The sequence below is a fragment of the Bacillus sp. (in: firmicutes) genome, from assembly GCF_031983925.1.
Classification (GTDB): Bacteria; Bacillota; Bacilli; order Bacillales; family Bacillaceae_G; genus Bacillus_A; species Bacillus_A pacificus.
Genome location: NZ_DALYZR010000003.1, coordinates 461,373 through 519,043, shown reverse-complemented (window position 1 = coordinate 519,043; position 57,671 = coordinate 461,373). Strand labels below are relative to the sequence as shown.

Below are 57,671 nucleotides of genomic sequence, written 5' to 3'. Positions count from 1 at the left end.
CGTTAGGTCCCATAATTGCGTGGATTTCTCCACCTTTTACTTCAAGGTTTACACCTTTTAAAATTTCTTTGCCATCAATTGATACGTGTAAGTCTTTAACCGTTAATGTAGAACCAGCCATCTCAATACCTCCATTAATCCTATATATACATTTTAAAAATTCCTAAAACGTTCATATTCTCATTTTATTCTCATTCTAATTTTATATCAAATAAAATGATATCGCAAACGATGAAAAAAAGTAACAATTTTTTCACAAATGTATATAAGTATTTCACTTGCATCCTTATATGATACACCTTTCTTCTTATTTATATAAAGAAAAAAGGACTGGTAAATTTCCAGCCCTTTCCTTATATCTATTCACTTACCGGAAGTACAGCACCTTTATATTCTTTATTAATAAAATCTTGAATTTCTTTTGAATGCAGTACTTCTACTAGCTCCTTAATTTCTTTTTTCTTCTCGTCACCTTTACGAACTGCAATAATATTTGCATACGGAGAGTCTGATCCTTCAATCGCAATCGCATCTTTTGTTGGATTTAATTTTGCATCAATTGCATAGTTTGAATTAATAAATAATGCATCACCTTCATTATTTTCATATAACTTCGGTGAAAGACCAGGCTCTACATCTGTTTTAAACTTTAAGTTTTTCGGATTTTCTACAACATCTTTTACTGTTGCTTTCACAACATCTACTCCGTCTTTTAATTTAATAACGCCGCCTTTTTGTAACAGCGCTAGCATACGGCCACGCTCCGCTACGTTATTACTCATAATCACTGTCCCACCATCTGGTAAGTCTTTTAAGCTTTTATATTTCTTAGAATAAATGCCCATTGGCTCTAAATGAATTTTCCCTGCGTTTACAATTTTATATCCTTTTTCTTGAATTTCTTTATCTAAGTAAGGAATGTGCTGGAAGTAGTTTGCATCAATTTCCTTATCCGCTAACGCTTTATTCGGCAGCACATAATCTTGGAATTTTTTAATTTCTAATTTAATACCCTTTTTCTCTAATATTGGCTGTGCCTTTTCTAAAATAACAGCGTGCGGTACGTTAGAAGCTCCCACAACAAGCTTATTCTCCTCTTTTCCTCCGCAAGCAGCTAATGTAAATACAGACAGCGCTGTAAAAACTGACAATAGAATCTTTTTCATATGATGTCCCCTTCTCCCGTATAATTATGTAGTTATAAAAAGGGCTGGCATACACCAGCCCTTTTACAGCAATTATTCTTTTACAGGAACAACTGCCCCTTTATATTCTTTATTAATGAAATCTTCAATTTCTTTAGAATGTAATACTTCTACAAGAGCTTTAATCTCTTTCTTATCTTTATCGCCTTTACGAACAGCTACTACGTTTGCGTATGGTGAATCATTACTTTCAATTGCAATTGCATCTTTTTCTGGGTTTAACTTCGCATCAATTGCATAGTTCGAGTTAATTAGAACCGCGTCGCCTTCTTTATTGTTATACACTTGTGGCAATAAACCAGGCTCAATATCTGTTTTGAATTTCAAGTTTTTCGGGTTATCCGCAATATCTTTTGGAGTTGCTTTAACTGGATCTACCCCGTCTTTAATTTTTAAAATACCTTCTTTTTGTAAAATTGCTAAACCACGTCCATGGTCAGCAACTGAATTACTCATAATAATTGTCGCTCCGTCTGGAAGTTCTTTTAAGCTCTTATATTTTTGAGAATATACACCAATCGGTTCTAAATGAATCTTTCCTGCTACTTCAAAATCATATTTTTTATCTTTCATTTCTTTTTCTAAATACGGAATGTGCTGGAAGTAGTTTGCATCTAAATCCTTATCCGCTAACGATTTATTTGGTAATACGTAGTCTTGGAATTTTTTCACTTCTAACTCAATTCCTTTTTTCTCTAATAAAGGTTTAGCCTTTTCTAAAATAACCGCATGCGGTACGTTAGAAGCCCCCACAACTAGTTTTTTTTCATCTTTATCTTTTCCGCCACAAGCAGCTAACCCAAAAATTGAAGTTGAAATCAGTGCTGTAAGTAATAATTTTTTCATTTGAAACATCCTCCCGTTTTTTATTATCGTTTATCTATTCGAGTCGTTACACGATCACCAATCCACTGAATGAAAAATACAACTAGTAATACACAAATTGTCGCAACGATTGTTACGTCGTTATTTCCTCGTTGGAATCCTTCTAAATAAGCAAGTGTTCCAAGACCACCAGCACCAACAACTCCCGCCATTGCTGTATAGCCCACTAAAGCAATTGTCGTAACCGTAATACCAGATACTAACGCTGGTAACGATTCTGGAATTAACACTTTCAAAATAATTGTGCTTGTTTTTGCTCCCATCGCTTTTGAAGCTTCAATTACACCTTTATCAATTTCGCGAAGTGCAATTTCAACCATTCTTGCATAAAATGGTGCCGCTCCAATAATTAAAGCTGGAAGTGCTGCACTCGCTCCAAGAATTGTTCCAAGCAAAATCTTTGTGAATGGAATTAATAAAATGATTAAAATAATGAACGGTATCGAGCGGAAAATGTTTACGAAAGCTCCAATCGCTGTGTTAACCGCTTTGTTTTCCCATAAATTATCTTTCGCTGTCATAAAGAGTAACAATCCTAAAATGAGTCCTAAAACAAATGTGGCAAGAGCGGCGATTGCCGTCATATATAACGTTTCACCAGTTGCTTCTAACATTTGATTCCAATCAACATTTGTGAGTAACTTATCCATGTGCAATCACCTCCAGCTCTACTTGATCTTGATGTATTCCCTCTATTGCTTGCTGAATCGCTGTTTCCTCACCATTTAAATGAACAACTAAACTACCGTAAGAGCCGTTATTCGTTTGTGCGATATTTCCTTGCAAAATGCTAACTTCTATATCACTGCGTTGCATTAATCTTTGAAGTACTGGTCTTTCTACCGCTTCACCGATAAACTGCAAACGAACTACTTTTCCATCTGGATATTTTTCAATTAAACTTTCAATCGTTTCATTTGTATCTTCAGAATCCGTTAACTGCTGTACAAATCGTTTCGTAATGTCTTGCTGCGGATTACGGAACACATCAAGTACTGGACCTGTTTCTACAATCTTCCCTTTTTCCATTACTGCAACACGATTACAAATCTTTCGAATTACGTGCATCTCATGTGTAATGAGTACAATCGTTAAACCGAGACGTTTATTAATATCTAATAATAGATCTAAAATTTGATCTGTCGTTTCTGGATCAAGAGCTGACGTTGCTTCATCACATAAAAGTACTTGCGGATTGTTAGCTAACGCTCTCGCAATACCAACACGTTGCTTTTGTCCTCCGCTCAGCTGAGATGGGTACGCGTCTCCTCTTCCTTCTAATCCAACAAGATGAATTAACTCATCCACGCGTTTTCTTCTCTTCGCCTTATCAACACCTGCAATTTCAAGTGGGAACTCAATATTTTCACGTACAGTTCGTGACCAAAGTAAGTTGAAGTGTTGAAAAATCATTCCGATTTCTTGCCTTGCCTTACGAAGTTCGCTTCCTGTAATCGCTGAAATCACGCGATTTGCAATTGTAATTTGGCCTGAAGTTGGTTTCTCCAACTGATTGAATAATCGAATTAAAGAACTTTTTCCAGCGCCACTATATCCGATAACACCAAATATCTCACCTTTCTCTATTTTTAAATTGGCATTATCTACAGCAGTGACATCACCGCTTTTTGCTTTATATATTTTCTTTACATTCTCTAATAGAATCATGGTGTATCACCCCTTTTTTGTTTGGATCGACTCCGCAATTTTTTATGTTTAATGCGTGTAGTCCACCGTTATCACTACTTTTATTATTTGAATGTCCTCCACATTCAAACAACAAAAAAACCTTTCTGCCTTAGAGAAGCAGAAAGGTTTATGTGCGTATATAACAACATTATCCCTCTCTCTCATCTCTCAAAGCATTTGCTTTGCAGGAATTGGCACCATTTCAACATAAAGTTGACGGTTGCCGGGCTTCACAGGGCACAGTCCCTCCACCTCTCTTGATAAGAGAAATCAGATTACATTTTCGTCTGATTTGTAATTTATGAAATTATCTATATTTTATGAATTGAATTGTATCAATATCCACACACCATGTCAACAGAAATTTTCGCAAAAAATGAAACTTCAGAATTTTAAGCACCTACTGACATCGGTTTACATATATGAAACATCGATTCAACTAATAGCATCGTTCGATACGTTCCCGAATATTGTACACGTCCATCGTTCATTAACATTTGCAATCGTACATTGCCGTTCACCAATTCTTTTACATCTTCTTCATCTACACACACAATTTGCTCTGTTCCTCTTTCTTCTTTCAACAGCTCTATATAATCTCTTGAAATTTGTAACGAACAACTTTCATCTCCAAAGCGGAAATTAACAGTTTTTTCTCCTTGTCTTAAAAGCGGTTCTAAATGATATTGACCATTAGCGTAATTTACAAATGATTGCAGCAAAGAATATAATTTCACTCTAAATCACATCCTTCATATCACTTTCTATTACACATACCATTCCCTCTCACTAAAGAGCAATCCTGTTATTTTCGCTCGACAAATACTGTAACCACCCTGCATCTCGACATATTTCCCGAGAAATATGTCGAGGCGGCAAAAACTTTGCCGCCTACTTTAATTCCGTATATAAATATTCAACCGAATGAAATGCGTATATCTTCTTCATCAGTGTCCCATTTTCAAAAACAAGTAAACAAGGTACACTTTCGATCCCATACTCTTTCGCGAAATGCGGAGCATAATTTAAATCTAACATTCCAATTTTCAAACCTTCAATTGTCATCTCAACGACAGTTAACATCTTTTTTGCTAATTGGCATGTTCCACACATTGGAGTATATACATATAACACTGTTTTTTCTTCATTCTCTATTAGAGCTGTAGCTTCGGCTCCTGTCCAGTCAATCACTTCTATCATTCCTTACCGTAAATATTCTGTATAAACGTCAATGTCAGCTCCCCATAATACATTTGCTAAGTGTGAAGATGGCGCAGTTGCCACTTCTCGGTACGAGCGATCAATATAAATATGCTCTGCTTGCGGGAATTCTTTTCGAAATTGTTTCCTTAACTTTTCTCCAGCATCATCAGCATCCACTAGTACATACACTTCCTTATCAAAAAACTGATCAACGAGCTCATCCATTTTCGACAAACCAATTGTACCATTTGTACAAACAATTTCCACCGGTTCCCGAATAATAGATTCAATCTTTCTTCTATCTGATGTACCTTCTACAATAATGACTTTTTCTACATAAACCATATGTCATCACCCGATCACCATATACTATACAACCTTTAACTTAGTATATAGTATATTCGTTATTTTCATGTTGTTTCCTGTTTATTTTTGCAAAAGAAAAGCGCAAGCGGCTCGTTCAGATTGCGAGGGGGATGGAGCTTCTGACGTAAAGGCGCTTTTTGCCTTGCAAGAAGAAGCGAAAACAGCTAGAACTATATAAAGCTTAAAACAAAAAAGTTTTTCCAAAAAACGTTCTCCCACACGATAATTAGTATATGATTCTACGTTCATTATTTTACATAAAATAAAAAAGGACAGCACAAAGGCTGTCCTTCAGTCGACTATAATTAGTCTTGGTTTGTCATTTCTGCATATTTTTCAGCAGTTAATAACTTCTCAACTTGGCTTGCATCAGAAAGTTCAACTTTAACCATCCATGCACCCTCGTATGGAGATTCGTTAACAAGTTCTGGTTGGTCACTTAATTCTTCGTTTACTGCTACAACTTTACCGCTTACAGGTGCGTATAATTCAGAAACTGTTTTAACAGATTCTACGCTTCCGAATGGCTCGTCAGCTTCGATTGTTGCACCTACTTCTGGAAGTTCAACGAATACGATATCGCCTAGCTCACTTTGTGCAAAGTGAGTAATACCGATAACAACTTCATTACCTTCAGTTTTTACCCATTCGTGTTCTTCAGAGTAACGTAAATTATTTGGAATGCTCATGACTGTACCTCCAGTGAATGTATTAATTATGTAAAAATACCTTATTGGTACTTTTTCCACACACTTTCAAACTGCTCTTCGTTAAAACCAAGTGTTACCTTCGTTCCATCTGTTACAATTGGACGTTTAATCAACATGCCATCAGATGCTAAAAGCTCGTACATTTCGTCTTCACTTGCATCTTTTAACTTATCTTTCAGACCAAGTTCACGGTAACGCATTCCACTTGTATTAAAGAATTTTTTTAATGGTAATTCACTTTTTTCATGTAAATTACGTAAATCTTCTTTTGATGGTGGATTTTCAACAATATGAATCATCTCATATGCTACATCGTTTGCCTCAAACCATTTCTTTGCTTTTTGACATGTGCCACACTTTGGATATGAATAAAATGTTACTGTCATAAATTCACCTACTTTTTTACTAACCTTTACCTTTATCATATAGAAAACGTTTTATTATTTCAAACGATTATTCGCTAAACTTTTACTTATTTCGTGATAATTTTTAATAATCCTGCAAATTTTTCTTATTTTTCCGCCATTTGTTAAGGAAAAATAAATATATAAATTTTTTTTAGATTCTTCTCTTATCACTCGCCGAACATATATCTTAAACAAACGTTTGATTAACTCCCCTTTTTTCTTTGTTAACCCTTGAGCTGTATCGCTTTCTTCCTACCGAACATACTTCTTAAACAAACGTTTGATTAATTCCCCTTTTTTCTTTGTTAACCCTTGAGCTGTATCGCTTTCTTCCTACCGAACATACTTCTTAAACAAACGTTTGATTAATTCCCCTTTTTTCTTTGTTCACCCCCTGAGCTCCATCAGTTTCTTCCTACCGAACATACTTCTTAAACAAACGTTTATTTAAAAAATAAGAAGCCTAGTTTACAGGCTCCTTCATTATCGACTTAAATAATCTGCAATTGTTTGAAATACGACGATATACATATTATGAATGCTTTCTTCAGTATTTCCGCCATTCGATAAACCCACTGCCCATTGTTGTCCTTCACCACTTCCGATATTTGCAAACCCTTGCGTATACATCGCATTTACATCTTTTCGGGCACTGTTATACTCTATCCCTTTTGTAATAAAAATCGAATATGATTTATCTTGTAAACCGATAAAAAATACTGGTTTCTTTAGTGATGAAAATACATTTTTATATTGCTCTGTTGAGGCTTCTTGAAAGTGATCTTTCATTATGAGAAAACCATCTACTTCCTTAGATTTCTTTTCCAGTTCCTCTAACTTCATTTCCTCAAACTTTACATTCCTAAACGTATCTTTCGGTTTTTCTCCAACAACTCCAATTACGAGTGCTCTTCCGTTATATTCTAATTTCTCTCCTTCTTTATCCTTTGCACACCCAGCACTCGCTAGGCATATCAATATAAAAACTAAGAAATACGATAAACGCTTCATTTAGCACCCTCCCCTTCTTTTCAGTCAAGTGACAAAAACGTAAGGTTCATTCAAGAAAATGTAAGCAAAATCGATAGCCCAAATTACGTTTCTATATTATAATCAATTGAATTTACTTACATTACTAAACATAGGAGATTATCATGAAGAAATTTAAACTTTCATCTTTTCTTCCGTTAAGTTATATACTTCTACTCGTACTCGTAAGTCCCCTTTACGATGTATTAAATAAATCGACTGTACACGCAGTAGATGTCACAACTGTAGTAGATGATTGGATTCCATTTGTGAAAGCATTTATTATTCCTTATTTACTTTGGTTTCCTTACTTATACGGCGCACTTATTTATTACTGCTTTGCAGATCGAAAACAATATTATGTCACTTTAAGTAGTATCATTCTCGGAAAACTTGCTTGTTTTTCCATTTATTATTTTTGGCAGACAACTGTACCACGTCCAACCGTCGTTGGATCAGACGTGTTTTCTGAACTAGTCCGCTATATTTATAGTATCGATCAACCGGTAAATTGTTTCCCGAGCATTCATGTTCTTACTACATTTGTCATTATGCTAGCTGCCTTTAAACGTAGAGAACAACATGCTTTTGAATATTACATTCTTACCTTCTTCGGTACGCTTATTATTTTATCAACGCTATTTACGAAGCAACATGCATTTGTAGACGCCATCTCTGGAATGACGCTTGCAAGCATACTATACTTCGGCGTTCAGCTGTTATTAGCAAAAGAAACAGTACGTGTTCCAGTAAAACAAAATCAAAAAATGTAAAAAGCAGACTGTGGCTTCTCAGTCTGCTTTTCTCTATATAAAGGGAGATTTTCAAGTTAAGATTGCGGTACAGTCATATCACCAGAGTGAATACGACCTGCTTTTTTAAGAGCAATGTAAAGTATATAAGAAACAGCTACTGGAATGACGATATAAGTGATTACCATCGCTGGGACAACTTCCCATCCTTCGCTGGAAATTAAATTAATTGGTGCGATAAGGGAACTTAATCCAAGACCTGCAATTTCTTTTCCTGCTTCCAGTTGGAAAATTAATGCTGATACTGGACCAACTATCGCACTGGCGACAACAGTTGGGACGAGAATCATTGGATTTTTAGTGATATTTGGCAACTGTACTTTCGGAGTACAAAGTGCTTGAGCTAATATGCCGCCTAAATTATTTTCTTTCGCTGAGATAACAGAGAATCCGATAAACTGAGCAACGCAGCCTGCAAGAGCAGCACCACCTGCAACACCGTCTAAGCTAAGTGCGATCGCTAACGCAGCTGATGAAGCTGGGGAGATAAGTAATAGTCCCCAAACTACCGCAATAACGATAGAAGCGATGAACGGGCTACCAGCTGAGCTATCTTTAATGAATGCTCCAACTGTATTTAAAACAGGAGTAATATTATGAGATAACCAAATACCGACTAAACCAGAACCTAATATGGCCGCAAATGGAACGAGCATCATATCTAACGCAGTTTTTCCACTTAAACGTTTACCAATATATACAGCTAAAGTCGCTGTTAATAATGCTCCGATTGGCTCACCTGTTTTAATAATTAGACCTGCTTCAGTAATTGAAATGGATCCGGCACCAATCGCTCCAGCTACCATAGCCGAGAAGATTACAAGGCCATTTGCACCGAGCATAAAAGCAATTCCGGCACCAATGGCTGGTGCCATAAGTGATTTTGCAACAACTCCGATTGTAATAAGCAACGGAATATCAACAATTCTTCCTATATTTTCGATCAGTAAACCAATTCCGAGGGATACGAAAATACCTTGTGCAATTCCAGCAGAAGCTTTAAATACACGAGACATTATATATTCCTTCATTTGTTTCACCTTCTCCTATAAGTTAGTAACCAATTGTTTTCATATAATCACGTAAAATGTCGTTTGATTTTGCGAATCGAGATTCTTCATCTTCTGTTAAGTTTAGTTCTACAATTTCTTTTATACCGTCTCTAGTAATAATAGCTGGTACTCCTGTGCAAAGATCATATTCACCATACTCACCATCTAAAATAGCTGATACAGCAATGACACGGTAATCATCGTTAAAGATTGAGCTCGCAATATATGCTAGAGAATTTCCGATTCCGTAATAAGTTGTTCCTTTACGTTTATAAATTTCCCATCCAGCTTTTGCAGTCTTCTCAACAATTTCATCTAAATCTATTTCACCAAATTGATCTTTTTTCTCTTCTAAAATTTGCAGAATTGGTTTTCCACCAACAGTTACGTGTGACCAAGCAACCATTTGAGAATCACCATGTTCCCCTAATGAATACCCGTGAATACTACGAGGATCTACATGTAACATTTCAGATAAAATTGTTCGTAAGCGAGAAGAATCTAGTGATGTACCAGTACCGATCACACGATTTCTAGGTAATCCAGATAATTTCCACACTTGATATGTAATAATATCAACTGGGTTCGATGCAAGTAAGAAAATACCGTCAAATCCACTTTCCATTACGCCACCAACAACACTTTCCATAATCTTCGCACTCGCTCCTAAAGTATCTAAGCGACTTTGCCCTGGCTTTGGTGCTGGTCCTGCTGTAATAATAACAATATCCATATCTTTGCAGTCTTCATAGCTTCCTGCATATACTTTTGTTCTTGTATTTGTAAAGTTAATGCAGTGTGATAAATCCATCGCTTCCCCAACTGCACGTTCATGATTTATATCAATTAATAATAGCTCTTCGCAAATGCCTTGATTCACAATGGAATATGCACAACTTGATCCAACTAATCCAGTACCGATAATTGCAATTTTTCTTGTATTTCGTTTCATAGCAATCTCTCCTAATTGATCATATAATCTATTTCTTTTGTTCTTTACACTCCTAATTATAGAGATTCCCACGATATAAACCATGGATACTTTGTGAAATATTGAGCAAAGTTTTGTCCTTTTTGTGAATTGTTATATTACATTTTCGTCATATTTGTTACAACTGGAAAAATATTTATTATGTATTTATTGACATATACAAAAAGAAAACGAGCGAATAGATTCGCTCGTTTTCTTTTTTCTGTTATTCCGCACTTAATTGGCTTTTTAATTGTTGTACAATCATCGGATTCGCAGGTGCTGCTGGCTTGTAATAACTCTTTTGCTTTGCATACTCATACATATTACGTTGACGCATCTCATCCTGATTACGAATTTGAATTAACGTTTGGTGTAACTGTTCATTATCAGACTGAGCGATATAATTTGCATAACTTGTTAAACTTGCATTTAATCCTGCTAAATAATCATTTACCATATCTTTTTCATTCATCTTTCGCTTCCTCCTATCCTAAGAAAGTCATTAATTGTTGTTTCGTATTTCGTGCATCTTGCGCATCTTTTTGTAGCATTTGTTTCAGTTGTGGATCCGTACACGTCTGTGCATACTGCTCCAACTTGTTAATAATTGTTGCATGTCCACCAATTAAATGACGTAAGTTTTCTACTTCAAGCTCTGTTAAATTTTGCATAGAATACTCCTACCTTTCTTTATTCGTTCACTGTTAGTATTTAGCTATTTTTTGATTGTATACATAAATTAACTTTTTCACGTGCATACAAAATAAAAGATGAATAGCTAAGCCATTCATCTTTTATACTGGTTATGTATTTATTTTTATAGAGATACAATCATACTTATACTCACAAGTAAGTTCCATACAATATGTAAAATAATACCAGGTATAATAGATTGTGTCTTTTTGTATAACATTGCAAATACCATTCCCATAATCGTTGCCGTAATTAGAAGACCTCCATGAAGAATTCCAAAAACGAAGGAAGAAATCATGATACTAACTAAAAAATTATATCTCTTTTCTAAAAATCGATATAAAATACCTCGAAATAAAATTTCTTCTTTAACCGGTGTAATGATAGCAACACTTAACACATATATAATACTTTGTATGCTATTTTGAAGCCCTAAACTCCCTAATTGTTCCTTTTGTTCTGCTGCACTTTCAAAACTAAATACATGTAACATTAAATATTGTGATACTGCAATGATAATAAAACCAATTAATAGATATAAATATGTCTTCCCACTCTTCAAAACGGATAAATCCCAAATAGATTTAATAAAATGAAGAACCGGTTTATAAGCTAATAAAACGATAGCAACAACAGATGCATCGAATAAGAGCAAATAATATCCTTCTAATTTAGTACTTAATGCTTCTTCTCCATAAATCCCAAAGGCTAAACCAAGGAATAATCCTCCTAGGAGTGAAATCCCTATAATCATTGCTATCATTACAAATAGATTTTTATATGTTATATTCTCTATTTTTCTTTCTGCACTATACGCTTCTAACACTGTTTTACTCACAGTATCCCTCCAGTTATTCTCATTTATATCATTAAAATCCTTTAATTTAAATATAAAGATAATATAACAAATTTTACAAAAAGAATAATATGCAATTTTACATATTATAAAAACTTTATATTTTATAGTTTTAGGAATAGAATTGCTATGCAATAATTATTATATGAAATTTCAAAAAACACTTCCTATTCACCATAAACCTCGCATCATATAAAACTTAATAGTTAAAGGAGCAATGAACATGAAAACCCACGACTTCCTTACAGAAATCCAGAAGGGCTCTGAGCCTAGTCCATATCAAGATCCTATTGCATTTATTTTCGTTTGCCTTTCCTTAGCCATATACACATTTTTTAAACCTGCTAAATAATATTATTTAATAAGGAAAAACCTACCATTCTTTTGGGATCATATGCACTAAAAAAACCTTAGAATCATTTCTAAGGTTCCCGGCTATTCATATTCAAGACACTATACTGATAAGTAACGAAAGAATTAATAATCCAAATACCAATCCACCAGTTACTTGTGCTATAAATTTCTTTTGTGCGCCCGCACTTGAAACAATATATCGGAAGTATAATATACCACCTACTGCAATAAGAATACATTCCAATATGATACTAATAGCCGGAAATCGCCACAATCCAAAACCGAGCATAGGTAAGTCTCCGTAATTGCCCGGAAGTAACGGCAAATCAGCACGGTGCACAAGTAAATCTAAAATCCAATGACTAAAAACTACAGCCCCTATAACAAAACCACTCCGCTTGCCCCAAAACCTTTTCCCCACTATTCCTGCAACAAAAGCAATAAACAGTGCTCCTATTAAAGAATGTGTGTAATCCGCATGAATGATTGCTTCACCATAACTATTCCTATTAATAGGTTCAATTGTCTCTACTCCTAAAATATACAGCGGCAAAAAAATGATATCCAACAATTGTGAGCTTACCATAAGAGCCCAAAGTGGTAGTTTATGTGACTTGGCTTTTACTGCTGCCGCTAAGCCAAAATGTCCTGCAAACATTTCACTTCACATCCTTTTGTCATTGTCCCTCCAGCAAATCAAAGCCTGCTATATAAAAAGCATCCTCAGCAACAACTTCATGTTGTCTCTCCTCTTATTCACTCTCTCATTCCACGTAATCCTTTAATAAACGTTTCCAACAATACATGTAAACTTATATCCAAATCTAACGGCAAACCAAATCCGCCCTGCTGTTCAATCGACGCAAATCCATGACAAATACTTCTGAATCCACGTGTCGCATGAAGTGCATTCTCTCCTTCTAAGCCGTACTGTTGTAAAACTTGAAGACAAAGCTTTACAATTCCGTCACCTGCTTTTCTTACTTCTTCATCTCGTAAAAAGGTTGCTTCATATAGTCCAGGATGTTTGCGTACGAATGCTACATACGCTTCTCCTAAAGCATGAATTGCTTCATCCATCCGTTTACCCTCGGCCGCTTCTTCCAGTTTGTTATACAGCTGCTTGATTCCGTAAATACCAAGATGTTTCCGTACATCTTGTAAACCTTTCACATGATTGTATAGCGAAGGTGAACGTACCCCTAATGTTTGCGCTAATGAAGCTAACGTTACTTCTTGTATTCCATTTGTATCTGCAATTTCTGCTGCTGTTTCTACAATTTTCTGTAATGTAAGTCCGATTCTCGGTGACATAAATTAACCCTCTTTTCTACTTTCTATATTTCGCTTAGCTTCCTTAATAGCAAGCTCTATGACAGCCCCTGGATCGTTTATCATTTTCCCATGCCCTGCCGCAAGCAAGGACGGCTCATATTCTCTTAGCTTCTCTGCACTTTGTAATGATATTTCTTTACTCCACGTTGCCATCGCTGGAAACGGAAACCAAAATTTCATTTGTCCCGAAACAGCCGTACCTCCTCTCGTTTGGAATGCATCCCCAACAATAAGAGCTTTATTTCGTACATCAAGAAACGCCATGGAGCCTGGCGTATGTCCCGGTGTCATAATCGCAAGAAGCGATCCAACTCGGTCGCCATCCTCTAATAAAACATCAGGTACCGTTTTTACTTTTTTAGGTACACCGCCTTTTATCGGTATATTCGGTTCATCCTTTTGTAACGTCGTATCTCCTTCTAACAGCTTTGCGTCCCTTTTAGAAATATAGACGGGAACATGAGGAAGTACTTCCTTTAATGCGTCTAATGCACCGATGTGATCATCATGCGCATGTGTTAATACAATATTCGTAATTGTTTTTCCTATTTTCTCAGCCGCCTGTAAAATTCCTTTTGCGCTATATGGCAAAGCAGCATCAATTAAAGTTAAACCATCTTCTTCCTCTATAAAGTAACAATTCACAGGAAACACTCTTGGCAAAAATGACAATTGATATACCGTTTTTTCATGCATCATTCTCATATTCCCATCTCCCTTTTCACGAAAACTAATACCATTAGTTTTATTATACTAATGGTATTAGTTTTATGTCACTAAAAACTTTATTTTTTCAGAAAAAAAAGAAAAGCAGTCGTTTATACGACTACTTTTCTTTAAAAATATTAAACCGTGTAACGCTCATCTTCTAAAATTTTCGCAGCAATTTCACGTTTCTTCGGAATTACGTTAAGTGGTGTGTGACGAGTTAATTTACGTAATGATGATAACATCATGCGTAACATGTCGCCGTTTTCAACTGCGATAAGTGTTTCTTTCGCATCTGCTTCGATTTCGTTGAATGCTTCTTGGCAGAATACTTCAGTGTATAACACTTTTTGTTTATTCTTTTCAAGACCAGTTGTTTTAATTGCTTTTTCTGTACGAAGAACAGCTGACTCCATTGCGTATAGGTTGCTTACGATGTCAGCGATATTCACAAGAATTTCTTGTTCTTTATCTAATGCTTTACCGTATTTTTGAGCAGCTAATCCAGCTACCATTAAGCCGATTTTCTTCGCGTTATTTACTAAATATTTTTGAAGTGCTAATGGCTCATCGCCTACTTCTTCTGGCATCATCATCATTAACTCTTCTTGTAATTTTTGTGCTTTTTGAAGAAGTGGTAATTCACCTTTCATCGCTTTACGTAAGAACGTACCTGGTACGATTAGGCGGTTAATTTCATTCGTTCCTTCGAAAATACGGTTAATACGAGAATCGCGGTACATTCTTTCAATCTCGTACTCTGCCATAAATCCGTAACCACCGTGAATTTGAACACCTTCATCTACTGTATAGTCTAGTACTTCAGAACCGAATACTTTGTTTAAAGAACACTCGATTGCATATTCAGCGATAGAAGCTGCTACTGCTTTACCGTCTTTTACTTCTTCTTCAGATAATGTGCTCATGCGGCTTTCGAATAAGCCTACTGTACGATATACAGAGCTTTCAGCTGCATATGTTTTTGCTGCCATATTCGCAAGTTTCTCTTGAATTAATGGGAAGCGAGCGATTGGTTGTTTGAACTGTTGACGTTGGTTTGCATATTGTGCTGAAATTTCTACTGCACGTTTCGCAGATCCAACTGTACCAACACCTAATTTATAACGACCGATATTTAAAATGTTGAATGCGATAATATGACCTTTACCGATTTCGCCAAGTAAGTTTTCTTTCGGTACTAACGCATCTTCCAAAATTAGCGTACGAGTTGAAGAACATTTAATACCCATTTTCTTTTCTTCTGGGCTTGTAGATACACCAGCATAGTCTTTCTCTACGATAAATGCTGAGAAGTGCTCTCCATCAATTTTTGCATATACGATAAATACGTCAGCGAATGCAGAGTTTGTAATCCACTGTTTTTCACCATTTAATACGTAATGTGTACCTTCTGCATTTAAACGTGCCGTTGTTTTTGCACCTAATGCGTCAGATCCTGAACCTGGCTCTGTTAATGCGTATGCCGCTAATTTTTCACCAGTTGCAAGTAATGGTAAATACTTTTTCTTTTGCTCTTCGTTACCGAATAATACGATTGGTAACGATCCGATACCTACGTGAGCACCGTGAGTAATTGCAAAGCCACCAGCGCGAGAGAATTTCTCTGCGATTAACGCTGAGCTTACTTTATCAAGACCAATTCCGCCGTACTCTTCTGGTACGTCAGCGCCTAATAAACCAAGTTCCCCAGCTTCTTTTAAAAGACGAACAGAACGATCAAACTCATGTTGCTCTAAATATTCAAGCTCTGGAAGAACTTCATTTACGATAAAGTCCTCTGTCGTTTTTGCAATCATTTTATGCTCAGATGAAAAATCTTCTGGCGTAAACACTTGATCAATCGTAATCTCATCTACTAAAAAGCTACCGCCTTTAACCGCATTTCCTACTGTTTTTTCCATGAAAATTTCCTCCTTCATATTTTCATAAGCCGCTTCTCTCATTTTGAAAGAAGCTGGCTCTCCCTTTTGTTTTTATAAACCTTTGTTGCTTCCATTCTTTGCATTGGTGACGTCTCGTTCTGAACGGGCCACCTGCACTTTTTTATAATCCAGTTCCAGTGGCTAGAACAGTCGGTCGTTTCCCCCCTTCCTGTGAGGCAAAAAGCGCCTCTTCGTCAGGGCTTCCAACGCCCTCCTGTTCTGAGCAAGCCACCTGCACTTTTTTTATAGTAATTCAAACACTCCCGCTGCTCCCATTCCGCCGCCGATACACATTGTTACGATACCGAATTGTTCGTTGCGGCGTTTCATTTCGTGAATAAGAGATAGTGTTAGTTTTGCTCCTGTACAGCCAAGTGGATGTCCAAGTGCGATTGCACCGCCGTTTACGTTTACTTTTTCTTCATCTAAACCAAGTTCACGAATAACTTGAATCGATTGAGAAGCGAATGCTTCATTTAGTTCGAATAAGCCAATATCAGATAGCTCTAAGCCAGCTAGTTTTAATGCTTTAGGAATTGCTGCGATTGGGCCAATTCCCATTACTTCTGGTGGTACACCCGCTACTGCAAATGAACGGAATTTCGCAAGTGGCTTCATACCATCGCTTACTGCTTTTTCACGGTCCATTAATAATACAGATGCTGCACCATCACTCATTTGTGAAGAGTTACCAGCTGTTACAGAACCGCGAACGTTAAATGCTGGACGTAATTTACCTAAAATGTCTATCGTCGTTTCTGCTCTTACACCTTCGTCTTGCGTGAAAGTGATTGTTTCTTCTTGCAGTTTGTTATTTGATCCAACAGTACGTAACGTTACATCTACAGGTACTGTTTCATCAGCAAAGTTTCCTGCAGCTAATGCTTTCGCAGCACGTTGATGACTTCGTACTGCAAATGCATCTTGCTCTTCACGAGAAATTCCATATTTCACAGCAACTTGCTCTGCTGTATGTCCCATACCCATATAATATTCTGGAGCTGCTTCTACAAGGCGGCTATTTGGACGAACAACGTGTCCCATCATTGGAACTAAACTCATTGATTCCGCTCCGCCTGATAATACAGCTTCTGAGTGACCAAGCATAATGCGCTCTGCTCCGTAAGCGATACTTTGTAAACCTGAAGAACAGTAACGGTTAATTGTAATAGCTGGAACATCGTAAGAAAGTCCTGCTAATCCGCCGATATTACGAGCCATATTTAAACCTTGCTCTGCTTCTGGCATCGCACAACCGAAAATTAAATCATCGATTGGTCCTTCATAATTCGCACGCTTTAACGTTTCTTTTACTACTAACGCCCCTAAATCGTCAGGACGAACTGTTTTTAATGAACCCCTCTTTGCTTTTCCAATTGGTGTTCTTGCTCCCGCAACAATGACAGCTTCTCTCATGAACGATATCTCCCCTCGTTATTAGTTACGTAATGGCTTTCCTTTTACAAGCATGTGCTGCATTCTTGCTTGTGATTTCATCTCACTTACTAAGCTAATAAATGCTTCGCGTTCTACATCTAATAAATACTGCTCATCAACTTCTGTTCCATACGGCACTTTTCCGCCCGCAATGACATATGCAAGTTTCTTCGCAATGTGAAGATCGTACTCTGAAATGTAACCAGATAAATGCATTGCTTCTGCACCAAGTGCAAGAGTTGCATATCCTGTTTCACCAACAACCGGTATCTTTTTACGAATCGGCGCTTTATAACCAGCTTCATATAAAGCAAGTGCTTTCTGTTTCGCATCGTATAGTAAGTGATCACCATTCACACTAATACCGTCTTTATCACCTAAGAAGTTATGAGAAACTGCTTCTTGTCCTGAAGTGGAAACTTTCGCCATTGCGACTGTTTCGAACACTTTATTTGCAACTTTTTGTAGGTCAAACTCTACGCCGTTTGCCATTTTATTTAAGTGCTTAATGTATAGCTCTTTATTACCGCCTCCGCCAGGGATTAAGCCAACGCCAACTTCTACTAAGCCCATATACGTTTCACTAGAAGCTTGAATACTCGCTGCTGGTAAGCAAACTTCTGTACCTCCGCCAAGCGTCATACCATATGGTGCTGCTACAACTGGCTTAGAAGAGTATTTAATTTTCATCATTGCATCTTGGAAGTTTTTCACAACCCACTCAATTTCAAAGTAGTTGTCGTCTTGTGCTTCCATTAAGATCATTGCTAAGTTCGCACCAACGCAGAAGTTCTTCGATTGGTTACCGATAACAAGACCTTTATAATTCTTTTCTACTTCATCAACAGCGTAGTTAATCATTTGCGTAATATCCATACCGATCGCATTGCTCTTCGAATGGAATTCTAAACAAAGGATGCCGTCTCCTAAATCAATTAAGCTCGCTCCGCTATTTTTCTTTAATACGCCATTTTTCGCTTTTAATTGCTTAAGAGAAATTGCTTTTTTATTACGTTCAATTAGCTTATATTCGCCATTATCGTAATAGTAGCTATCTCCGTTATCATGTTTGTAGAAAGTAGTGAAACCTTTCTCTAACATTTCTTTCACCCAAGCAGGAACAACTACGCCGTTTTCTTCCATCTTTTGAACGGACTTTTCAACGCCAATTGCATCCCAAACTTCAAACGGTCCTTGCTCCCAGCCGAAGCCCCACTTCATCGCTTGGTCAATTGCAACGATATCGTCAGCAATTTCTTTATGCAGTTTTGCAGAGTATAAAAGAGTCGGTGTGATGATATTCCATAACAACTCTCCTGCGCGGTCTTTCGCATATACAAGCGCTTTCAATTTATTCGATAAACCTTTTTCTTGTTTACTTAACTCGATCGATGCAGCTTTTAATTTTTTACGAGCTTCGTACTCCATCGTTTCTGGATTTAATTCTAAAATTTCTTTTCCTTGTTTTAAGAAGAAGCCTTGACCTGTTTTGCTTCCAAGCCATTTTTTATCAAGCATGTCATGCATGAAAGCTGGTACTTTAAATACATCGCGCTCTTCTTCTTGTACGTTTTCATATACGTTATTTGCAACGTGTACGAATGTATCTAAACCGACAACATCTAATGTACGGAACGTTGCGCTCTTCGGACGACCAATAAGTGGGCCTGTTACTGAATCAACTTCCCCAATGCTATAGCCGCGTTTTACCATCTCTTGAAGAGTTACTAATAAACCGTACGTACCGATGCGGTTTCCAATAAAGTTTGGTGTGTCTTTTGCGATAACAACGCCTTTTCCAAGAACGTCTTCGCCAAATAGTTTCATGAAGCTTAATACTTGTGGATCAGTTTCTTTTGTCGGTATTACCTCTAGAAGTTTTAAATATCGTGGTGGGTTAAAAAAGTGTGTGCCTAAGAAGTGTTTCTGGAAGTCGTCTGAACGACCTTCTGCCATTTTTTCAACTGAAATGCCTGACGTATTCGAGCTTACGATAGAACCCGGTTTACGAACAGCATCTACTTTTTCAAATAGTTTCCTTTTAATATCTAAGTTTTCAACTACTACTTCAATAATCCAATCTACATCAGCTAGACGCTCAAGGTCATCTTCTAAGTTACCTGCTTCAATCAGTGCTAAATTTCCTTTCACTGTCAGAGGAGCTGGTTTTTGCTTTAATAGTTTTTGTAGTGCCGTATTACTAAAACGATTTCTCACACTTTTATGTTCTAATGTAAGTCCCTTCGCTTCTTCTTCTTTCGTAAGCGCAGGTGGTACAATATCAAGCAATAATGTCGGAATACCAATATTAGCTAAGTGTGCCGCAATTCCTGAACCCATTACGCCTGACCCTAGAACAGCAGCCTTTTTAATTTGGAACATCCAATTCTCCCCCTATTCTTGAATGAATGCTCATTCAATTTTTCGACATAAGTCGCAATCAATGAGTGAGCCTCTACTAATAAATATATGATACTGTTTAAATTTTCGCAATATATTTATTGATAAAATTTTCTGAAATAAATATTTTTCTTTTATTTGCCCATGCTATATATGTATTTTCTTCACTAAAATACACTTTCCCTTTTTATAATCTGACGAAACTGGAGGAATATATATGGCAAAACTTAAGAAGAACCCTTCAAAGGCTGGAATTAGCGCAGCAAGTGTGACAGGAAACGCTGGCCCAACTGATCGAGGCGTAGAAAAAGGACGTCAAGGCAATAACCAACAATATAAGAAGCATAATATGGGCGAAAAATAACGCTATATTTTTGGGCAGAGAACGTGGCATAATGGGTAATGGCTGCTTTTTCTGCCCAATTTATTTGTAACAAATGAGGGAATTATAATGAAACGAACAATAGTTATGATTGTAATGATTGCCACACTATTTACAGGGATGATTTTCTTCTCTTACGCACAAAGACAACAAGCTGTAAGAGCTGATCAACCTAATATCACTGGGCAATACGGCATTACAATTGATGCAGACACAGGTGAAATTTTGTATGGAAAAAGAGAGGACGAACGCTCTTATCCGGCTAGTATAGCCAAAATGATGACAACCCTTCTTTTACTAGAGAATGTAAAAGAAGATGAAGAAATTACAGTTACAGAAAACGCAATTAAAACAGAAAGCCAAAGTAAGAAAATTAAACTTCGTGCTGGGGAAAAGTTAAAACGTGATGAGGCATTAAAACTGATGCTTATCATTAGTGCAGACCCAATAGCTGAATCCATTGCAGAACATATTGCAGGATCAAAAAATGAATTTGTAAAAATGATGAATGCTAGAGCGAAGGAACTTGGTACAAAGCATGCGACTTTCAAAAACGCAAGTGGTGCTGATGCACTAGGAAACAAAGTATCACCATATGACATTGCTATAATTACGAAAGAAGCATTAAAATACCCAGTTGTTTTAGAATATATGAATTCAACGCGTACAACTCTACATACTTCAGAACGCTCTCCAAAGATTGCAAACTATGGACGAGAAGAACTATATGACGATCCATATGCAATTGGAAGTAAAAGCGGTCTATCAGCACTCGGAAAATATACAGTCGTAACAGTGGATGAGAAAGACGGTAAACGTGTCATTAATGTTGTATTATCTTCCACTCGCAAGCAACTGTATCCTGATACGAAGAAAATGGCACATTACGCATTTCAGCAATTAAAATAACCAAGGAGTATTTTCTCCTTGGTTATTTTTTAACCATACCTTTTAATACGAACGCAACGTTTGCTGGACGCTCTGCTAGACGACGCATGAAGTAACCATACCAGTCGTTTCCATAAGGTACGTAAACACGCATTTTGTAACCTTCTTTTACTAGCTCAAGTTGACGCTCATTACGAATACCGTATAACATCTGGAATTCAAATTGATCCCTTGGAATGTTGTGTTCTTCGGCAAGTTTTTTTGTATATTCAATAATCGCTTCGTCATGTGAAGCAATTGCAGTATAATTTCCATTTAATAAGTGCATTTTAATAATCTTTTTATAATTGTCATCTACATCTTTCTTGTCCGGGAACGCCACTTCTTCAGGTTCTTTATAAGCCCCTTTTACAAGACGTAAATTAGGATTATAAGCATTTAAGTCCTCAATATCTTTTTCTGTACGATATAGGTAAGCTTGAATAACAGTACCAATATTATCGTACTCAGACTTTAACTGTTTAAAGATATCAATTGTCTTTCCACAGCGTGTATAATCTTCCATATCAATTGTAACGAACACACCATTTTCTTTTGCAGCTTCTAAAATGCGGCGCATATTGTTCATTACGATTTCATCAGAGATATCTAGCCCCATAGAAGTCATCTTTAAAGAAAGTTGCGAATCAAGACCTTCTCTTCCAATTGCACGGATTGCTTCAATCGATTGGTTAGCCATTTCATTTGCTTCCGCTTCATTATCAACGAATTCCCCTAAATAATCGATTGTTACGCAAAGTCCTTGCTTGTTTAATTGTTTAATAGCTGCTGTCGCTAATTCAATTGTCTCCCCTGCGACAAAGCGACCTGCACCAAAGCGTAAACCGTACTTTTTAGCCAGTTTTGTTAGCGCTTTATTTTTAGATAAGAAAAGAAACGAATTTCGCATTAATTGTTCCATGTAATTCACCCCTATGACTTAATTTATCTGTTTTTTACCCCTCTTCGAAATTATATCATTGTTTAAAATTATTGGATACAAATAATTATTTAGATAATTTATAAAATACTATAAAAACATTTAAAAACCTATATTCTCGCTTATAAATATGCCTGAAATATTTTTCGACATTTAGAAAAATAGAGTTTAATAGGCACAAAATAGGCATGCCGAAAATATTCGACATGCCTATAAAACCCTTTATATTCCATGTAAATTATATGAGGATATTAATACAGAAAACTTGAGATTATATTTACCTCGAGTTTTTTTATTGCTCATTTCTCTTCTCTTCATTCAGCCTTTTAATATGTGTAATTAACTGCACCATCTCTTCTTTCGCATCGGGATAAGTTTCATTCCAGTGCTTCACTAAAGCTGGCATCGTCTTTGCTATGTAAGAATACAGTGCCCACTTCTGTACCTGTTCTTTTCTCTCTTCATTGCTCTCTCCAAGTAATAGTTCCGTGTATTTCTCTAACAACCCGTCAAATTGTTCGTTAAACTTTTCACTCATCTTATCTACCTCCTATATGAAAAAAGCAGCGAAGATCGCTGCTTTTCTTTATAATTTTGATCGAACAGAGTTTAATTTCTTCTCCATTGTGCTTACTTTATCACGACGATCATCGATACGAATTGTTGTTGCAACGCGCTGTGCACCTTTCGTATATGGAACTTCATGCATTTGTTGAATTACTTCTAGAATGACAGGAAGATCTCCTTCAATAATTGTATTCATTGGTGTTAATTGATATTTCACACGATCTGAGTTTTTCTCTAGCACCTTTTGTACTTCTGCTACATATTCACTCACACTTGGATTACTTGTTCCTACTGGAATAATCGATACGTCAACAATTGCCATAGTAGTCTTCCTCCTATACTTGCTTCTTATATATCCATTGTCTATTTTACCGAAATACGCATCATTTTACTAATTTGTTATTCCTCTATTTTAAACTGCTCAACTAATCTTTCTAAGTCTCTCATATGCTCCGTCAAGCTTTCCATCGTATGAGCTACCTTTTCTAGATGGTTCACTTGTGATTCAGTTGCAGCATTTACTTCTTCCGAAACAGCTGCGCTTTCTTGACTCGTACCAGCGATTGTATGCATGACCGCTGTAATTTCTCCTTGCTCGTGACCGATGTTATGTACCTCTTCTACAATTTGTTCCACTGAAGTACTAATTGTATTTACAACTGACATAATGGTACGGAATTCCGCCTCTGCTTCTGTCGTAACATTATTTTGTATATCCGCAATGTCTTTCAATTTACTTACAACTTCTACAACTCGTCTTACCTCTACTTGTACATCACCAATCATCGTCGCAATTTCTACTGTTGCTTCTTTTGATTGTTCCGCTAATTTTCGAACTTCTTCCGCAACAACAGCAAAGCCTTTACCTTGTTCACCCGCACGTGCCGCCTCGATTGAAGCATTTAAAGCAAGTAAATTCGTTTGATCTGAAATACCTTTTATAAGCTCTACAACATTTTGAATCGATCCAACCCTTTGCTCTAACTTTCCGGATGCTTCCTCTGTATGAACAACAATCGAAGAGGATTGGCCCCTCGTACGAACTAAATTACGCATCGTATTTAATCCTTGCTTAGATGCCTCTTCAGCTTTGCCAGCCACACCTTTTATTTCACCAACAGAGTTATTCATTTGTTCCACTGACTGCGCCATATTCTCGAGCTGCTCTGAAACTTCATCTACACTATTAGCAAGCGTAGAGGCTCCTCCGCTCACGTCATCCATTGCACCTGACACTTCTCTACTAGCTGCTACAGTTTCATTCGTTAAATAATGTAGATTATTCGTTGATTGTTGCACGGTTGATACACTATTTTTAATTTTGCTTACCATTTCATTCATTTGCTCAACCATATGATTAAAATGGTTCGTCAGTTCTCCAACTTCATCCTTACTTGTCACTTTCATTTGCAACGTTAAATCACCTTCTGCTACTTTTTGAACGTGATTCGTTAATAGTTGCAGCGGTCTTGCTAACCTTCTTGAGAACAAGTATGAAGCTGCAATTCCAACGAATAAGCTAATACATGCCATTATAATGACTGTATTTCTCGTACTATTTAATAGCCCATCAATCGTGTCCTTCGGATAAACAATCCCAATTTTCCATTTCATCTTATCAAACAGTTGACTATAGGCTACTACATCGTTCCCTCCTAATGTCGTCACTGCAAATTTTGTTTCATCTTTATTTAAACTTTTTACAAGTGATTCTTTTGAAACATCTTTTCCTACTTGCCCTGGATATACAATAGCAATATTTTTATCATTTACGATAAACATTTCTCCGCCATTATTATATTGAATATTATGGAGTAGCTTTTGGATTGTTCCTAATGATACATCCATTGCTACTACCCCTAAAACAGAGCCATCTTGTCCGACAATAGCTTTTGACACTCCAATACTTAACTTACCTGTCGCGATTTCATATTGTGGTTGCCCCCAAATAATCGATTTTGTATCAGATTCTGATGCTTTATACCACTGACGACTCGTTGGATCATACCCTTCTGGTACTTTTCCTCCGTCAGCAAGATTTGCACTCAACGTTTTTTTATCTTTCGTTCCAATGTATACGTCTAAAATATCAGGATGGTTCTTTTTAAATCTTGAAAACTCTTTTAAAATAAAGCTTTCTTCTTCTGGAGTCACTCCATCTTGTAACATGTTTTGAATATCATCATGGCTTCCATAATGACCCATATCTTCTTCAATTCGCTGCATAAATGCAGTTAACTGCTCTGTCACAAGATCCATCGTATTTTGAGAATACTGGTCTAAGGAGCGCACTTCCTTCTCTTTCTGTAATTGATACATAGCTGTACCTAATATTACGAACATCATAGAAATAAGTACCGAAAATACTACCGCAATTTTTAAACGTAAACTTCTTAACATCTTCCCCCAAGCATCCCCTTCGCATTGAATTAAAAACTTATTAATCATTATATTAAGTATAATGGATAAAATTAAAAAATTGAAATTAATTCTCACCTCAATCTCATCAGAAAACCTACTACCACTTGTGTAAAAACAAATAGTTCATTATCCTTAAGCTATATCATCTCATTCGTTCGGAGGGAACTATGTTACAAAAATTCGGTTTCTCACAATATGAAAGCCAAGCTTACGAAGTTGTCGTATCAAGCAACGAACCATTAGATGCTACAACGATTGTGAAGCATTCTGGTGTGCCAAAAGCTAAAATATATGAAGTGCTTGCACGCCTGATCGATAAAGGAATGGTAATGGATTCTGTTTCAGAAAAGAAAAAGCTGTACACAGCATTACCACTCAAGCTAGCAATTGAAAAATTAACGACAGAATTCCAATCTAATATTAAAGAATTGGAGACAACTATATCAAAAAAATCATTTACAGATGACCGTGTATGGAGCTTAAAAATGCAATCTTCTATTCGCGTTCAAAGTAAAGAGCTCATCGAAAGTGCAAAAGAATCGATTCGCATTTCAGCTTGGAACGATACTCTTTTAGAATATCTTCCGTTATTAGAGGAAAAAGCAAAACAAGGCGTCAAAACCGAGTCCCTTATAGTGGGAAAAGTCGAAACAGACTTAGAAAACATGCATTTTCTAATTCCAGCTGAAGAGCCTAACGCATTAGAGCGCTATTTACTGCTCATCGTTGACGACCGCGAAATTTTATTTGCTGGTGTAGAGCAAGAGTCATGGCAAGCAATGAAAACAATGTCACAACCTTTCGTAAAGTTCTTTACAGAATTTTTCTATCACGACGTTGCACTTGCAAAGATTACCCAGAAACACCATGATCTCTTTATGGAAGATGAGGAAATTAAGAGTTTGTTGATGAAGTTGAGATATTAAAAAAACGCCTCTATTACAAGGCGTTTTTTTCTACATTTCTTTTCTATTTTTCATCCTTAACACATAAGCACCAGCAATAATAAAAACAAGTCCTAAAACGGATAAAACCGTAAATTCATTGCCGACGCCGCCTGTAGCTGGTAATCGCACTTCATTATGAGTACTAGGTTGTTGCATCGGCTTCACATCAGCGGAAGGTTTCACTTCTCCATTTGGTGTTGGCTTATTTGGCTTAGAAGGAAGCGATGCCTTTTCTTCTTTCTTATTTTTCACAATATGTTTAATAATTTCTCCATCCTCTTTTATTTCAAATGCGAATGTCTCTTCATTTATTACATATCCATTTGGTGCTATTGTTTCTTTATACGTGTACTTTCCGTATGGTAGTTTGAATTTCGCTACACCTTTTTCATCCGTTTTCCCTTTTACTACTTCTTTCCCTTGTTCGTTGTAGATTGTAAATTCTGCATTTGGTAATTTCGTATTCCCATCCGCTACATCTACTTTCGTTATTTCTAACTCACCTTCTACCTTCTTATCTTGAACGATATGTTTAATAATTTCTCCATCCTCTTTTATTTCAAATGCGAACGTCTCTTCATTTATTACATATCCATTTGGTGCTATTGTTTCTTTATACGTATACTTTCCGTATGGTAGTTTAAATTTCGCTACACCTTTTTCATCCGTTTTTCCTTTTACTACTTCTTTCCCTTGTTCGTTGTAGATTGTAAACTCTGCATTTGGTAGTTTTGTATTCCCATCCGCTATATCTACTTTCGTTATTTCTAACTCACCTTCTACTTTCTTATCTTGAACAATATGTTTAATAATTTCTCCATTCTCTTTTATTTCAAATCCGAATGTCTCTTCATTTATTACATATCCATTCGGTGCTATTGTTTCTTTATACGTGTACTTTCCGTATGGTAGTTTAAATTTCGCTACACCTTTTTCATCCGTTTTCCCTTTTACTACTTCTTTCCCTTGTTCGTTGTAGATTGTAAATTCTGCATTCGGCAGCTTCGTATTCCCATCCGTTACATCTACTTTCGTTATTTCTAATTCACCTTTTACATTTTCATTTTTCAGCTCTAATACAGCTGTTTCACCAGTTTTCACTTCAATTTTTTTAACGCTTCCGTCTAACACATATCCAACTGGCGCTTGAATTTCTTTGACGCTATATATACCGATTGGAAGATTACCTAACTCCGCAATCCCCTTATCATTAGTCGTAACATTTTGTTTAAAGTTTTCATTAGAAACTTCAAACACCGCTCCTTTTAATACTTCCTTTTTTTCTCCTAATTTCATAATCTTTAAAGATCCTACTGATTCCCAATTTACAACTAAATCTGTACTAATTTTCTCACTATTTCTTTGTAACAATACCGTTGTATTTTGAACTTTTTCTGATCCTTTAAAAGCCATTGCTTGTAAATTTGTTAAAGTAGACTTCACTTTCATTTTAAAATTACCACTACTCGTATTTTTCGGGATTAGAATTTTGAATTTTTCGTTAATTGTTAATATACTTTTCTCTTCTCCATTTTCATTTACAATTCGAAGCCCTTTAGGGGCATTTTCAGGAAGAATTGTATAAGAGCCAGAAACCGCATTTGTTTGCACTGCATAAAATCCTGTTTCTAAATAATCACCTTTTTGTGTAGCAGTTTGCGGATCTACAAGATTAACTTTAAAGAATGTATCTTGTGATCCAGTTTCTTTTTTTGAAGCCTCTACTAAACGCTTCATAAGATTATGTACACGTTCATTTTTTGCAACTAAATCTTCTTCCGTTAATTCATTTGCTGCAATCCATACTGCTAATTGTGTAGCATAATGCGCTTCTTCCGTTGTCGCTACACCTAATTCAGATGGGCTTTTTTGAGGATATCCATTTAATAAAACACGATATACGACATCAGATGTTTTCCCCATTTCAGGCAAATCATCCCCATTGGGAGAACGTAAATCAGGCGTTAAACAATACGCAATACTCCCCGAAGCCGTTTTAATTATTTCGGTCTTTATTTCACGCTGTTTCGAATTACTATAGCTCCAATCCATCTTATATGTTTCTCTGTTCATTACTTCTGCCTTTACTTGTGGCATTGCAATTCCTAATAAAATAATAAGAGCACTTAAAAAACTAAACCATTTTCCTGCCATCTTTCGTTTCATTCTCTCCACCACCATATATAAATTTCTACATGAATCAATCTTACTGTTTCATTGTACTTATAGTAAAAAAAAGAGAATAGGTGGTTTTTTTGTAGTATCTTGTCGAATTGTTGAGAAAGTTTCACCGTAATAAGCAACTTTAAAATTGTTTGTTGTCATGCTGCTATTGACAAATAAACATTAAACGTTTCCAATTTTCAAACATAATAAAAAAGACACTTTATAAGTGCCTTTTTAACTTACGGAAAACAAATTTCAAACGAATACATATTACTTATCTTTTTCCTTTATCTCCGTCAACAACTCAATCATTTTCTCATTCTGCCTCACTTGTTTCTCTGAATTTTGATAGATGAAACGGACCCATCTTAATATAAAAACAACTATCAATATCGGTAGTAGCGCAATTATCATGCCGAATACCGAGAAATTAGACATCATTTTCCATCACCTCGCTATATACACCTTTCTCCATCCACCCACCAAATCCTTCCATTTTTTACAAATAAAAAAAGAACCTATCAAACGATAGATTCTTCTTTTGCAAACTGAGTAGAACGTCCTCTCGTAATCGAGAAAATCGCACAAAGTAGCGCTAATATAATAAAGCCGCCCCCTACCCAAGCGTTATATATAACAGATGATTTTTCAATAACAACTCCACCTACTGTTGAACCGAGCGCAATCCCTAAGTGAAGGGCAGAGTTATTTAAACTTTGCTGAATACCAGCTGATTCCGGTGCAATTTCAATTAAATAATTTTGTTGTGCTGGTGAAATAGCCCAGCTCAGCATGCTCCAAAGTCCCATCATAATAATGAACAGCGGGAATGAGAATGTCATCATCGGCAATAGGAAGATTGCACACGCAAATACGATAATAATTGAGATAATACTTTTCTTCGATCCCCATTTATCAGCAAGCCAGCCTCCGAAGCCGCCCCCAATTACTGCTGCGATTCCGAAGATGAAGTAAAATACACTAATCCAATTCGCTTCCACATGCATAACATCTTTTAAAAATGGTGTTAAATATGCATATAGTGTTAAATGACCCGTTAAAAATAAGAACGACGTTAACTGTGCACTGACGATTTTTTTATCTTTTAACGTAGCAATTTGCTCTCTTATTGATACTACCGATGTCGGTGGTACTTTCGTTAAGAATAATGAAATACAAGCGATTGCCATCACTGTTAAGATTGAAATGAGCACAAATGGTGCACGCCATCCATATGCATTTCCGAGCACAAGGCCAAGCGGTACTCCAAGTACAAGTGACCCACTAATCCCCATGAAAATGATTCCAATTGCACGCGCACGAAAATGCGGTTCTACAACGCTAGAAGCGAGTGTTACTGACAGTGCAATAATAAGCGAACCACTCGCCGCACAAATCACCCTTGAGAACATTAACATCCCATAATTCACACTACATGCTGAAATAATATTTCCGATTAAGAAAATCGATAATGCCCCAACATACAATGCTTTTCTTTCAAATTTCCCTGTTAATGCTAATAAAACAGGACCTGATAAAGCAAATACTACTGAAAATATTGTGATAAGCTGACCAGCTGCACTAATAGATACTCCTAAATCATTGGCAACTAAATCAAGCGTTCCTCCTATAATTAGCTCAACCGTTCCGACTACGAAAGCCGCGATAGCTAAAATATACACACGAAAATTCAAGTCTTTCCCCACGCTTTCTATTTTGGTTACTACGACTATAGTAACCAAAATAGAAGTTGAACACAAGTACAATTTTTTTACAGTAAAAAAGGTAGGCGCATTATACGCCTACCCTTCACTCATGACACTTCATTTTTATTCTTCTTATTTAAATACCAATATACCGGAAGCCCCGTAAATACAATTCCAATTGATAAGAAACAACTTACCGGATCATTGATAATGGCACTACCAATTACAAAGAGCGAGCCGAAAATCGCAACGATTGGTACGATTGGGAATAACGGTACACTGTATGCACGCTCTTTATTCTTATTACGCTTTCTTAAAATGAAGACGCCAATAAACGTCATTACATAGAAAATATAAATAATGAATACGGAAATCTCAGATAGCTTATTCGGATCGCTAATAATCATTAAAATAATTCCTAAAATGATTTCAACAGTAATCGCATTTGCTGGTGTTTTAAATCTTGGGCTTTCCTTTGCAATAAACTTAGCAAATGGAAGTTGTCCACGTTCTGCCATCGACATCGGGATACGTGGGAACGTTAAAATCTTTCCATTTAAACAACCGAAAATAGAAACGATAATACCAATACTAATAATTTTCCCACCATATTCTCCAAGTAGCATTCCTGCAGCTGTCGCTGTTGCATTTTCTCCAAGGTCTACAATTTGAGTTGCTGGTAATACATTCAGTAACGCCAAATTAATTAATACGTAAGCAGCTGTTACAATTAAAATCCCAACTGTCATTGCTTTCGGTAATAACTTTGTTGGATTCTTCATTTCCCCGCCAATCGAAGCAAGTAAAATCCAGCCATCATAAGCAAATAACGTTGCTAAAATTGCCATCCCGATACTTTGATTTTCTGATATCGGTACAACTACGTTAAAAATATCGCTATTCCCTTTCCAGAAACCTAACACAACAATTAATACGATTGGAATCATCTTTCCGATTGTCGTAATCGTTTGAACGATACCTCCGTATTTTGTTCCCATACTATTTACAACGCCAAGGAACACAACTGTTCCGATCGCGATTGGTAAATTCCATACTTTATCTAAATAGAAAAAATTAATCATTAAAGAACTAAAGTATAACCCTAATGTTCCAATAATAGCTGGCCCATAAACAATCGTTTGCATCCAGCCTGATAAATATCCCCAAAAACTTCCGTAAATCTCCTCTAAATACGTATACAACCCACCATTTTTCGGGATTTGCGCTCCAATTTCAGCTACTGTTAAACCACTTGCTAACGTTAACAGACCACCAATTACCCAAGCAAGAATCGCCATATTAGAACTCCCCGAGTAATCTAATACGCTCCCTGGTTTCATAAACACACCAGACCCAATAATCGTTCCTACCACGATAGAAAGTGCTACCGTTAAACCAATTTTGTTCTTCTCATCATGATGCATGCTGCGTATCCTCCTTCCAATCCTAGTGTGATGCAAAAATGAAATAAAAAAACACTCCTCCCTAAAAAAGGGACGAGTGTTGTATTCGTGGTTCCACCCTTGTTTCAATTCGCAAAGTAACACACTTCACCAATTTCTCAAGTCTACATAACGGTTTTTGCCGGCAAGCAATTACTAGATGTTCGTTCACTGCTGCAGTTCAGAGGTGGTAATCTATTTTTCCGTATTAGGAAGCTCACAGCCAAAGGCTTCCCTCTCTGAGAATCGTAAAAAATTGATCATGTCCTCATCATCACTTCTTGATGTCGAATTTTGTAGTTATTGTTCATTATATTGAATTGTTAGAAAAAATCAATATATTTTTTATATAACATATGAAATATTTCTTTTCTTATATTATAACAGAAGTTACGCCACTTCTCTAATTCCCTAAAAATGGTATAATCCATATAGGAGGTGCATCAATCATGATTGCTGTTTTTTGTATCATCGCTACATTTCTTTCTGTTCTATTCGCTATCATGTTCAGGTACAAGTATCCTGGTTATAGCATTTTAGCGGTAGCTATTATACCAGCTGTTTCCTTCTACGTATTAGGTAAATATCAATATACGGAAGTGTTTATCGGCTTTGCAATCTTCTACTGCGTCTTTGGATACATACTAACAATGAAAAGAATTTTATTAAACCATTAAAAGGGACCGATTTCTGTCAACAGAAATCGGTCCTCGCATGTATCTTCCGGTTGCCCACACGAAAGATACATAATTCAATTATTTACCTTCTTTTTTCATAAAAAACTTATGATGCGGAAGATCCACATTTAATGCCTCTAATTGTTTCTTTTCATTGTCTAAAATCGCTTTTGCTTTTGTTTTTGTTGCCTCATCTAATCCCGCAAAGATGTCTTCATGCTTCTCTTTCTCTGGGAGTTTCACACCTAGTTTTGTTAATTCTTCTTTTGCTTGCTCATGCGTTAATTTCCCGGACTTTTCCTGTTCAAAAATAGACTTTGCTTTTTCCTTTGTTGCTTCATCTAAGTTAGCAAGTATGTCTTTATGCTTACCCTTCTCTGGCATTTTCACGCCTAACTTCGTTAATTCCTCTTTTGCTTGTTCACGTGTTAATTTGCCGGATTTCTCTTGCTCTAAAATTGATTTTGCTTTTTCTTTTGTTGCTTCGTCTAATCCCGCAAACATTTCTTTGTGTTTACCCTTTTCCGGGAACTTCACGCCTAATTTTGTTAATTCTTCTTTTGCTTGTTCACGTGTTAATTTCCCAGACTTTTCTTGCTCTAAAATTGATTTCGCTTTTTCTTTTGTCGCTTCATCTAATCCCGCAAACATTTCTTTACGTTTTTCTTTCTCTGGAAGCTTTACACCTAGCTCCTCTAACTGTTTCTTTGTATCATCCATAATCGTTTTTACTTTTTGTTTTGTAGCGTCATCTAAATCTTTTTTCGCCGTTTTTGTAGATTGCTCAGCTGCTGGAGTATTCGTTGCCGCGAATGCCGGGATGCCGACTCCCCCAATGATTCCGAATGATAAAGCACCTGCAATCGCTAAATACCCAACTGTTTTCTTCTTCATAGGAAATTTCCTCCTTCATATTTCTAATGCATGTACACTCTCGTATACAATGCCTATAGTAATGTTGGTTTCTTAAAATTTCCTTAACGACTTAACAAAAAAACACCGCTCATGATGAGCGGTGTTTTTCTATGCTTTTTGTAATTGTAATTCTTCACGTTCCATTATTCTTCTTAATACAATTGTTTGTGTCATTGTAAATAAGTTACCTGTTATCCAGTACAACACAAGACCCGATGGTGCCGCAAATCCCATAAATAAAATCATTGCCGGCATCATAATTTGCTGCATTTTCAGCATCTGTACTTGTTCTCCAGCTGTAATATTAGACTGGAAAACCTTCATCTGAATAAATGTCGTTAACGCTGCAATAATCGGTAATATATGATAAGGATCTGCATGTCCTAAGTTCACCCATAAAAACGAAGATGTGCGAATCTCTTCTGTTCGGCTAATCGCATAATACAAAGCAGAGAAAATCGGCATTTGTATAAAGATTGGCCAGCAACCAGCAAGTGGATTCCAACCGCCTGATTTCATTAGTTCTGACATTTCTTTTTGATACTGTTTTTGTTTTTCAAGATCTTTACTTACATCACCGTATTTTTTCTTTAACTTCTGCAATTCAGGTTGCATTTTCTTCATTTTCGCTTGGCTACGATATTGCGAAACAGCTAATGGAATCATTGCTGAACGAATAACGAGCGTCATAATAATGATAGCAATCCCGAAGCTAGCTCCCGGTATATGATGAGCAACAAATTGAATCATAAACGAGATTGGATATACAAAATAATGATCCCAAATTCCCGTACTATGTGCATCAATTGGGGCTGCATTACTACAACCAGATAAAACAAAAACAAGTAATAATGATAAACTAACGAGCGCAGTTCGGTATGATTTTAACATGTTCATTCCTCCAATGTTTCGTAATTATTTAGCGAAACATTGGTGTATACGGACCGACCTCGTCATTCTCTTCACTTGATTCTTGTCTGCGTACAGAACGAATCATTCCATATTTATAAAAAATTGAAAATAGCGGTACATTCCCCGCACTATCTTCACACGTATCAACTAACGCAAATGCTCTTTGTCTACCGCTTGATGCTTGCTGACGCACAAAGCGAGAAACGTTAGCAAGGAAGAAAACTTCTAATAAACAAAGTGCTGTCGTTACAAACGATATATATAGAATTGCATCCTGCAATAAAAATTCCATCGCTTCACATCCTTAATAAGGTCATTTTAGCACATTCGGCAAACATTCTCTATTTCCTTTTATCGTCAAAAAAAGTATTTTGCATATTTTCTCAAGAAAACAATAATTAAGAAACATTGTATTCGCTTTCTTTAGTATATTCACACACATCCATGAATAGGCTTGATTTATTAGAAATTTATAAAATTTTTGCATTATAATAAAACTATTGCCAGTTTTTGAAAAAACCTTTATTCTCTTCTTGTAATCAAAAATGAATATGGAGATGAAACATACTATGGGTCAACTAGGAGACGCCGATTACGTTCCCGACACCGCCTTTTTATCCTTCCCAGCAGCTAAAACATTTCACTTAGAATTTATCATACAGTTGGTTGTTATTTTCGTAGCTTCTATTTTGTATGCAATTTCTATGAATATGTTCTTTATCCCGCATAACATGATTAGCGGTGGATTCGCTGGAGTAGGGATGATTATCGGTTATTTAATGCACTACAATATCGGTGCACTTATCTTTTTACTAAACATTCCTCTTCTTATTTTAAGTCACTTTTACTTAGGCAAGAAGACAACCTTTTTAACAGCGTACTTTGTAGCTGTATCATCATTAGCGATGAACATTATCCCTGTACACCAAGTTTCAGACGATATTTTACTATCTTCTGTATTCGGCGGTGTAATCTGCGGAGCAGCTTCAGGAATCATATTCCGATTTGCTTCTTCAACAGGTGGATTTGATGTCGTTGGATTGATTGTAGCGAAATATCGCGATGTTTCAATTGGAGCAATCATATTTGTATTCAACTTAATCTTACTTGTTGTAGCAGGATTTATTTTCGGATGGGATATTACACTTTATACGTTAATTAGTCGATTTGTAGTCAGCAAAGTGATCGATGCTGTGCATACGAAACATATTAAATTGACGATAATGACAATTACAGAAAAAGGCGAGGAAATAAAAAGCGCCCTACTACATCACGGCATACGTGGCGTGACGATGGTAGATGCTGTCGGCGGCTATACAAACCATAAGAAAAAAATGATTTACACTGTCGTGACTCGCTATGAGTTAGGCGAAATGAAACGTATTATCCGTCAAGTGGATAACAAAGCATTTATGAATATTACTGAAACAGTTGAAATTGTCGGCCGTTTCAAACGTATATAAAAAAGGTCAATACATGAAAGGGCATAACATATTAGTCATATATAATATGTTATGCCCTTTGTTATTCAACTCACGCGCCCTTTAGCATAATAAAATCACTACGTTTATTATGACAAATCAGAGGATAGCATTCCATATACAATACTATCTGTCCATTCATCTTTATTCCAAAAATCTTGTATGAAATGTGCTTCCTTTCTCATGCCTATTCGTTCACACAATTTTTGTGAAGCTATATTACGTGCATCAAGATTAGCTTGTATGCGATGTACATTACATTCATTAAATAATTTAAATACCAAACTACTTACTGCTTCTGTTGCCAAACCTCTCCCAGCTACTTCATTTGAAAAACTATAACCAATCTCAACAGTGTCTTTCATATTTGTGTACCATACAGATAAATCACCAACTACTTTCGTTTTGTATATAACTGCTAAACTTAATATTGAGTCTTTAGTAAGTACATTATTTTCTAGCTTCTTATTAAATCTTTTCTGCATGTCTTCATGAGTCCACTTATTATGTAATAGGAACTTACATGTATCATCATTATTATAAATAGCAAATACATCCTGTAAATCAGTACTCTTAAAAGGTCTAATTGTTAATCTTTCTGTTGTGAATTCCAAGTTAGCTCTCCTCCCTTCCATTCATGGCATAAAATATTTTTTATAGTATTTAAGTCCCCTTCTTATATCCCACCTTGATTACATATTTCATCATAGTAAATGAAAATCCTTCTTCCTCTAAACTGCACCGTTACTGGTATTTCCTTGCGCTTTTTATTTTTTACACTTATTACAAAATCAGATAATTCTATTATTATGCCTCTAAATATGTTATAATGAAAACAGACTCACAAAAAAAGAGTATATAGACTTGGAAGTTTCTCTTATTTTACAAGCAAAAAGAAACGAGCAGTCGGGTATATTTCAGACACCATACACGTAACGGTTTAAAAAACCGATCACTCTTCAATGATCTTTTTATAAAAAGATACGTACAACTAAAACTCACTTCAATATACTATACCTACCTTTTTGACTTCCAAATCATCTTATTACATAAGGAGATGAACATATGAATCAATATATACGATATACAATAGCTGTCCTGTTTGCTATTATCGGCGGAACAATCTGCTTCTGGACAAACACTCAGCTTGGAGAGAATATCATTTTTAATGGAATCGAAACACTTGTAAGCGCTTCAATTTTAGGTGGATACATTTTCTTCCTCTTTAATCCAGAAGAAAATGCGCAAAAAACAATGTTATTAACAATGATCGGAATCGTTGGCGGATGTATTTCCTACTCAATGACTAACTATACATTACCACTTCAATTAAGCTCAGCTTTCTTCCACGGTCTATGGACTTGGTTCATTGCATTCTGTCTAGCTGATATATTCAACCTATTACAAGACAACGAAGAAGAAAACGGTCGCCAAATTGAAAGTAACTCGTAAGCTGGAAGGGATTCTTCCAGCTTTTTTTATGTTGGCTTGCATACCACGGCATCACAATAAAAAGAAGTTACCCTCACGGCAACTTCTTTTCCATATACCCCATCCAGTATCAACCGGATTATATCAGCGATTTTTCAAATATATCGACGATTTCTCCACTTATATCAGCGATTTTTTCATTATATCGACGGTTCGACACAGGATATCGACTTACCGACATTCTTCGACATTCAAGACGCTCAACATACCCTATCCCCCAAGCAATTTACTGCCGAACTCTACGATTAAAAAGATAATTAATAGGATCGCGAGTATTTTTAATGCTACATATGCCACTTTAAAAACAACATAAATGAGCAAGACGATTAAAATAATCGTTAAAATTTCCATCTAGAATTCCTCCAAGCTTTGCTCTTCACATCTTATTTTACTCGCTCCACACTTTTTATGGAACGGCATAAGACGACATAGAAAAAAGAGGATACCTCACCCATCGTAAGATACCCTCTTCTTTAGCTGCTCAAACCATTCTCTCTCTAATTGTAAATATCCCATTTCACTATTCTCAGCGCTCTTCAATTCTTTATCCGCTTTCTTCATATAAATGTGTGACGCTTCCATATCGCCCTCTAAATATTTAATAATTCCTTGTGTACGATAATATCCGTTTAGGTCCATTTTTGTAATAGCCTTCCCATGTTCCTTCGCTTCTTGCAAAGAAAGACGATCCATCTCATAAAGAGCTTTATATAAAAGGTACCAACTATGAAAACTACTAACGAAAAACTTATTTTCTTTCGTTACAGGTAGTTGAACAATTGGTTCTATATACGGTATCGCTCTTTCCATTCCTTCTTGATCAGCTCTAGCATAAAAAACGAGCATAAGTCCGCTCATTATATCTCTTATACTTTTATCCTCTTTTAATTTCTCCTTACTAATTTCTATTAATCTCTCATCCCAATCTTTCGGCCTTTTATAACTAAATAATTCACTCGATACTTGAATGTTATATAAATGCTGCTTAGCCTTTTCATCATCTTTAATTAAAATAAGAAATTGCATGCCATCACTCAAAAACGTTCCTTTTATCGGTACGATTGTAGCTGTAAAAATGACAAAGTGTAAAACAGAAAAATATAAAAGATATTGATAATAACTCACCATGTATATGTAACCGGAAGTAATACCAAATAATAAACTCGTAATCGGTCCACCTAAAGTCATCCACGCCCATTTTTTCGAAAGATTCGGTGTCTCTATAGAAGGCGGCACTAACATCGCCACGCCTCCAAAGTACGCCCATAATTTATTTTCTCGAATGCGTACTTTCCTCTTCTCTTTTTGAAAAGTAATCGGCCCTACTGTCATAAATTTAAAATTCAAACCGCCTATTAAACCAACTACTACATGTCCTAGCTCATGAATGGCTAACACTAACAATGCAATTCCAACTATTGCCCATAGGTTCAAAATTACTTCTAATTTCCCAGTTCGGATTACTCCGTATAAAATGGACAGAATTAGCGCCACTGTCATTGAGCCAGCTGGCCTTCTTAAAATATCCACCTTTTTCTCCCCTTAATAAATCATTTTTCTATGCATTTCGTACATGAATTTTCCAAGATGCAATATCCAAATAAATGAGATTAAGCCAATTAATACAAAATTGATATCACTAGCCACCGTATATATAACGGCAGCCCACCATACATATGCCAATATTGTATTCGTAAATTCATATGCTTTATATCCAGCCTCATGCACAATATGTTTTAATCCTTCATCTGCGTTTTTCGTCCACATTTTCATAGATTCCATATATGTTACACCTTGTTCAGGATATAGCTTATTATAACGATTTTTTGTTATGAGCCCACTAATCACTACAATAGTTAAACAAACGATAGAAGCTACTAAATTCCACACTGCAAATGAAACATTTGTATCCTGCAACAGTGCACGTCTACATGCAATAACTGCATATACAAACCATGCTTGCGTAACTATATCACCTACACGTAAATATATACTTATAATGCCTAATTTTCTGCCTTGTACACTCTCCTCTTCATCACGTGCCTCCGCTAACATACGTGTATTCTTCCAAGTGTAGTACATCATTAAGATTCCAAAAATGGTGCATATACCTATAAATGTATTAGATGATAATTTTCTCGGTTCATCCGAGAGTAAATCTAAAGCTATATAAGATGTTAAAAACCCACCCATCATACTTAATGCCATTTTCCCCACAAAATCAAATTGTTTTTTTCGCTTACTCTTCACCATCATCTTCCCCCTCCACCAACATAAATATTTCCTCCACCGGTACGTTGAAAATTTGTGCAATTTTTAACGACAATACGATAGATGGTGCATAATCCCCGCGCTCAATTAAACTAATCGTTTGCCGCGATGATCCAATCGCTTTCCCTAAATCCCCTTGTGATAAACGATGCTTTGCCCGCAATTCTCTCACTCGATTTTGAAGCTTCATGTCTTCCCTCTTTTTCATTTATTTAATCAAATTGTAAATAATACCCTTATTTTTGTCAATTATAATTGTCATTTTGACGTTAATAATTGACAATTATAACCTATGGGATTTTAAACTGATAAACAAACAAAAGCTTATTAAAATAAAAAAGGCAGTGCATCTGCACTGCCTCCCTAATTTTTGACATAGAATGGATTCCATATTAACTTGCGTTTTGTAAGAATGCTCGTTTTAACTGTTTGCGGAAACGAACTCCTAACGTAATTGCTACAATCGCAATCACTCCAAAAATAATTTTACCAATGTGACCTTCTAGCACTCCAAAAATATCATGTAAGTTTCCACCTAACCAGTAACCACCGATTAAGAAGAATGATACCCAAAATAGAGCACCTGAGTAAATTGTAATTGCAAAACGGCGGAATGGTAAGTTAATAATTCCTGCAAAGTATCCTGTAAAGTGACGTACACCAGGAATAAAGAAACCGATAAAAATCAAGAAGTATCCATACTTATCAAACCACATTCTTGTTAAGTCGATTTTTCTTTGTGTTAAAAATACATATTTCCCATACTTTTGAACAAAGGGCATTCCTAATTTATTTCCTAAAAAGTATTGGATTGTCATTCCTACACTTGTCCCAATAAAGGATAGGATAATTAAAATCGGTAAACTTAAATCACCCTTATGTGCTAAAAATCCCGCATATGCTAACGTTGGCTCTCCCGGAAACGGAAGTGCAATATATTCTAACAGCAAACCAACAAGTACAACATAGTACCCGTATTGCTGAAATAATTCATGAATCCATTCCATGTCATCTCTCCTTTCAATCACGTGCAACTTCTTACTAATATTGTATAAAAAAATTGTCGAAATAACTATCACAATAGCTTACATTTTTATTACATTTTTGTAAGGCTCTCACTAAACTTTTACGTTCATTATGTACTCTCATTTTAAAACAATTTAACAAGTATACACTGCGAAAAATTAGGACCTTAATATGCACTTTTTATCCATTTTTTAACACTTAAAAATCGTTATATTTTGTTCTTAATAAAAAACCACTACAAACTCATACTAACTTCATATTAGCTTCATATACGTATTGTAAGATTATATCGGAATTTGTTGAAAAATTTAACCAATATATGACTAAACATTAATTTGAATAAATATTAATCGCTTTTCGAAATTGAAAAAAGGGTGAATAAAAAATGGAAGCTTATAAAATGCACGATTTTATTAATACAAATGTTGAATCTCACCAAAATGAAACCGTTTTTAATTTGCACATATGTGAAACAAATGAATTTGACGTAAGTTTAACAAAGTCTACAACACTGTCTTTTATCGTTTCAAAAAAGAACATTAAGATTGTTACGAAAAAATGGATTAATTCAAATCAAGAAAGCATGATTGGCAAAAGCTACATCATTCCAACGAAAGCTTTTCACTACTTCTTACCAATTATTTCTGAAACTGAAGATGAATTAAATATTCAAATTCAAAGTTTTGGACTACATGGCGAACTTTTATTAAATGAAAGATTACTTATTGATAAAAACAACAAACACAATGCCAAAATTACTACCTTCTTTGAAACATTAGATGAAAATGTAAATAAAGTATTACGAGGATTGCAAATTCATTGTATGTAAGACTACTACAATAGTAAAAAGGAGAACATAATGAAAAAACTATTATTAAGCGCACTATTATCATTAGGATTTTTAACTATTCCATTCACAAATGCTGAGGCAGCTGCAACAAATGATCAGCTTATCGTGAATACACAGTTAAATAAAATGGATTATTATCAAAACGGAAAATTCATAAAAAGTTTTACTGTCGCTACTGGAAAGGCAGCTACTCCTACACCTAAAGGGACTTTTCAAATCGTAAATAAAATTAAAAATCGTCCTTATTACACAGGCAAAATTAAAGGCGGCGATCCGCGCAATCCACTTGGTGACCGTTGGCTCGGACTAAACATGGCAGGAACTTACGGAACAACTTATGCGATTCATGGTACGAACAATAATCAGGCAATTGGTAAGTGGACAACACTAGGTTGTATTCGTATGTATAACAATGATATACACTGGTTATTTGAGCGTATTCCCCAGCAAGCTACTGTCACTGTAAAATAACCTCAAAGCGCGATTTACGTGTAGCCAAGAATTTTATGTCTTGGCTTATTTTATTTCTTCATTTACAGTAGCAAAACAACTGTATTTACATATATAATAGGAATAGATTGTGTTAGGTAACATCCAAACATTGATAAACATGGATATTAAAATTATACAGTTATAATATTTTATAAATTTTATAATACATACTATAATAGAATTACTGTAATTCTTAAATATTCAGTTTCACTAAACAACTCCCCTTGCTACTTTCATGATTATTTTATGGCAGGGGCTTATTATATGTATAAACAATCTGAGTCATCGAAAAAATGATGAATTCGAATATTGCAGTTAAAAGCGTTATTTAGGAGGTGTTACTATGACGCATATACTGGTGATTGAAGACAACCCAGATATACAAGAACTAATTCGTGAATTTCTAATGGCACAAAACTTTACTGTTGATGTCGTTGGTGCTGGAACAGAAGGTATACTTCTTTTCCAAAAAAATTCATACGATCTTGTCCTCCTTGATGTGATGTTACCAGATATAGATGGCTATAGTATTTGTAAAATTATGCGAGGACAATCTGATGTACCAATCATTATGTTAACAGGCTTACATAATGAAGAAAGTGAAATTAAAGGATTTGAATTAGGTATTGATGACTATATTACGAAACCGTTCCATTACACCGTATTTATTAAACGTGTAGAAGCTGTATTAAGAAGGGCAGCAACGAAGGAAGCCGAAGCTGCGACTATACTACAATTCCATGAATTGATGTTAAATTCTACAGCATACGCCGCTTATGTTCATGGTAATCAAATTGAATTGACAACAAAAGAATTTGAAATTATTTATACTTTACTGCAAAATCGAGGAAAAGTATTATCAAGAAGTGATTTGTTGAATAAGGTATGGGGCTATGAACATTATGGTGATGTAAGAGTTATAGATACACACATTAAAAACTTACGAAAAAAATTAGGAATTCCTTATATTAAAACGGTGAAAGGCATTGGCTACAAAATCGAATCGTAGCAAAGACAACATCACCAAAAATATTTTCATCAAAACCTTATTATTTTGTATTCTTTTATCACTTTGTCTTTATCAAGTTATTTACTTCTTAGCTTCAAACTACGATAAAGAACGTTTTGCGAAAGAAAATGGAACGCATACTACAGAACAAGCGGATTCAGATAAACAAAACGACCAAAGTAAAACGAATCAAAATAAAGCTGTATCACAGGGGGACATGTTTAATTTCCAATCTGCTATTATAGATTATAATTCTCTCTCTACAGCTATCAATCACCTTTTGCAGCCTAGCCAAACTGCAAAAGCAAAAGAACATACTCAAAATATTTCGGGGAAAAATAGCGCTTCTGCTCCACTTACAGAAACGGAAAAGCAAGTCGCTACTAATGATGCCTTACATAAACAAAATGCAGCAAGTAAAGCAAATGATGCACAAGATAATCCAAAATTAACAGATGTACTGCAGCAATTAGCTCCACATATTGGCGCAACAATGCTTGCACTCTCTCTGCTTGGATCTTTAATTTATGCAAAACTAATTGCTAAACCTTTTCAATATATGAGTGATGCTTTAAAAGATATTATGAATCTTGATTTCTCAGATAAAAAGCTACTCAACAAAAATACTGATCAAACAGATTTTAATTTACAAGTAGCTGCTTCACAAATACCAAACATAGTGAAGAATTTGCATGCGAGCAATCAAGATTTAAGAAATGAACTCAAAAAGGAGCAACAATTAGAACAATCCCGTAAAGAATTTATGTCTATGGTTTCCCATGAATTAAAAACACCAATCGCAGCCGTTATGGGACAACTAGATGGCATGATTCACGGAATTGGAGCTTATAAAGATAGAGATAAATATTTAAAACGCTCCTATGAAATGATGCAAGACATTAACATATTAACGGAAAAAATGTCGGAATTATCCAAAATACAAAACCCTCAATTTAAACCTGATTTAAAAGTTATCTCATTAACTAATATTATTGAGGACGTTATGAAGAAAGTAGATTATTTCGTATCTGTAAAGCAGTTAAATGTTCAATCTAACATTAAACAAGATGTACAAGTTTTAGCTGATCCTAAATTTATTCAAACTGCCATTTTTAACATTATTTCAAATGCAATTCATTATACAATTGACCATCAGCATGTATATATAAAGCTTTATGAAAAGCCAAACGGTTACGCATTAGAAGTATTAAATACAGGTTCACAAATAGATGAGGATAAACTTGCCCATTTATTTGAGCCATTCTATCGCGCAAACCCTGACAAACACGGCTTAGTACAAGGTAGTGGTCTTGGGTTATACATTGTAAAACAAATACTAGATAAACATCAATTTCCTTATGGTATACAAAACACGCCTCAAGGTGTAAAATGTTCTATTGTATTCCCAAAAGCAATGTAAAAACCTACTACAATTTCATATCCCAAATTCATACTTCGTATGAGTGGCGGAATTTTGTAGAGTATATGACTCTGTTTCGTTCGCCCGTTATCCTTATTTGGATAGCGGGCGTTTTTTATTATGTAAAAGGAGGATTTTCATGGAGAAATTTAAGTATTCATTACTCGTTTTATTCGGAGCTTGTAGCTACGGCGTACTTTCAACTATTTTCAAACTCGGATTCATTGATGGATTTTCAGCCCATCAACTATTAGGAGGTCAATATGTCTTCGGATGGATCGGTCTTCTTCTGCTCGTTCTTTTCGTTTCACGTCATAAAGTAACAAAAAAGCAATTCTTTTCCTTACTAACAGTTGGCACAACGATGAGTATGACCGGTATCTTCTACGCTATTTCGGTAGAAGAACTACCAGCATCTATCGCTGTCGTCCTACTTTTCCAGTTCACATGGATTGGTGTCGTTATTGAAGCCATTGCAAATCGAACATTTCCAAGTCGTGAGAAAGTTATATCTATCATTATTTTATTTACTGGTACATTGTTTGCAGGCGGTGTCTTTGAAGGCCTCGGACAAAACTTTTCCACAAAAGGTATGATCTTTGGTCTATTAGCCGCTGTCTCTTTTTCATTCTATGTTTTTGCAAGTGGGCGTGTTGCTACAGAAGTTCCGCCTTATACGAAAAGCTTTCTTATGGCAACAAGCGCTACTCTTATCGTATGTCTATTCTTCCCGCCAACCTTTTTAACAGACGGTGCTTTGCAAGATGGCCTATGGAAATATGCTTTCTTCCTCGGGTTGTTCGGCGTTGTCGTACCTGTCATTTGTTTTTCAATTGGCGTACCGAAAGTAGGAACAGGACTTGGTACAATACTAGGAGCAGCTGAATTACCAACGGCCATTATCGCTTCTATTACACTTGTACATGAAGTCGTAACGTTCATGCAGTGGATTGGGATCATCTTTATACTACTTGGAATTTTTACTCCTCAGCTACTTACGGCTAGGAAAGAAAAGAAACATAGTAGCGTGCATAGTGCATGAAAATAGAAACTTGCATATAAATGTAAATACAGTTACAATGTGGTATAATTTCAAATCTATTTGGAGGTATAAATGACTATTTTAAGCGTAGCCTTTTTTGCCATTATGTGTATCTTCTTCCTAATAAGATATATGAAAGAAAAGAAATTTTACGATGTGCTCCTCATTCCCATTTGCATATATGCTGGGGCAGTCAAAACCCCTTTGGTGGAGTACTTAAACTTTAATACCACATTCAAAATAACATATGATATTGCAGCTATTATTCTCGTAATCCTTGCTGTGCTGTTCTTCTTAAAGGATAAGAAAGAGAATCCTACTGCATAACAAAAGACCTTTCATATATTTGAAAGGTCTTTTTCTCTATCTCACTTTACTGCTCCATATAACTTCTCTATCTCACACTCAATTTGTTTTACATCAATCCGTTCAAATAGTGGCTGTACACTATCAATTCTATTCGGCAACGTGTTTTGAGGCTCCCAATTTCGTTTCACAATTGATAATGTGTTTCTAACTCTTTCACTTGAAAATGGTAAAAACGGTTCAAGGAGATTTACAAAATTAGCGATGAGATACACACAATTATAAATCGTTTCTTCGCATGAAACTGGATCATCCTCCCTTTCTTTCCAAGGCTGCCTCTCATCAAAGTATTTATTTGCAAAACGTACTGCATCAAATATTGCTTCTAGCGCCACCTTAAATTTAGTTTGCTCAATCGCCTCTCCTACATGTTTATATAATCCTTCTATTTTATCTTTCAGCTCTACATCAATACTTCCCTTCGGCACGATACCACCATAGTACTTTTCAATAAATTTTAATGTTCGGTTCACAAAGTTTCCGTATGCACCTAACAATTCACTATTATGACTGTAAATAAATTCTCGCCATGAAAAGTCAGTGTCACGATTTTCTGGTGCGTTCACTGTTAAAAAGTAACGAATAGAATCCGGATCATAGCGTTCTAATATATCAGGCACCCATACTGCCCAGTTTTTACTCGTAGATAATTTTCTTTTTTCCACTGTTAAATATTCATTCGAAACGATATGACGAGGAATTGTCCCTTCTCCTATTCCAAGCAATACCGCTGGCCAAATGATAGAATGAAACGGAATATTATCCTTTCCGTGCACATAATATGTTTTCGCTTCTCTATCCCAAAACTCTTGATCATCTTTCCCTGTTTTTTCAGCCCAATGTTTACTCGCCGAATAATATCCTGTCACTGCTTCAATCCATACGTAAATTTTCTTATCTTCATACCCTTCTACTGGAATTGGTACCCCAATTGGTAAATCACGTGATACAGCCCTATCTAGTAACCCTTCCTTTACGTATCTTTCTGTTAGCTGAATTGCATTGTCGCGCCATGTTCCTGTTTGTTTTGCTGTTTCTACAGCCACTTTGATTTGCTCCTGAAATGTATGCAACGCGAAATAGAAATGCTCTGTTTCCTGTACGGATGGTGCACTGCCACATAGCTTACATTTCTTTTCTAACAAATCGAGTGGATCTAAAATAGCTGAACACGCATCACATTGATCTCCTCTTGCTGCTTCATGACAATGCGGACATATTCCTTCTACATAACGATCAGGTAAAAACTGCGTACACGTTTCGCAATATGCTTGTTCCACTGTTTTTTTATAAATATGGCCTTCTTCTAATAAACGTAAAAAAACTTTTTGAACCGTTTTATGATGGTGCTCACTATCTGTACGTGTATAGCAATCATACGTAAAACCAAGGTTACGAAAACATCGCTGGAACTCTTCATGATACTTATTAGCAATTTCCTTCGCCGTCACACCTTCTTGTTTTGCCCGAATTGCAATTGGTGTTCCATTGCAATCACTTCCCGACACATACAACACATTCTCACCTTTTGCCCTGTAATAACGTGCTAAAATATCTCCAGGTAACAAACTCGCAATATGCCCAAGGTGTAATGAGCCATTTGCATATGGCCAAGCTCCTCCAATAAAAATACTCATCTTACATTCCTCCTTTTAAATATAAAAAGCCCCGCCCCTATCTAAAAAAAGATAAGGGCGGGGCTGTATAAACAGTCGCGGTACCACCTTATTTCGCCAATTACTCACATAATTAGCCTTAACAAGTACGGAGCTATATGCTCTTATACTGTGGTTTTGATAACGAGTACCAACTCTCGTCGCCGCCTACTATTATCATTTCATAAGTTCAGGACGAAGCTCAAAGGCCATTGTTCAAATGAATATTCTTGCTTCTTCTCAGCTACCGAAGCTCTCTGGAAAGAATGTGTTCATCCTACTTTTCCTTTTCAACGCTTTTACGTATAACAAGTATTGTACGACTTAATAACAGAAAAATCAAACTTTTGTCCGAAAAGAAAAGGAAATCCCATCCTCCCGCCGAATACCTATACGTTCACAAAAGGAGTGATATGATTGAATCAAAAACAACTAAGCGCGCGGAATGAAAAAAGCTGGAATGCAGCTGCTTATGAAGCTTGGACGAATCGCCACGGGGCGCCAGCAGATTATGCAAAAAAGCTTATGGAAGATCCCATGCGCGAGGTAGATCACTATTTACCTTACATACAATCTCCAAAAGGAAAACGTATTATTAATTTACTCGGGTCAAAAGGAAATAAAGCTGTTGCTCTCGCTCTTTTAGGAGCTGACGTAACGGTTGTTGATATTTCAGCAAGTAATGCAAAATATGCAAATGAACTTGCGGACGCAGCAGGTGTCTCTATTCAGTATGTCGTTTCTGATGTATTACATGTGCAACTATCAGAGTCATTCGATATCGTATTGCTGGAACTTGGTGTACTCCATTACTTTCTCGATTTAAAACCGCTTTTTCAAAAAATTGCTACCTTGCTTAAGCAAGATGGAATGCTTATCCTTCGTGACTATCATCCTGTTTACACGAAATTATTAGGAGTCGACCACCCATCATTTCAGGCCAATGGAAATTATTTTGATGAAGAATTGATTGAAGATGATGTTGCTTATAGCATCCTTCTTACAGAAGCACAGAAAGAATCGCTACCTAAAACAACTATCCGTCGCTGGACGCTAGGAGAAATCATTACAACGCTCGCGGAAGCACATTTTAAAATTGAAAAACTAGTTGAAGAACACGGGTCACATCAAAGGTGGGTCTTCCCTCCTACTGCACCGGAAGGAATGGAAGAACGTGTGCCAGGCCTATATACATTAATTGCAACAGCATGCAAAAAAGGATCCCTTCACGGATAGGATCCTTTTTGCATGCTCACGCATATAAGTTGAGGTTGGAGATTACCATAATTCTGTAGAATAGGACACAAGATATTTCAACATTTCGTCTCTGACTTACGTCGTCAAAAAGGGGTATGACCAACATAACGAAGAGTAATGTTATTAGTTGATACTGATAATCGTTATCAACTAATTAGAAGTATACATGATGTTTTTTCAAATTACAATAGCATTTCTAATTTTTATTTATGAATTTTTCGATATACAAATGTATACATTTTAAGAACATTTACTCATACTGATTTGCTATCTTCCATTATCTGCTATAATTTTCATTGAACAGATTAATAACTTCATAATAATGTTTTTATTAACTCTGTATTAAAATTTATAAATCATAATAAATAGGTTTTAAAAGGTAGGGGTAACGATGAAATATGTTAGCATTCGAAAAAAACTACTGTTCACACTCTTAAGTATTTGTTCCTTATTTAGCATTGCTCTTATTGTTATTCTTTCATTCGCCATGAATCAAGCAAATGAAGTCGAAACCTTAAAAAATGATGTATCCAAAAGAGCAACCATTTTAAAAGAACGTGGCGATTGGTTCCAAGCACAAGTTGCTGGTTTACAAGAATATTTACTGTCACATGATCAAAAAGGATTGGATAAATTCAACCGAGAAGGAAAAAAACTAGCTGATACGAGAGAAAAAGTAACTAGTGATAAAAAACTTTCGGAAGGAATGAAAGAAGCCATTTTAATGGGTGGAAAATGGCGAAGCGTCATAGATAATGAAGTCCTCCCTCTCGCTCGCGAAGGAAAATGGGACGAAGCATCCAAAATCGCTTTAGCTCAAACCGATTATGTAAACGACCTTTTAAGTCGTTTTACGAAATATGCAAATGAAGAAAATGATAAACGTGACGCATTAATTGCTGACGTAGAATCTTCTTCATCTCTTATTCAATATATTATTTTCTTCTCACTTATTACATGTACAGTAACATCTATTTTATTAGCATGGTGGTTCTCTGGTAAACTCGTTAAACCGATACGACAAATTGATGAGAAATTAAAAGAATTAGCTTCTCAAGATGGTGATTTAACTGCTAGGCTGCACGTAACGAGTAAAGATGAAATCGGTGATATCGCCAATTCCTTTAATCAAATGCTCGCTAACTTACAACGTATCATACAACAAGTGCAACAAACATCAACAAGTGTAAAAGAAGCATCTGAAAATGTGTTTATTGAAACAACTGCTTCTATGGAAAATACAGCAAAAACGCAAGAAACTATGAATGCTCTTGAGCATAATATTCGTTCACAAGTCTCCAGCATCGAAGAAAGTTCAACTGCAATGGACGATATGGCAACGAGTGTTCAACGTATTGCAGAATCCGCATCTTCTGTTGCTAGCCTAGCTGTTACTACTTCAGAAAAAGCTGATAGTGGGAATAAAGTCATTGAGAAATCTATTACACAAATGCATACCATTAATGAAGCTGTGAACGCTACATCACAAGTAGTGGAACGACTCATTACACATACAAATCATATTGATACTGCACTTCAATCTATTTCTAATATCGCGGAACAAACGAATTTACTTGCTTTAAATGCTTCCATTGAAGCGGCTCGTGCTGGTGAACATGGAAAAGGCTTCGCTGTTGTTGCCGATGAAGTACGAAAGCTTGCTGAACAATCTCAGCTAGCAGCAACTGATATTAACCATTTACTTCATCAAATTCAAGCAGATACAAAAATAGCAAATGAAATGATGACGCAAGGTCAGTCAGAGGCTTCTGAAGGCATTACAGTCATTCGTACTGCTGGATCTTCATTCTCAGAAATTGTTAACCACATTAACAAAGTCTCTACACAAATGCAGGAGGTGTCTGCAACTGCTGAAGAAATGGCCGCAAGTTCTGAAGAAATGAATGCAGCTTTAAATAACATCGCTTCTATTTCAAGTGAAGTTGCCGCTGAAACATCACAAACAGCAACTTCAGCTGGTGACCAAGTAAACAAAATGAGTGTCGTTGCTAAAAAAGCATCTGAAATGAAAACGACCGTACAAGAACTTGAAGTTCTCGTTTCTCATTTCAAAACAAATGCTTAAAGTGAAAAAAGAGAGATTTACAATCTCTCTTTTTTCACTTTAAAATATCTCTTTCTATCTCTCATTCCGTCTGCTATAATTCCTAAAGGAAAGAAGAAAGCTTTATTCCAGACGGAGTAAAGCTTTCTTTCAATTTTTTACATTAATTAATTCTAATACTATGATTTCACAAAGGAGGATTTTATTATATGAGTTTTATTAGCATTCGAAAAAAACTAATGTTCATGATGGGAACGATTTGCGCTTTATTTGGAATCGCCTTAGCTTTTATTTTATTTTTTGCTATTGATCAATCTCGTCAAGCTGAAGCATTACAAAAAGAGATTTCCCCCCTTGCAACACAATTAAAAGAGCGCGGGGATGCTTACCAAGTACAGCTCTCTGCTTTAAGAGGGTATTTATTACAGCACGATCAAGTTGAATTAGACAAATTTAATGAAATGAGTAAACTTCTTGAAGATAAGAAGGATGAGCTTCTTTCAAATCCTAATCTTTCTCAATCTGTGAAAAGCACAATGGAATCAGGATCGGCTTGGAGAAAATTTATTGAAGAAAAAGTTTTCCCTCTTGCAAAAGAACAAAAGTGGGAAGAAGCTTTACAAGTAGCTTATGCAGAAAATGGTACTGTTTATAAAGTAATTGGTGACTTCACAAATTATAGTAATGAACAAGCTAAGCTACGTGATCAATCTATCGCAAAAATTGATCAATCTTCACTACAAATTGAATATGTTGTCTTCTTATCACTTGTTATTTGTATTATCGTAGCTATCACACTTGCATGGTGGTTCTCTGGTAAACTTGTTAAACCAATTCAACAAATTGATAGCAAGCTAAAAGAATTATCATCTCAAGAAGGTGACTTAACAGCCCGCCTACAAGTAAATAGTAATGATGAAATTGGTACGATTGCAACATCATTTAATAAAATGTTAGAAAATCTACAACATATTATTAATCGTGTTCAAAAAACATCTGTGGAAGTACAAAACGCTTCTGAAAATATGCTAGAAAAAACGAATATATCACGTGAGGCAACAATAAAAGTTCAAAGCTCGATGTCTAGCTTAAATGCAAGTATTCAATCGCAATCTGCTAGCATGGAAGAAAGCTCAACTGCAATGGACGATATGACAGTAAGTGTTCAGCGCATTGCTGAATCTGCTTCATCTGTAACTGAACTTGCTGTAGCTACATCTGAACAAGCTAACGATGGAAATACTGTTATTCAAAAATCTGTTTCACAAATGACAACGATACACGACGCGGTAAATGCTACGTCAGAAGTGGTCGAACGTCTAATCACTCATACAAAATATATTGATACAGCTGTACAATCTATTTCTAATATCGCAGAACAAACAAACTTACTTGCTTTAAACGCCTCTATTGAAGCAGCTCGTGCTGGCGAACAAGGAAAAGGTTTCGCTGTCGTAGCTGACGAAGTTCGAAAACTTGCTGAACAATCTAAAACAGCGGCAACAGATATTAACCAGCTACTACATCAAATTCAACAAGACACTGAAACTGCTAACTCTATGATGTCGCAAGGCCGTTCGGAAGCATCTGAAGGCATTCATGTTATTCGTGAAGCTGGCAATTCTTTCACAACAATTGTAGAACAAGTAAACAAAGTATCTACTCAAATGCAAGACATCTCAGCAACTGCTGAAGAAATGGCTGCAAGTGCTGAAGAAATGAACGCTTCACTGAATAACATCGCTTCTATTTCTACCGAAGTATCTAGTGAAACAGCGGCAACAGCACAATCTGCTGAGAAAAAAGTCGTTACGATGAATGAAATGACACAAACAGCTAAACAAATGAAACAAACAGTTGAAGAATTAGATCAACTCGTATCTCATTTTAAAACTGAATAGCCATTCCAAAAATATTCCTCTTCCAAGAGGAATATTTTTTTGAGCTCATTTCCTGCACTTTAGACATATATCCGTTATAATGAGAATCGATATCATTAATATGTAGGGGGTGCTACACATGTCACAACAAGCATTTGAAGAAAAGTTATATGCAAGCTTAGAAGCTGTTATTGACCCTGAACTCGGTGTTGATATCATTAATCTTGGATTAGTTTATGACGTTACAGCAGATGAAAATAATAATGCTGTCATTACGATGACGATGACTTCTATCGGTTGTCCAATGGCTGGGCAAATTGTATCAGACGTAAAAAAAGTATTATCAACGAACGTACCTGAAGTCAATGAAATAGAAGTAAATGTCGTATGGAATCCGCCCTGGTCTAAAGAACGTATGTCACGTATGGCGAAAATCGCATTAGGTATTCGCGACTAAATACAGAAAGACCTGACATCCTAGTCAGGTCTTTTTCTCTTATTATTTTACACCTACTGCATCATAAGCTTTCGTTACAGCTTGTACAGCTTTAGAGTTTTTACCATATAAATCTTCAGCTGACTGAAGTGCTGCTTGACGCATCATCTTAAAGTCAGAGTTTGCAGTTAAATATTTCGTAAGAGCACGGTAATAAATTTTTTCTGTCGCTTCACGGCCTACTCCTGTTACTTTCACGCCGTAATGCTCCCCGCCTTCAGATACTAAGTATGCAGCTTTATTGTTAATGCTACTGTTAATGTGAACGCCGCCATTATCAGCTGTTCCAGTGTAGCGCTTATTGTAGTGATCTGGGTAACCTTCACCTGGTTTTAATGGATTCGGAATAGATGCTGGATCTTTCAATGAACGAAGTGCATCACCAGGTTTACCAGGTGTATAAATGTCAGCACCTAAATCCCAGCTCTTCTTCTCAACCATAACACCCATAATATCAGATAACGATTCATTTAACGCACCCGGCTCATTTTTATAAACAAGATTTGCTGTATGCTCAGTGACAGCATGCGTTAATTCGTGACCGATAACATCTAGTCCAGCAGATAATGGAATGAATGTTTTACCATCGCCATCACCATACATCATTTGCACACCGTTCCAAGCTGCGTTATTCCAGCTTTCTCCAACGTGAACAGTAGAAATTAGCTTCGCACCTTTATCATCGAAAGAGTTACGATTAAATGTCTTTTTGTAGTAATCATATACTTTCCCTGCATTTACATGCGCATCAACTGCCGCTTTATCTTCGAAGAACTTAGATTTACTCTTAACTTCTTCTCCCGTATACCCAAGAATTTGTGAGAATAGATTAAACCAGTTTTCGTCCATATTCTCTGCATCAAATGTATGGATACCTTGTCCTCGTTTACCATCAAATAAGTTGAATTCTCCTGTTTTCGTATCTTGAGCAATTTCAAATGATTGTTTACCGCCCAATACTCCGTAACCAAATCCTGTAATGTTATCTACAGCGTTATATTTCTCAATCACATTTCCATTTGTCGCATCAACAAAGTAATGCCAATACCCTGGAGCTGGCTTTGAAATCGATGCTTTCACTAAGTATGCAAGATAGTAATTCCCATCTTTTTCATACACATATAAATCTTTTTTCACACCGTCATAATTCTTTACTTTACCAACTTCTTTTTCAATATCTGCCTTTGCAATTGTTTCTGCTTGCTCTGCACTAATCTTTGCAAATGCAGGAATATTTTTATCCTCCAAATTCGGAATAACTTGTCCGAAGAATGCTTTTACATTATTCTCTTTATCTAGTGTAACTGTTTGATCTGAACCGTACACAGGAATATTATTATGTTTCTCAACTAGCTTCACGTGTGTTGTACCGGATTCAGCATCTTTTTCTTCCCCAACGACATTAAAGTGTTTATCCATATTTCCTGCTAATTTGAACATATCTTTCTTACTCTCTAAATATTGAAAGACCGTTTCTTTTTTATCTAGTCCTTCCGGTGCTTTCCATTCTTCACCTATGTATGCAGGCGTTTTAAATTCTTGATGGTATTGAATTTTTTGTTCTTCCGCTTTCGTTGTCGTTGCTCCAAATGTTCCAAATCCCCCGGCGATAACAGTTAACGCTAATGCTGATGAAATGACTTGCTTTTTCACTATAACATTCCCCATTCCCATAAAGATTTTTGACACTTTTATACAATTCTTGTTTTTCAAGTTGATACCTTTCCCTAAAATTTGAGAAAGTTTTTTCTGACAATTCCACTCAAAAAAAGAGGACATCTATCGGATGTCCTCTTTTCAAACCTTTTATTGTTTTTTCAATTCAATTGCTAAATAGTGAGATTGCTCTTTCGCTACAATATGAATATCTTCTTCTATCGCTTCTGCCGCATCACGCATAACAAGTGTCTCACCATTGATTACACTACTACCTTCAATTTGTACAAGATACAATTGACGGCCTTCTTTCACTGGAAAATGAATTTCTTTTCCAGCATGTAACGATAAAGCATATAAATTCGCATCTTGATGAATTTGAATTGGTGCCCCGCCTTCTACTTGAGATACCATATGAAACCATTCATTTTCACGCTTGCTCCAATCAAATTTAAACTCACCATAGTTTGGTTTATGGTCCGCGCGATCTGGTAAAATCCAAATTTGTAGTAAACGTAATGTTTCATTTCCTAAATTATGCTCACTATGAAATACACCCGTACCCGCACTCATATATTGAACATGTCCACGCTCAATTGTTCCGCGGTTCCCCATGCTATCTTCATGTGTTAAAGCACCGTCTACAACGTACGAAATGATTTCCATATCGCGGTGGGGATGCATATCAAAACCAGTTTGCGGTGCTACTAAGTCATCATTAATTACACGTAATGCACCGAAGTTCATGTTATTAGGATTATAATAATTTGCAAATGAAAAATGAAAATGTGTATTTAACCAACCGTGATTTGCTCTTCCCATATTTTTATGATCAACTTTTCTAAACATATCCTTCACCTCATATTATCTCGAATTCGAGATTTATTTTAAAATTTTTCTCACTGTAACTTTTTTAGTAATTGTAGTAATTGATGTTGTTCTTCTACATTTAAATTTTGAAACTGCTCCGCTTGGAATGTTTCTTGAGGCGGGATGATTTCTTCATATAAAGCTCTTCCCTTTTCTGTTAACGAAATATATTTTGTAGTACCTTCTTGTTCACGACGAATCCATTCGAGCTGCTCCATTTTATTTAAAAGCTGCGTAATATTTCCCTTCGTAACAAATAGCTTATTTCCAAGCTCTTGCTGCGTTAAACGGCCATGCCCTCCAACTTGAGCTAGTACATCAAACTGAGCGGCAGATACTTTCCATTCTTTCAAATGCTGATTCGTCTCACGAATACTTTTGTTATAAAAACGTGATAAACGAAACCATAGTAGTAAACCTAGTCTATCTTCTGTTTTCATTTCATCACCTCGCTCATTTCATACCATTAGTTTAGAACTAAACTTCATAAAAGTCAATTACTTATTTTTAGTAAGAAGCAAAGAAAGCACAGCGCTATTTCTCCACTATGCTTTACATTAACTTTCTATTTTTATATTCATCTAACTTCCTCTCCGCGAACTTTCTCGCATCTTTCTCAATCCATCTATCTTCGTACAATTCACTTCCAACATACAATACTTCGCTCTTATGCTGCATTGCATGACGAAATTCATGCAGTAGTGTTTTAAGGACTTGCTCATACTCTTCCCACATACAAACAAAAATTAATTGTTTTTCTTTATGATAAAAACCACCTACTGGGAATAAAAATTCCTCTTCTTCTTCTCCTAGTGATAAAAGGACATGATTCACATCACACGTATCACAAAAAATAACCGGTGTTTTACATACTTCAATCAGTGAAAATAAATCGTCTCTAAGCCTTTTGACATCCCAAGGAAGCTCCGAATCCAACACATACCAATTCTCCACCTGTTGATATACATTTTGAAACTGGAGTTCCATTTCTCTTTATTCCCCTTTCCAAGCACCCTTTTTCTATATGTATGCCACAATATGGTAAATATTAAACGTATTCTTTCATCCTTGAAAAAATACCAATAAAAAAGGAACCTATGTCGTCATAGATTCCTTTTCCGTAATCACTTTTTCATACATATCTTTTACTTTTATTTTTTTAATTTAGTTAGTCTTCGTATCCCACTTAAAGATTTTATTTAAAAATTTATATACATTCTTTGACTCTTTTGTCAGAAGTGGACCTAAGATAGATAGTATAAGCACGTATAGTGCTGAGAATGGCTTCAAGACTGACATTAAACCACCAGCGATACCGATATTGGCCATAATGATGGAGAATTCTCCTCTTGAAACGATTGTTAATCCAATATTTGTTGACGCTTTATGAGATAATCCAGCTTGTCGTCCTGCAATCATCCCCGCTATAAAGTTCCCGATGATTGTAAGAAGAACTGCACCTAACGTTAACCATATCGCTCCGCCCAATGAAAACGGATCAATGCTTAATCCGAAACTGAAGAAGAAAATAGCTCCGAAAAAGTCTCTAAATGGAACAACGAGATGTTCAATTCTGTCACTATGCTCTGTCTCAGAGAAAACTAATCCTAAAAGAAGTGCTCCAATTGCTTCGGCAACGTGAATTGTTTCCGAGAATCCTGCAATAAAGAATAATGAAGCAAATACTACAATAATGAAAATTTCATCCGAACTAATATTAAGCAATTTATTTAATAACGGCGTCGCCTTTCTAGCTACAATAAAGAATAGAAGCATATATCCTAAAGCAATTCCAATTGAAGTAAGGGCACCTAAGAATGAAGCGTGATCCCCTAGAACTAATCCAGAAACGACTGATAAATATACAGCAAGGAATATATCTTCGAACATGATAATTCCTAAAATTAATTCGGTCTCATTATTACCAGTTCTTCTTAAATCCACTAACACCTTTGCAACGATAGCGCTAGAAGAAATCGTAATAATCCCCGCAATAATTAAGATTTCTAGTAAAGGGAATCCCATGATAAATCCGTACAATAACCCAAGTGAAAAGTTAATTAAAATATAGATCGTTCCGCCAATCGCAATAGAACGTCCAGATTTAATTAGTTTTTTCATCGAAAACTCTAGTCCTAGATAGAACAGAAGAAACAGAACGCCAATCCGTCCAAGGAAGGAAATGACACTTGCACTTTCAATAAACTTGAAATCGATCACACCAATTGTCGGCGCATGTGGCCCCACTAACATCCCAAGAACAATTAAAAACGGAATAACTGAGA

General features: G+C 35.9%; 61 protein-coding genes, 1 riboswitch and 2 other annotated features (2 of these 64 cut by a window edge). Of the genes, 17 read left to right on the top strand and 44 right to left on the bottom strand.

Translation table 11 applies throughout. From position 1 onward, the window contains the following. From sufC to RTP99_RS14095, 11 genes are all read right to left on the bottom strand, one after another. A protein-coding gene (gene sufC, locus RTP99_RS14145) for a Fe-S cluster assembly ATPase SufC (protein ID WP_000929157.1) crosses the window boundary here: on the bottom strand, positions 1–121 show its beginning. Its footprint begins 665 nt before the window's first position; 121 of the gene's 786 nt are visible here — the first part of the coding sequence; it begins with the start codon at positions 119–121; its stop codon lies off the left edge, out of view. 238 nt (positions 122–359) lie between these two features. Beyond that, entirely contained in the window at positions 360–1,166 is an 807-nt protein-coding gene (metQ, locus tag RTP99_RS14140) for a methionine ABC transporter substrate-binding lipoprotein MetQ (RefSeq protein WP_000722393.1), read from the bottom strand. 72 nt (positions 1,167–1,238) lie between these two features. Further along, a complete protein-coding gene (gene metQ / locus RTP99_RS14135; RefSeq protein WP_000735105.1) occupies positions 1,239–2,051 on the bottom strand; it encodes a methionine ABC transporter substrate-binding lipoprotein MetQ in 813 nt (270 codons plus the stop codon). Positions 2,052–2,074: 23 nt separating this feature from the next. Then, positions 2,075–2,740 (bottom strand): methionine ABC transporter permease, encoded by a 666-nt coding sequence (locus tag RTP99_RS14130; protein ID WP_000359556.1) that lies wholly within the window; start codon positions 2,738–2,740, stop codon positions 2,075–2,077. Next, positions 2,733–3,758 carry a methionine ABC transporter ATP-binding protein gene (locus tag RTP99_RS14125; protein WP_000601777.1) on the bottom strand — a complete coding sequence of 342 codons (1,026 nt, stop codon included), beginning with the start codon at positions 3,756–3,758 and terminating at the stop codon, positions 2,733–2,735. Before RTP99_RS14125 ends, RTP99_RS14130 begins: the two co-directional genes overlap by 8 nt. Before the next feature lie 179 nt (positions 3,759–3,937). Further along, positions 3,938–4,046, bottom strand: a riboswitch (SAM riboswitch). Positions 4,047–4,171: 125 nt separating this feature from the next. After that, positions 4,172–4,516, bottom strand: coding sequence for a hypothetical protein (locus RTP99_RS14120; RefSeq protein ID WP_000781222.1), 345 nt, complete (start codon positions 4,514–4,516; stop codon positions 4,172–4,174). 154 nt (positions 4,517–4,670) lie between these two features. Then, positions 4,671–4,979, bottom strand: coding sequence for a thioredoxin family protein (locus RTP99_RS14115; RefSeq protein ID WP_001974355.1), 309 nt, complete (start codon positions 4,977–4,979; stop codon positions 4,671–4,673). Between the two features lie 3 nt (positions 4,980–4,982). Next, complete coding sequence (locus RTP99_RS14110) at positions 4,983–5,327, bottom strand: toprim domain-containing protein (RefSeq protein WP_000263237.1); 345 nt, start codon at positions 5,325–5,327, stop codon at positions 4,983–4,985. 326 nt (positions 5,328–5,653) lie between these two features. Further along, on the bottom strand, positions 5,654–6,037 hold the full coding sequence (gcvH, locus tag RTP99_RS14105) for a glycine cleavage system protein GcvH (RefSeq protein ID WP_000026900.1): 384 nt from the start codon (positions 6,035–6,037) through the stop codon (positions 5,654–5,656). A 41-nt stretch (positions 6,038–6,078) separates the two neighbouring features. Then, complete coding sequence (locus tag RTP99_RS14100; protein WP_000218967.1) at positions 6,079–6,444, bottom strand: arsenate reductase family protein; 366 nt, start codon at positions 6,442–6,444, stop codon at positions 6,079–6,081. Between the two features lie 504 nt (positions 6,445–6,948). Then, complete coding sequence (locus RTP99_RS14095; protein WP_000826900.1) at positions 6,949–7,476, bottom strand: hypothetical protein; 528 nt, start codon at positions 7,474–7,476, stop codon at positions 6,949–6,951. 143 nt (positions 7,477–7,619) lie between these two features. On the opposite strand from RTP99_RS14095, the gene RTP99_RS14090 reads away from it, so the two are divergent. Next, positions 7,620–8,267: a phosphatase PAP2 family protein gene (locus RTP99_RS14090; protein ID WP_000713765.1), complete on the top strand. Its 648-nt coding sequence runs from the start codon at positions 7,620–7,622 to the stop codon at positions 8,265–8,267. Between the two features lie 56 nt (positions 8,268–8,323). Here RTP99_RS14090 and RTP99_RS14085 read toward each other — a convergent pair whose 3' ends face one another. The 11 genes from RTP99_RS14085 to RTP99_RS14035 all read right to left on the bottom strand — a co-directional run bounded on the left by RTP99_RS14085 (position 8,324) and on the right by RTP99_RS14035 (position 20,039). Then, complete coding sequence (locus RTP99_RS14085) at positions 8,324–9,337, bottom strand: PTS sugar transporter subunit IIC (RefSeq protein ID WP_000666177.1); 1,014 nt, start codon at positions 9,335–9,337, stop codon at positions 8,324–8,326. Between the two features lie 22 nt (positions 9,338–9,359). After that, positions 9,360–10,310, bottom strand: a complete 951-nt coding sequence (locus tag RTP99_RS14080) for an L-lactate dehydrogenase (RefSeq protein ID WP_011040814.1) — start codon at positions 10,308–10,310, stop codon at positions 9,360–9,362. A 244-nt stretch (positions 10,311–10,554) separates the two neighbouring features. Next, positions 10,555–10,803 carry a spore coat protein gene (locus tag RTP99_RS14075; RefSeq protein WP_001002987.1) on the bottom strand — a complete coding sequence of 83 codons (249 nt, stop codon included), beginning with the start codon at positions 10,801–10,803 and terminating at the stop codon, positions 10,555–10,557. 13 nt (positions 10,804–10,816) lie between these two features. Next, entirely contained in the window at positions 10,817–11,002 is a 186-nt protein-coding gene (locus tag RTP99_RS14070; RefSeq protein ID WP_001180555.1) for a hypothetical protein, read from the bottom strand. A 146-nt stretch (positions 11,003–11,148) separates the two neighbouring features. Next, on the bottom strand, positions 11,149–11,862 hold the full coding sequence (locus tag RTP99_RS14065) for a CPBP family intramembrane glutamic endopeptidase (protein WP_000048022.1): 714 nt from the start codon (positions 11,860–11,862) through the stop codon (positions 11,149–11,151). A gap of 463 nt (positions 11,863–12,325) precedes the next feature. After that, positions 12,326–12,892, bottom strand: coding sequence for a metal-dependent hydrolase (locus RTP99_RS14060; protein WP_000457310.1), 567 nt, complete (start codon positions 12,890–12,892; stop codon positions 12,326–12,328). 98 nt (positions 12,893–12,990) lie between these two features. Then, on the bottom strand, positions 12,991–13,548 hold the full coding sequence (locus RTP99_RS14055) for a TetR/AcrR family transcriptional regulator (protein WP_000074945.1): 558 nt from the start codon (positions 13,546–13,548) through the stop codon (positions 12,991–12,993). Positions 13,549–13,551: 3 nt separating this feature from the next. Further along, on the bottom strand, positions 13,552–14,274 hold the full coding sequence (locus RTP99_RS14050; protein ID WP_001242582.1) for an MBL fold metallo-hydrolase: 723 nt from the start codon (positions 14,272–14,274) through the stop codon (positions 13,552–13,554). Positions 14,275–14,414: 140 nt separating this feature from the next. Continuing rightward, positions 14,415–16,199 carry an acyl-CoA dehydrogenase family protein gene (locus tag RTP99_RS14045; protein ID WP_000416278.1) on the bottom strand — a complete coding sequence of 595 codons (1,785 nt, stop codon included), beginning with the start codon at positions 16,197–16,199 and terminating at the stop codon, positions 14,415–14,417. 264 nt (positions 16,200–16,463) lie between these two features. Continuing rightward, complete coding sequence (locus RTP99_RS14040; RefSeq protein WP_001206327.1) at positions 16,464–17,636, bottom strand: acetyl-CoA C-acetyltransferase; 1,173 nt, start codon at positions 17,634–17,636, stop codon at positions 16,464–16,466. A gap of 21 nt (positions 17,637–17,657) precedes the next feature. Beyond that, positions 17,658–20,039 (bottom strand): 3-hydroxyacyl-CoA dehydrogenase/enoyl-CoA hydratase family protein, encoded by a 2,382-nt coding sequence (locus RTP99_RS14035; protein WP_000486353.1) that lies wholly within the window; start codon positions 20,037–20,039, stop codon positions 17,658–17,660. Between the two features lie 235 nt (positions 20,040–20,274). Here RTP99_RS14035 and RTP99_RS14030 point away from each other — a divergent pair, with 235 nt between their 5' ends. Continuing rightward, entirely contained in the window at positions 20,275–20,421 is a 147-nt protein-coding gene (locus tag RTP99_RS14030; RefSeq protein ID WP_001096347.1) for a YuzL family protein, read from the top strand. A gap of 87 nt (positions 20,422–20,508) precedes the next feature. Continuing rightward, positions 20,509–21,348 (top strand): D-alanyl-D-alanine carboxypeptidase family protein, encoded by an 840-nt coding sequence (locus RTP99_RS14025; protein WP_000831458.1) that lies wholly within the window; start codon positions 20,509–20,511, stop codon positions 21,346–21,348. 22 nt (positions 21,349–21,370) lie between these two features. Here RTP99_RS14025 and RTP99_RS14020 read toward each other — a convergent pair whose 3' ends face one another. The 4 genes from RTP99_RS14020 to RTP99_RS14005 form a co-directional block, all read right to left on the bottom strand. Next, entirely contained in the window at positions 21,371–22,288 is a 918-nt protein-coding gene (locus RTP99_RS14020) for a proline dehydrogenase family protein (RefSeq protein ID WP_000436772.1), read from the bottom strand. A gap of 310 nt (positions 22,289–22,598) precedes the next feature. Then, positions 22,599–22,844: a YusU family protein gene (locus tag RTP99_RS14015; RefSeq protein WP_001290596.1), complete on the bottom strand. Its 246-nt coding sequence runs from the start codon at positions 22,842–22,844 to the stop codon at positions 22,599–22,601. Between the two features lie 48 nt (positions 22,845–22,892). Then, positions 22,893–23,195 carry an MTH1187 family thiamine-binding protein gene (locus RTP99_RS14010; protein WP_001018869.1) on the bottom strand — a complete coding sequence of 101 codons (303 nt, stop codon included), beginning with the start codon at positions 23,193–23,195 and terminating at the stop codon, positions 22,893–22,895. Between the two features lie 77 nt (positions 23,196–23,272). After that, on the bottom strand, positions 23,273–25,273 hold the full coding sequence (locus RTP99_RS14005; protein ID WP_000946341.1) for a methyl-accepting chemotaxis protein: 2,001 nt from the start codon (positions 25,271–25,273) through the stop codon (positions 23,273–23,275). A 188-nt stretch (positions 25,274–25,461) separates the two neighbouring features. On the opposite strand from RTP99_RS14005, the gene RTP99_RS14000 reads away from it, so the two are divergent. After that, complete coding sequence (locus tag RTP99_RS14000; RefSeq protein WP_000939486.1) at positions 25,462–26,220, top strand: TrmB family transcriptional regulator; 759 nt, start codon at positions 25,462–25,464, stop codon at positions 26,218–26,220. Between the two features lie 30 nt (positions 26,221–26,250). On the opposite strand, the gene RTP99_RS13995 is transcribed toward RTP99_RS14000, so the two are convergent. The 3 genes from RTP99_RS13995 to RTP99_RS13985 form a co-directional block, all read right to left on the bottom strand. Beyond that, positions 26,251–28,407, bottom strand: a complete 2,157-nt coding sequence (locus tag RTP99_RS13995; RefSeq protein WP_000823836.1) for a SpaA isopeptide-forming pilin-related protein — start codon at positions 28,405–28,407, stop codon at positions 26,251–26,253. A gap of 521 nt (positions 28,408–28,928) precedes the next feature. Further along, complete coding sequence (locus RTP99_RS13990; RefSeq protein ID WP_116733367.1) at positions 28,929–30,113, bottom strand: MFS transporter; 1,185 nt, start codon at positions 30,111–30,113, stop codon at positions 28,929–28,931. Between the two features lie 107 nt (positions 30,114–30,220). Continuing rightward, entirely contained in the window at positions 30,221–31,537 is a 1,317-nt protein-coding gene (locus tag RTP99_RS13985; RefSeq protein WP_000546314.1) for an APC family permease, read from the bottom strand. Between the two features lie 65 nt (positions 31,538–31,602). After that, positions 31,603–31,839, bottom strand: a binding site (T-box leader). 165 nt (positions 31,840–32,004) lie between these two features. Here RTP99_RS13985 and RTP99_RS13980 point away from each other — a divergent pair. After that, complete coding sequence (locus RTP99_RS13980; RefSeq protein ID WP_000562235.1) at positions 32,005–32,232, top strand: hypothetical protein; 228 nt, start codon at positions 32,005–32,007, stop codon at positions 32,230–32,232. Between the two features lie 78 nt (positions 32,233–32,310). Here the strand turns inward: RTP99_RS13980 and RTP99_RS13975 are convergent, their stop codons facing one another. The 3 genes from RTP99_RS13975 to RTP99_RS13965 form a co-directional block, all read right to left on the bottom strand. Beyond that, positions 32,311–33,126, bottom strand: coding sequence for a hypothetical protein (locus tag RTP99_RS13975; protein ID WP_000730839.1), 816 nt, complete (start codon positions 33,124–33,126; stop codon positions 32,311–32,313). Positions 33,127–33,255: 129 nt separating this feature from the next. Next, positions 33,256–34,038: a membrane protein insertase YidC gene (yidC, locus tag RTP99_RS13970; protein WP_000920550.1), complete on the bottom strand. Its 783-nt coding sequence runs from the start codon at positions 34,036–34,038 to the stop codon at positions 33,256–33,258. Positions 34,039–34,066: 28 nt separating this feature from the next. Then, positions 34,067–34,351: a hypothetical protein gene (locus RTP99_RS13965; RefSeq protein WP_000394930.1), complete on the bottom strand. Its 285-nt coding sequence runs from the start codon at positions 34,349–34,351 to the stop codon at positions 34,067–34,069. 277 nt (positions 34,352–34,628) lie between these two features. Here RTP99_RS13965 and RTP99_RS13960 point away from each other — a divergent pair, with 277 nt between their 5' ends. Continuing rightward, a complete protein-coding gene (locus tag RTP99_RS13960; protein ID WP_000530037.1) occupies positions 34,629–35,522 on the top strand; it encodes a YitT family protein in 894 nt (297 codons plus the stop codon). A 107-nt stretch (positions 35,523–35,629) separates the two neighbouring features. Here the strand turns inward: RTP99_RS13960 and RTP99_RS13955 are convergent, their stop codons facing one another. Next, complete coding sequence (locus tag RTP99_RS13955) at positions 35,630–36,154, bottom strand: GNAT family N-acetyltransferase (RefSeq protein ID WP_041184797.1); 525 nt, start codon at positions 36,152–36,154, stop codon at positions 35,630–35,632. 451 nt (positions 36,155–36,605) lie between these two features. Between RTP99_RS13955 and RTP99_RS13950 the strand changes: the two genes are divergently transcribed. Next, complete coding sequence (locus RTP99_RS13950; protein ID WP_001077767.1) at positions 36,606–36,992, top strand: DUF3938 domain-containing protein; 387 nt, start codon at positions 36,606–36,608, stop codon at positions 36,990–36,992. 249 nt (positions 36,993–37,241) lie between these two features. Here the strand turns inward: RTP99_RS13950 and RTP99_RS13945 are convergent, their stop codons facing one another. The 5 genes from RTP99_RS13945 to RTP99_RS13925 all read right to left on the bottom strand — a co-directional run bounded on the left by RTP99_RS13945 (position 37,242) and on the right by RTP99_RS13925 (position 40,309). Next, entirely contained in the window at positions 37,242–37,382 is a 141-nt protein-coding gene (locus RTP99_RS13945) for a DUF3985 family protein (protein ID WP_000404784.1), read from the bottom strand. Between the two features lie 96 nt (positions 37,383–37,478). Continuing rightward, complete coding sequence (locus tag RTP99_RS13940) at positions 37,479–38,531, bottom strand: M50 family metallopeptidase (protein ID WP_011040819.1); 1,053 nt, start codon at positions 38,529–38,531, stop codon at positions 37,479–37,481. Positions 38,532–38,573: 42 nt separating this feature from the next. Beyond that, positions 38,574–39,284 (bottom strand): DUF3169 family protein, encoded by a 711-nt coding sequence (locus RTP99_RS13935; protein ID WP_000240935.1) that lies wholly within the window; start codon positions 39,282–39,284, stop codon positions 38,574–38,576. Continuing rightward, positions 39,271–39,492, bottom strand: a complete 222-nt coding sequence (locus RTP99_RS13930) for a helix-turn-helix transcriptional regulator (RefSeq protein WP_000776164.1) — start codon at positions 39,490–39,492, stop codon at positions 39,271–39,273. Before RTP99_RS13930 ends, RTP99_RS13935 begins: the two co-directional genes overlap by 14 nt. Before the next feature lie 202 nt (positions 39,493–39,694). Continuing rightward, complete coding sequence (locus tag RTP99_RS13925; protein WP_000454759.1) at positions 39,695–40,309, bottom strand: DedA family protein; 615 nt, start codon at positions 40,307–40,309, stop codon at positions 39,695–39,697. A 404-nt stretch (positions 40,310–40,713) separates the two neighbouring features. Between RTP99_RS13925 and RTP99_RS13920 the strand changes: the two genes are divergently transcribed. From RTP99_RS13920 to RTP99_RS13895, 6 genes are all read left to right on the top strand, one after another. Next, positions 40,714–41,157, top strand: a complete 444-nt coding sequence (locus RTP99_RS13920) for a DUF3978 domain-containing protein (protein ID WP_000388750.1) — start codon at positions 40,714–40,716, stop codon at positions 41,155–41,157. A 30-nt stretch (positions 41,158–41,187) separates the two neighbouring features. Beyond that, entirely contained in the window at positions 41,188–41,649 is a 462-nt protein-coding gene (locus RTP99_RS13915) for a L,D-transpeptidase (RefSeq protein WP_000735048.1), read from the top strand. Between the two features lie 364 nt (positions 41,650–42,013). Then, positions 42,014–42,679: a response regulator transcription factor gene (locus tag RTP99_RS13910; protein ID WP_000148833.1), complete on the top strand. Its 666-nt coding sequence runs from the start codon at positions 42,014–42,016 to the stop codon at positions 42,677–42,679. Then, positions 42,657–44,099: a sensor histidine kinase gene (locus tag RTP99_RS13905; protein ID WP_000201975.1), complete on the top strand. Its 1,443-nt coding sequence runs from the start codon at positions 42,657–42,659 to the stop codon at positions 44,097–44,099. Before RTP99_RS13910 ends, RTP99_RS13905 begins: the two co-directional genes overlap by 23 nt. A gap of 139 nt (positions 44,100–44,238) precedes the next feature. Next, the gene (locus RTP99_RS13900; RefSeq protein ID WP_000410496.1) at positions 44,239–45,141 is read left to right on the top strand and encodes an EamA family transporter; all 903 of its coding nucleotides are present in this window, start codon (positions 44,239–44,241) and stop codon (positions 45,139–45,141) included. 72 nt (positions 45,142–45,213) lie between these two features. Continuing rightward, a complete protein-coding gene (locus tag RTP99_RS13895) occupies positions 45,214–45,468 on the top strand; it encodes a hypothetical protein (RefSeq protein WP_000154154.1) in 255 nt (84 codons plus the stop codon). 41 nt (positions 45,469–45,509) lie between these two features. Here RTP99_RS13895 and metG read toward each other — a convergent pair whose 3' ends face one another. Next, positions 45,510–47,144, bottom strand: coding sequence for a methionine--tRNA ligase (metG, locus tag RTP99_RS13890; protein ID WP_000021591.1), 1,635 nt, complete (start codon positions 47,142–47,144; stop codon positions 45,510–45,512). A 50-nt stretch (positions 47,145–47,194) separates the two neighbouring features. Next, positions 47,195–47,465, bottom strand: a binding site (T-box leader). A gap of 114 nt (positions 47,466–47,579) precedes the next feature. Between metG and RTP99_RS13885 the strand changes: the two genes are divergently transcribed. The 4 genes from RTP99_RS13885 (at position 47,580) to RTP99_RS13870 (ending at position 52,821) form a co-directional block, all read left to right on the top strand. Beyond that, positions 47,580–48,398: a class I SAM-dependent methyltransferase gene (locus tag RTP99_RS13885; protein ID WP_001072218.1), complete on the top strand. Its 819-nt coding sequence runs from the start codon at positions 47,580–47,582 to the stop codon at positions 48,396–48,398. Between the two features lie 412 nt (positions 48,399–48,810). Further along, a complete protein-coding gene (locus tag RTP99_RS13880) occupies positions 48,811–50,505 on the top strand; it encodes a methyl-accepting chemotaxis protein (RefSeq protein WP_000878415.1) in 1,695 nt (564 codons plus the stop codon). Between the two features lie 188 nt (positions 50,506–50,693). Further along, entirely contained in the window at positions 50,694–52,385 is a 1,692-nt protein-coding gene (locus RTP99_RS13875; protein ID WP_000008434.1) for a methyl-accepting chemotaxis protein, read from the top strand. A gap of 118 nt (positions 52,386–52,503) precedes the next feature. Further along, on the top strand, positions 52,504–52,821 hold the full coding sequence (locus RTP99_RS13870) for a metal-sulfur cluster assembly factor (protein ID WP_000082524.1): 318 nt from the start codon (positions 52,504–52,506) through the stop codon (positions 52,819–52,821). Between the two features lie 42 nt (positions 52,822–52,863). On the opposite strand, the gene nprB is transcribed toward RTP99_RS13870, so the two are convergent. From nprB to RTP99_RS13845, 5 genes are all read right to left on the bottom strand, one after another. Further along, on the bottom strand, positions 52,864–54,513 hold the full coding sequence (gene nprB, locus RTP99_RS13865) for a neutral protease NprB (RefSeq protein WP_014893422.1): 1,650 nt from the start codon (positions 54,511–54,513) through the stop codon (positions 52,864–52,866). Positions 54,514–54,666: 153 nt separating this feature from the next. Further along, positions 54,667–55,365 carry a pirin family protein gene (locus RTP99_RS13860; protein ID WP_000488942.1) on the bottom strand — a complete coding sequence of 233 codons (699 nt, stop codon included), beginning with the start codon at positions 55,363–55,365 and terminating at the stop codon, positions 54,667–54,669. 50 nt (positions 55,366–55,415) lie between these two features. Then, complete coding sequence (locus tag RTP99_RS13855; RefSeq protein WP_000845455.1) at positions 55,416–55,826, bottom strand: MarR family winged helix-turn-helix transcriptional regulator; 411 nt, start codon at positions 55,824–55,826, stop codon at positions 55,416–55,418. A 112-nt stretch (positions 55,827–55,938) separates the two neighbouring features. Beyond that, positions 55,939–56,373 (bottom strand): DUF3920 family protein, encoded by a 435-nt coding sequence (locus tag RTP99_RS13850; protein ID WP_000422828.1) that lies wholly within the window; start codon positions 56,371–56,373, stop codon positions 55,939–55,941. Positions 56,374–56,550: 177 nt separating this feature from the next. After that, positions 56,551–57,671, bottom strand: partial view of a cation:proton antiporter gene (locus RTP99_RS13845; RefSeq protein ID WP_000380215.1) — the 3' portion only. 79 nt of this gene lie beyond the right edge of the window; the window shows 1,121 of its 1,200 coding nt (coding positions 80–1,200); the start codon falls outside the window, past its right edge — the gene reads right to left on this strand; it ends in the stop codon at positions 56,551–56,553.

Coding starts and splice junctions, on each gene's coding strand:
- metQ (WP_000722393.1), bottom strand. CDS start 1,166: ATGAAAAAGATTCTATTGTCAGTTTTTACAGCGCTGTCTGTATTTACA.
- metQ (WP_000735105.1), bottom strand. CDS start 2,051: ATGAAAAAATTATTACTTACAGCACTGATTTCAACTTCAATTTTTGGG.
- RTP99_RS14130 (WP_000359556.1), bottom strand. CDS start 2,740: ATGGATAAGTTACTCACAAATGTTGATTGGAATCAAATGTTAGAAGCA.
- RTP99_RS14125 (WP_000601777.1), bottom strand. CDS start 3,758: ATGATTCTATTAGAGAATGTAAAGAAAATATATAAAGCAAAAAGCGGT.
- RTP99_RS14115 (WP_001974355.1), bottom strand. CDS start 4,979: ATGATAGAAGTGATTGACTGGACAGGAGCCGAAGCTACAGCTCTAATA.
- RTP99_RS14110 (WP_000263237.1), bottom strand. CDS start 5,327: ATGGTTTATGTAGAAAAAGTCATTATTGTAGAAGGTACATCAGATAGA.
- gcvH (WP_000026900.1), bottom strand. CDS start 6,037: ATGAGCATTCCAAATAATTTACGTTACTCTGAAGAACACGAATGGGTA.
- RTP99_RS14100 (WP_000218967.1), bottom strand. CDS start 6,444: ATGACAGTAACATTTTATTCATATCCAAAGTGTGGCACATGTCAAAAA.
- RTP99_RS14095 (WP_000826900.1), bottom strand. CDS start 7,476: ATGAAGCGTTTATCGTATTTCTTAGTTTTTATATTGATATGCCTAGCG.
- RTP99_RS14090 (WP_000713765.1), top strand. CDS start 7,620: ATGAAGAAATTTAAACTTTCATCTTTTCTTCCGTTAAGTTATATACTT.
- RTP99_RS14085 (WP_000666177.1), bottom strand. CDS start 9,337: ATGAAGGAATATATAATGTCTCGTGTATTTAAAGCTTCTGCTGGAATT.
- RTP99_RS14080 (WP_011040814.1), bottom strand. CDS start 10,310: ATGAAACGAAATACAAGAAAAATTGCAATTATCGGTACTGGATTAGTT.
- RTP99_RS14075 (WP_001002987.1), bottom strand. CDS start 10,803: ATGAATGAAAAAGATATGGTAAATGATTATTTAGCAGGATTAAATGCA.
- RTP99_RS14070 (WP_001180555.1), bottom strand. CDS start 11,002: ATGCAAAATTTAACAGAGCTTGAAGTAGAAAACTTACGTCATTTAATT.
- RTP99_RS14060 (WP_000457310.1), bottom strand. CDS start 12,892: ATGTTTGCAGGACATTTTGGCTTAGCGGCAGCAGTAAAAGCCAAGTCA.
- RTP99_RS14055 (WP_000074945.1), bottom strand. CDS start 13,548: ATGTCACCGAGAATCGGACTTACATTACAGAAAATTGTAGAAACAGCA.
- RTP99_RS14050 (WP_001242582.1), bottom strand. CDS start 14,274: ATGAGAATGATGCATGAAAAAACGGTATATCAATTGTCATTTTTGCCA.
- RTP99_RS14045 (WP_000416278.1), bottom strand. CDS start 16,199: ATGGAAAAAACAGTAGGAAATGCGGTTAAAGGCGGTAGCTTTTTAGTA.
- RTP99_RS14040 (WP_001206327.1), bottom strand. CDS start 17,636: ATGAGAGAAGCTGTCATTGTTGCGGGAGCAAGAACACCAATTGGAAAA.
- RTP99_RS14035 (WP_000486353.1), bottom strand. CDS start 20,039: ATGTTCCAAATTAAAAAGGCTGCTGTTCTAGGGTCAGGCGTAATGGGT.
- RTP99_RS14030 (WP_001096347.1), top strand. CDS start 20,275: ATGGCAAAACTTAAGAAGAACCCTTCAAAGGCTGGAATTAGCGCAGCA.
- RTP99_RS14025 (WP_000831458.1), top strand. CDS start 20,509: ATGAAACGAACAATAGTTATGATTGTAATGATTGCCACACTATTTACA.
- RTP99_RS14020 (WP_000436772.1), bottom strand. CDS start 22,288: ATGGAACAATTAATGCGAAATTCGTTTCTTTTCTTATCTAAAAATAAA.
- RTP99_RS14015 (WP_001290596.1), bottom strand. CDS start 22,844: ATGAGTGAAAAGTTTAACGAACAATTTGACGGGTTGTTAGAGAAATAC.
- RTP99_RS14010 (WP_001018869.1), bottom strand. CDS start 23,195: ATGGCAATTGTTGACGTATCGATTATTCCAGTAGGAACAAGTAATCCA.
- RTP99_RS14005 (WP_000946341.1), bottom strand. CDS start 25,273: ATGTTAAGAAGTTTACGTTTAAAAATTGCGGTAGTATTTTCGGTACTT.
- RTP99_RS14000 (WP_000939486.1), top strand. CDS start 25,462: ATGTTACAAAAATTCGGTTTCTCACAATATGAAAGCCAAGCTTACGAA.
- RTP99_RS13995 (WP_000823836.1), bottom strand. CDS start 28,407: ATGAAACGAAAGATGGCAGGAAAATGGTTTAGTTTTTTAAGTGCTCTT.
- RTP99_RS13985 (WP_000546314.1), bottom strand. CDS start 31,537: ATGCATCATGATGAGAAGAACAAAATTGGTTTAACGGTAGCACTTTCT.
- RTP99_RS13980 (WP_000562235.1), top strand. CDS start 32,005: ATGATTGCTGTTTTTTGTATCATCGCTACATTTCTTTCTGTTCTATTC.
- RTP99_RS13975 (WP_000730839.1), bottom strand. CDS start 33,126: ATGAAGAAGAAAACAGTTGGGTATTTAGCGATTGCAGGTGCTTTATCA.
- yidC (WP_000920550.1), bottom strand. CDS start 34,038: ATGTTAAAATCATACCGAACTGCGCTCGTTAGTTTATCATTATTACTT.
- RTP99_RS13965 (WP_000394930.1), bottom strand. CDS start 34,351: ATGGAATTTTTATTGCAGGATGCAATTCTATATATATCGTTTGTAACG.
- RTP99_RS13960 (WP_000530037.1), top strand. CDS start 34,629: ATGGGTCAACTAGGAGACGCCGATTACGTTCCCGACACCGCCTTTTTA.
- RTP99_RS13950 (WP_001077767.1), top strand. CDS start 36,606: ATGAATCAATATATACGATATACAATAGCTGTCCTGTTTGCTATTATC.
- RTP99_RS13945 (WP_000404784.1), bottom strand. CDS start 37,382: ATGGAAATTTTAACGATTATTTTAATCGTCTTGCTCATTTATGTTGTT.
- RTP99_RS13940 (WP_011040819.1), bottom strand. CDS start 38,531: ATGACAGTGGCGCTAATTCTGTCCATTTTATACGGAGTAATCCGAACT.
- RTP99_RS13935 (WP_000240935.1), bottom strand. CDS start 39,284: ATGGTGAAGAGTAAGCGAAAAAAACAATTTGATTTTGTGGGGAAAATG.
- RTP99_RS13930 (WP_000776164.1), bottom strand. CDS start 39,492: ATGAAGCTTCAAAATCGAGTGAGAGAATTGCGGGCAAAGCATCGTTTA.
- RTP99_RS13925 (WP_000454759.1), bottom strand. CDS start 40,309: ATGGAATGGATTCATGAATTATTTCAGCAATACGGGTACTATGTTGTA.
- RTP99_RS13920 (WP_000388750.1), top strand. CDS start 40,714: ATGGAAGCTTATAAAATGCACGATTTTATTAATACAAATGTTGAATCT.
- RTP99_RS13915 (WP_000735048.1), top strand. CDS start 41,188: ATGAAAAAACTATTATTAAGCGCACTATTATCATTAGGATTTTTAACT.
- RTP99_RS13910 (WP_000148833.1), top strand. CDS start 42,014: ATGACGCATATACTGGTGATTGAAGACAACCCAGATATACAAGAACTA.
- RTP99_RS13900 (WP_000410496.1), top strand. CDS start 44,239: ATGGAGAAATTTAAGTATTCATTACTCGTTTTATTCGGAGCTTGTAGC.
- RTP99_RS13895 (WP_000154154.1), top strand. CDS start 45,214: ATGACTATTTTAAGCGTAGCCTTTTTTGCCATTATGTGTATCTTCTTC.
- metG (WP_000021591.1), bottom strand. CDS start 47,144: ATGAGTATTTTTATTGGAGGAGCTTGGCCATATGCAAATGGCTCATTA.
- RTP99_RS13880 (WP_000878415.1), top strand. CDS start 48,811: ATGAAATATGTTAGCATTCGAAAAAAACTACTGTTCACACTCTTAAGT.
- RTP99_RS13875 (WP_000008434.1), top strand. CDS start 50,694: ATGAGTTTTATTAGCATTCGAAAAAAACTAATGTTCATGATGGGAACG.
- RTP99_RS13870 (WP_000082524.1), top strand. CDS start 52,504: ATGTCACAACAAGCATTTGAAGAAAAGTTATATGCAAGCTTAGAAGCT.
- RTP99_RS13860 (WP_000488942.1), bottom strand. CDS start 55,365: ATGTTTAGAAAAGTTGATCATAAAAATATGGGAAGAGCAAATCACGGT.
- RTP99_RS13855 (WP_000845455.1), bottom strand. CDS start 55,826: ATGAAAACAGAAGATAGACTAGGTTTACTACTATGGTTTCGTTTATCA.
- RTP99_RS13850 (WP_000422828.1), bottom strand. CDS start 56,373: ATGGAACTCCAGTTTCAAAATGTATATCAACAGGTGGAGAATTGGTAT.